Origin of the sequence: Pseudomonas sp. Ag1, from assembly GCF_000278565.1 — a bacterium.
Lineage (GTDB): Bacteria > Pseudomonadota > Gammaproteobacteria > Pseudomonadales > Pseudomonadaceae > Aquipseudomonas.
The window spans coordinates 1-57,671 of the sequence record NZ_AKVH01000088.1 but is presented as its reverse complement, the minus strand read 5'-3'; the positions used below and the strand labels follow the sequence as shown (position 1 = coordinate 57,671).

Genomic DNA, 57,671 nt, shown 5'->3' with positions numbered 1-57,671 from the left:
TGGAGCTGCTGCACCACGAAGATGGTCGCCAGTTACCACGGCTGAACCCGCTCGGGCTACCCAACGATCACCCAAGACCGCGATTTGCCATATGACCTATGAAACCGAAAACCCCGACATCCAAGCCCTGCGCCCCCGGCTGCAAGCGCCGGATGCCGGCATGCGCCGGATCGCCCTGATTGACCTGGCTGACCTGGAAGACCCCGACGGCCTGGTGTGGCTGGTGGACAGCCTGCGCCACGACCCGGCCACCGACGTGCGCGCCCAGGCTGCCAGCCTGCTGGAGGCGTGGGAAGAAGACGCAGTGGTCGAGGCGCTGTGCCAGGCGCTGACCGACACTGAAGCGTCGGTACGTGATGCCGCCGCCCAGAGCTTGAGCGTACTCAAGTCGACGCACGCGGGCCGGCTGTTATTGCCATGGGCCACCCACGCCGACGTCAGCGTGCGCACGGCAATCTTCCGTGCCCTGCGCGAGTTGCGCCTTGAAGCGGCGGCGCCGTCGGCAATGCTGGCGCTGAACGATACCGATGCGGGGGTGCGCCGCGAAGCGGTCGGTGTGCTCGGCTGGCTCAAGCACCTGCCGGCATTGGACGCCCTGGCGAGGTTGGCCAGCAGCGATCCGGACACCGAAGTCCGGCGTGCCGCCACCGGCGCCCTCGGTTTGGCCAGTGATGAGCGGGTACTGCCGGCGCTGTATGAAGCGTTGCAGGACGCCACCTGGCAAGTACGGGAAGAGGCCGCGACCACCTTGGGCAAAGTCGGTAGCACCCGCGCGGGCGACGCCTTGATCACGGCGCTGGCCGATGACTACTGGCAAGTCCGCCTGCGCGCCACCCGCAGCCTTGGGCGCCTGCGGTATGCACCGGCGTTGCCGGCGCTGCTCCTGACGTTGGGCCACAGCATCAGCAACCTGCGCAAGGAAGCCGCCCTGGCGCTGGGCGAGTTGGGCGACCGACAGGCCCTTGGCCCGCTGCGTGACGCGGCCGACGATGGCGACCCGGAAGTACGCAAGGCGGTGCGCATTGCCCTGGCACAACTGCAATGAACAGTGCACCGAACGGCATTGGCCGCGATGATGATGGGCGCTTGAGGCTGGAATGGCGCGACGGCGTGCAATGGATCGACCACGCTCGCCTGCGCCGTGAATGCCCGTGCTCGCAGTGCCGGGCCTTTCGGTTGAGAGGCATGCCGCCGCTGGTGTCGGACCGTGTCCGGGTGCTGGAGGTCCATCCCCAGGGGTATGGCGTGCAGTTGATTTTCAGCGATGGGCACCAGCGGGGGATTTACCCGTGGGCTTATTTGGCAGCAATGGGGCTCCAGACCGGGGCGCCAATCTCCGCTGGTCAGGTGCGCGACTGAGGTTGCAGGTGTGCCGGCAGGCGGCGCAGCGTCCACCACACCGTCAGCATCGCTGCCACGGCGCTGAGGGCGATGCCGATCAACATCGGCGCCGGTGTGTGGTCTGCGAACAGGCCGGCCAGGGACATGGCTACGGCGGCGGTGATCATCTGGATCGCGCCCAACAGCGCCGAGGCCGAACCGGCCACGGCACCGTGATCTTCCAGGGACAACACGCCGGCCGCCGGCAACAGCAAGCCGAGAAAACCAAAGCCAATAAACAGCAGTGCCATCATTAACGGCAGGCTGTTGCCCCACAGTGTGGTAAGTGCCAGCAAGGTCATGACGGTCGCCACGCCCGCCACCGACCAGCGAATCAACGGCGCGAGGCCGAAGCGTGCACTCAAGCGCGCGGTCAACTGGCTCAGGGCAAAAAACGACGCCGCGTTGAGGGCAAAGCACAGGCTGAATTGCGTTGGCGTGAGCCCGTAGTACTCGATGTAAACGAATGGCGCGCTGCCGATGAACACGAAGAACGTCGCAAGGCCAAAACCGCCCACTACCGACAACCCGGTAAACACCGGATCACGCAGCAACGCGCCGTAGCTGCCGAACGCATTGCCCAGGGTCTTGCCCAGGCGGCGTTCGGCGGGGTGGGTTTCCGGCAATTGCACGGCGGTCATGATCAGGCACAGCACTGCGGCCACACCCAGTACCCAAAACACTTCGCGCCAGCTCCACACGGCAATGATCACGCTGCCAGCCAGCGGTGCGAGAATCGGTGAAATGCTCACCACCAGCATCAGCAACGCCATCAGGCGCGCGGCTTCATGGCCGGTGTACAAGTCACGCACAATCGCCCGCGGAATCACCATCCCGGCGCAGGCGCCAAAGGCCTGCAACGCCCGGAAGCCGATCAGCACCTCGATGGAGGGGGCGAGGGCGCAACCAATGCTGGCCACGATGAAAATCGCCAGGCCGGCATAAATTGGCGGCTTGCGCCCGAACACATCGCTGATCGGGCCGTAGAACAGCTGGCACACACCGATGATCATGAAGAACACCGTCAGGCTCATCTGCACCGCGGCAGGCGAGGCATGCAGGCTGGCGCCGAGTGTCGGCAACGCCGGCAGGTAGCTGTCGATGGCAAACGGGCCGACGGCGGTGATCAACCCCAGCAGCAGGGCGAGGTGGGCGATACTTCGAGACATGGTGGTTCCGGGCGGCGGTAAAAAAGAGGGGCCAGCTTAGTGATCGCCCTCGGCGCATACAAGCCGGTGTTTACAGACTCGCTACAGAGTCACCAGCGGCAGGGTGTCGTGAATAGGCAATGGATACGGGAGATAGACGTAAAGTATTGATTTAACTCAACTAAATATCCATTATTGGTATCACCTAAAACCATACTAAGAATACTAGATCAAGGGGGAAACACAGCTCTACCCTCCCCTGAGAATCAAGGTGTTGACATCACTAGGTGTACTATCTGTACCATTCGCCCCTTTTTGGGTGGGTGCTCTGGATGGCGGTGGTACAGGTAGTAGCTAAGGTGGTAGTAGATGACTCGGGATTCCAAAGCGAGATCCCAGTTCTAATCACTGACCATGGCGTGGTGTCCTCTCTCGTTGACTATCTCCTGTCCAACCATCACCTTAGTCCTAGCTGGCAGCGTGTTGTAACTCAGGCCACAAAGCTGCTGCTGGAGTACATGGAGGCCAACCAGCATAACTTCTCTGATCCCCGCGCCCTGTTCCAGGCGTTTGCCTCCCGCTTGTACACGGGAACCATTGGTGATGATGGGCTAGATCCATCAGGCCTAGGGTGGGTTCCTGCTAGCCGGAACACGTCTAACCGACACGTCTCCGTGCTCAAGGGATTTACCGACTATCTGGCTGATCTGTACGACGCGCCTGCCATGAACCCCTTGATAACTGCTAGTACGTTTGACCAGCGGCTCAATTACGCCGCCTGGCATCGGCGTAACAGCAATGATTTCCTTGGTCATATCAAAAGCAAGGCGCTCGCTGACAACGTCGCCAAGGCACGCAACATTCGTGGGCGGCGCACTCTCAGCAAGGTCGATGATGATGCCGTGGCGTTCCCAGAGAAGCTGTTCCAGGCCATGTACATGGATGGTTTCGGCGGGGCTAAAGACCCCCGGTGTGCGGTGCGGGATCAGTTGATACTGATCATGATGCATGGTGCGGGGCTACGGGAAAGCGACGCGCAACACCTCTGGGTGATGGATGTGGTAGACCACCCGCTGATCGAAGGCGGTGCCATGGTGCGCGTCTTTCATCCAGAAGATGGCAGGGCACCGGACGATTGGAGGGGACGCAAAGGTGCCACGACACGAGCGGCATATTTGAGAGAGCAGTATGCACTGACAGCCCGGAATCTCCTGCAAGGCACCAAACGAATTGGGTGGAAAACAAGGATGGTTGACCATGCCGACAATTACATCCAGCTGCACTGGTTCCCTCCACGCTTCAGCGTGCTCTTCATGCAGCTTTGGAAGGTGCATGTTCGATATTTGACAACCGTCGAGCGGCACCACCCATACGCCTTCGTATCCTACGACGAGTCGGCGGCAGGCCAGCCGTATACCCTTCAGGCCTTTAACGGCAACTATAAGCGAGCCCTAGCACGTATTGGGCAGACCGTTTCCAAGCCTGAGGGTCGCTCTACCCATGGGCATAGGCATGCTTTCGGCAGGCGGCTGACGAAGGCTGGAGTTACACCGCAAATCATCCGCAAGGCGCTGCATCACACCTCCCTGGAGTCGCAAAAACGATACACCGCACCTGGTGTCGCGGATGTGTCTTCTGCACTTACAGCCGCTGAAGAAAAGCTCAGGGAGCTGGCAGACAGCGGCCACATCATTTCGTCATTCAACAATTGGGACGAGGCGCTGCCAGAAACCTGGGCAGATCTCGAATCGTCACGTGCCCCATACAGAGTTAAGAAATTTTGACCAAGACAACCAAGCGCGGCCCACGAGACGGGCGCTCTTCAGATACAAGTTTCAGTTGGCTTCCGGTGGAGCGAGGCGAAGCCTGGGAGCGCTGGCGTCAGTTCTTGTCGGGCTGGATGGCCACTCAGACGGGTTCTATCGGGGTAAAGATCAACGCAATGAACTGGTTCGCGGTCAACTACCTGCCGTTGGTGCCTGGCGGGGCCAGTCCAGAAGTGTTTTTCCAGTTCGCTCAGCAAGATTTGTTGCCGGACTTGAGGTCGCTTTTGGAGGCCTCTATGAACTCGAACACTGCCGTGAAAAACCAAAACTGGATCGTGAGTCTGTTCGACTGGATCATCATTCATAGCTTCAGCGAGCCAACTGATCATGGCGTGCCAGTAGCCATGGCCAAGAACCCGTTCGTCAAAGGTAAAGAAAAGACGGTAATCACAGAGACCGTGCATAGCCCTTTGCCTTATGCATACATTCGTGAGCTACGCGAAATTCTGTGCCCGCAGGCCAGGGGCACATTCCATGACTGGAAATGGGCTCAAATGCAGTCCGGCCAACTGAGGTCGGACTTCGGAGACTGGTTCCAAGTAGCGCAGTCCATCATCAACGAGAACGATCCGGACTGCGTCTGGCGCTTCAAAAATGGCCGGTACGAAATCTGGTCACCCGTCAGGTCGGTGGCTCTGTATACCAAGCTGCACTTGCCCCTTCGCACCTACCAGGTACGCCTCCTAGACTCGGGAGAGGCAGATACGTGGCGCTATGTGGCAGGCGACTGGGTGCTCAACGAGAGCCACGAATTTTCGCTAGGCCGCGAATCAAACCCTTGGAAGCGAGGGGTTTTCTGCCGTATCCATAGTCAGGATATCGGCGAAGTCATGACCGGCCTCTACATCAGCACAAACAAAACGGCAGACCAGAATAAGGAGACACGCGAGCGTGGGTATACGATTCCGTGGCAAAACGAGGATGTGTTGTACTGGCTGGAGCGTTTGCGAAACTGGCAAGAAAAGTACAATCCAATCGCTGGCCCAACACCATGCACCGAATTAGGTGAGAAGCACTGTGGCGTCAAAACTCAGGAGCAAAAGAGCGATATGGGCTCAATTTGCTTCCTCTTCCGCGATCCGACTGCCGATGAAGGGGAGCGTGACAAGCCTATTACGATCAGTTCGCTACCCAACCTTTGGTATCGATTGCTTTCAACGTTGGAAGATCGCGTCGCAGACAGGGGGCAAACCTTGTCGGATGGCTCCAGGCTGCGCTTTGTAGAGCCACCTGCGCCTGGCCTGAAGACGCCGCCAGTCAAAACGGACTTCCCGCTTCATAGTCTTCGTGTTTCGCTCCTGACGTGCTATGCCATGGAAGGCCATGTCCCAATGCCCGTGCTTTCAAAACTGATTGCAGGGCACTCCAGGATCATTATGACCCTGCATTACACCAAGCCAACCCCGGCGATGGTGTCGCAAGTAATGGACAGTGCGAGCGGACGCATCAGCGCAGTCCAGGACGAAAGCCTAAAAGTCTTTCTTAAGGATGCTGACATGCGTCAGATCCACTCAAAAACGGCATACATTGATGCCAGCGCGATTGAGCTTGTTTTGTTAAATCGTAACGCCATTGGTTGGGAGCAGCGGCATATAGGCTTGTGCCTCGTCGGCGGAAATAGCGTTCGATCCGACGAAATGAGCAACATTGGCGGGTGCTGGAACGGCGGGGAGCTTCTGGGGCGTGGTGGTCGAGGCAACGTCTACGGCCCAGTGCCGCACGGCCTGGAAAACTGCGTCCGATGCCGCTGGTTCCTCACGGATGCAAGCTATCTGCCGGCGCTGGTAGCGCACCTCAATATGCTGAGTTATCGAGCCTCCTTGGTCTCATCTGTTGCCGTCGAGATCGAGCAGGAGCGCGATGCATTGCTCAATGAGATGTATTTTGCGAAGGAGGAAAAGCGTCCGTTTTTGCTGCAAGCGGAGCTACAACAGGCCGAAAGTCGATACCAGAAGCAGGTCAAGGAGGCTGATGAGTACGCTAAAGACTTGGTCTCCTGTTTCCAGATCATCAGTAGGATTATCGCTATCGAGGAAGAGAGGAATGCAGATGACTCCTCCGCGAAACTGGTCGCGTTGGGCTCCCTGGAGGATATCCACCAGCCTATTTCATTTATCGAGACCAACAGCGAAATGTGGCAGCTTTCTCAGCTTTGTGAGAACGCCGAAATCTACGCCGCTTTGACGGACGATCTGCGGGCGACACCAGCCATTGAGAAGCGCTCCCGCGCCCTGAACAACCTGCTCATGCAAGGTGGCTATGCACCCATTTTGATGGGAATGGATGATCGCCTCCAGCTCATTGCTGGCAACGCGATGATGAGGTCTATGGCATTACGAGTGTCCCCGCGAAACCAAATGGAAGGCTTTCGTGAGGTTTCCAGCCTGCTGGAGGCTGGCGAAGGCTTGCGACTACTACCAGCGGCTCTAGAGCCGCTAGAGCGTGTCACGAAGCAACCCGTCGCAAAGCTCTCCGACCTGATCACATCCACCTCCAAGCAAGTGCGAGACGCCATCCGTGACCGATCTGAAGCTCATCTTTGAAGAGTTGGTAGCCCAGGCTACCAAACAACAAGCGAAATCCTTGGCGCTGCTGAATGGCGTCTTGGAGGCTCATCAGAAATCGGGTGAACGCAATTTCTCAATCGCTACGATAGCCCGGCTGTCCGTTGAAGCCGGTGGCCCATCGGCCTCGACAATCCGCAACAGTGGCGGCTTCCGCTTCAGGCAATTGATTGATGCCTGGGCCGCGAGCGTAGGTACGGATAGGAAACTGCCAGCTAAGGGCAAGGGGCAGGGAGTGCCAAGCGACAATGACTTGCTTCGAAGCATTGCTGATCCAGCTCTTCGTGCCGCATTTACTCAAATCCTGGCTGAGCGGAGTCGCTACTTAGCTGAACTCAACCTGCTCAAATCGCACAAGAGCATCGTTGTCGACCGACGTCCAAATCAGGTGCAACTATCTCCTGCAAACGAGTCAATCCAGCTGCTGCCTTCGCTCAAAGGAGTGCTCAACGACATGGATATCACAGCTCTGAAAGCTGCGGTCTCGGACGAGTTCTTCGAGAAGCAAGGCTGGATGGTGACTAAAGCTGGCCAGGTGAAAGGGGATGCTGGCGAGATCTACAAGCATGGTTATGTGCTTGCGATTAAGAAGATTCTGAAGGAGGTGGACTGAGCTGACTAGCTGGCTGAGGGATGGCTTGTTAGTACACCGGCCTAGTACATATACTAGCAATCCCTCGCAGCTGTAACCCCCATGGTTACTGGCCAACGGTAATCTTAGTACAATAGGTGATCTTATCTGTGTTCCTTTAGTCGAGTTGGATATTTCGCGAATTTAAGGCTGGGCGAGGGCGGTCGCTCGGCGCTCACTGATGCGTTCAACCGCCAGCATATGGTCGGTGCCCCATTGGCAAAGCGGCCCCAATGCCTGGGCCAGCGAGCGTCCGAAGGGAGTCAGGGAGTATTCGACCTTTGGCGGTATCTCCTTGTAGTCGATGCGCGCGATGATCTCATCGCGTTCCAGCTCCTTCAATTGCTGGATCAGCACCTTGTCCGTCACGCCGCCAACGGCGCGCCGCAGTTCGCCATAACGGTGAACTTCATGGGCCAGGTGATACAGGACCAACGGTTTCCATTTCCCGCCAATCACCGCCAGGGCGGCGTCGAGCCCGCAGTTAAAGGTGCTGTTTGACATGTTTTTGCCCTCAGGCTGGGTACTTACCAAAAGGTGCATACTATTCAAAACAATAGCGCAGATCTACGCTTGGGCCTCAACATTTGAGGGAAACACTCATGAGCAGGCTCAACGGGAAAATCGCCATCGTCACCGGTGGCAACAGCGGGATCGGCTTGGCCAGCGCCATACGCTTTGCGGCCGAAGGTGCACAGGTCGTTATCGTGGGACGCCGCCAGGATGAACTGGACAAAGCCTTGGTCCTGATCGGGCATGACGCGATCGCGATCCAGGGCGACATTTCAAACCTGCGTGATCTTGAGCGGGTATTCGCACAGATCAAGGCTGACAAAGGTCGTGTTGATGTGTTGTTCGCCAATGCGGGCCTTGGGGATCTGGAGCCCATTGGTGCGATCACGGAGGAATCGTTTGATCGCACCTTTGACGTGAACGTGAAAGGCACGTTGTTCACCGTACAGAACGCGTTGCCATTGATGAGCGCCGGTGGCTCGATTGTGCTGACAGGTTCGACGACGGCCTCGATGGGCACCGCAGCGTTCAGCGTCTACAGCGCGTCGAAAGGCGCACTGCGAAACTTCGCGAGAAGCTGGGCGCTGGATCTGCAAGGCACAGGTATTCGCGTGAACGTGCTTTCACCTGGGCCGACAACGACACCAGGTTTGGACAGAGCGCTATCAGGTACCGGCCAGAAGGATGCGATTGTCGATTCGATGGTTACGCGTGTACCGCTGGGTCGTATGGGGCAGCCAGATGAAGTGGCGAATGCGGCATTGTTCCTGGCATCGGATGAGAGCAGCTTCATGACGGGCAGCGAGATGTTCGTGGATGGCGGTTTCGCTCAGGTGTGATCCAGGCTCATCGACCAAATCGAGACAGGCTGGGTTTGGTCGATGAGGAGCGTGGTGCACTGGTTGAAATCTGGCTGGCACTGACCCTGATAACGGATCATATGATTACGCATAATGTATATTATGTTAAATGACGTATAGCGCCCGGGAGTTGCTTGAGCAGGAAATGCGCTCGAGTGGCTAACGCACCTTGCCCTTTCAGATCAAACCGACCGGCCATGTACTTGGGGACAGTCAGTGCCAGCGCGACGACAGCCAACACCAGCGGTAAAAGCGAAACCCACAGCACTGTATTCCAGCCATAAGCCGACAGCAGCCCACCCGACGAAAAAGACCCGACCGCCATTACGCCGAACACTCGGAGCTGGCCTACTACGTCATTTATCGGCCTGAGTGCGCCAGCCTGCCCAAACTGACGACGTTCCGGGACTGGTTGTTGGTAGAAGCACAGCAGACGGTAAAGCGTGAGATCAGCGCCCACTAGGCTGTACTACTCGCGATTCCTCAACGACGACGCTACCAGCAAATCCCGCGTATAGGCATGCTCTGGTGCGTCGAACAATTGCTCGGTACTCCCGGCCTCCACCACCACGCCATCCTTCACCACGATCAAGTCGTGAGCCAACGCCCTTACCACCGCCAGGTCGTGGCTGATAAACAAGTACGTCAGCCCATGTTCCTCCTGCAACCTGCGCAGCAAGCTAACCACCTGCTTTTGCACAGTGCGGTCGAGGGCTGAGGTGGGTTCGTCGAGCAATATCAAATCCGGCTTGATCACCAGTGCGCGGGCGATCGCGATGCGTTGGCGCTGGCCGCCGGAGAATTCGTGGGGGAAGCGATGGCGCGTATCGGGGTCGAGTCCGACGTCGCGCAACACGGCAATCACTTGAGCTTCGCGCGCGCAAGCATTGAGGTCCGTGTGTACGCGCAGGCCTTCTTCGATGATTTGCTGCACGCTCATGCGCGGACTGAGGCTGCCGAACGGGTCTTGAAACACCACCTGTAGTTTGCGCCGCCAGGGACGCAGGGCCTTGCCTTTGAGTGCGTCGAGGGCCTGGCCCTGGAAGCGAATGCTGCCTTGGGCGTCGATCAACCGCAGGATCGCCTGGCCAAGGGTGGATTTGCCCGAGCCGGATTCGCCAACAATGCCCAAGGTTTTGCCACGTTGCAGGCGCAGGTCGATGCCGTCCACCGCCTTGATCGGCGGTTTGCGCCGCAGCAGGCCGCCTTGCGGGAACCAGACCTTGAGGTTGTCCACTTCCAGCAGGTTGTCCGCCGTTTCACGCACCACCGCCCTGCCCTCTGGCTCGGCTTCGAGCAACTGCCGGCTGTAGGCGTGCTGCGGCGCGGCAAACAGTGCCTGGCAGTCGGCCTGTTCGACGATCTGGCCGGCGCGCATCACCGCCACGCGCTGGGCGATGCTGCGCACCACGTTGAGGTCGTGGCTGATCAACAGCAGCGCCATGCCCAGGCGTTGCTGCAGGTCTTTTAGCAGCGCAAGAATGCGTCGCTGCACGGTCACGTCCAGGGCCGTGGTGGGCTCGTCGGCGATCAACAGCAGCGGTTCGCAAGCCAGGGCCATGGCGATCATCACCCGCTGGCGCTGCCCCCCGGAGAGCTGATGCGGGTACGCCGCAAGGCGCTGGCGCGGCTGCTGGATGCCCACCAGTTCGAGCAACTCCAACACGCGCTCACGCGCCGCCGCACCGCCCAGGCCTTTGTGCAGCAGCAGGGTTTCGGACAGCTGCCGTTCGACGCTGTACAGCGGGTTGAGCGAGGTCATCGGCTCCTGAAAGATCATCGCGATGCGATCGCCGCGAATCTGCCTTAAACGCTCCGGCCGCGCGCCGAGCAGCTCTTCGCCCTGGTAGCGAATACTGCCCTGGGTACGCGTGGTGTGGGGCGGCAGCAATTGCAGGATCGAGTGGGCGGTCACCGATTTGCCGGAGCCCGACTCGCCCACCAGCGCCAGGCACTCGCCCGGGTGAATATCCAGGTCGATGCCACGCACCGCTTTGTGCCCGTCGAACGCCACTTTCAGGTTACGAATTTCAATCAACGCGTCAGTCACGGCACAGCTCGCTTATCAGGATCGGGGGTCGAAGGCGTCGCGGCAGGCTTCGCCGATAAACACCAACAGGGACAGGATCAACGCCAACGCAAAAAACGCGGTCAGCGCCAGCCACGGGGCTTGCAGGTTGTTTTTCCCCTGGCCGATCAATTCACCCAGGGACGCACTGCCCGTGGGCATGCCGAAGCCAAGAAAATCCAGGGCGGTGAGGGTCGAAATGGCCCCGGTCAAAATGAACGGCAAGTAGGTCAAGGTGGCAGTCAGCGCGTTGGGCAGAATGTGCCGCAACATCACCTGAACATCGCACACACCCAGGGCTCGCGCGGCCTTCACGTACTCCAGGTTGCGCCCGCGCAGGAACTCGGCGCGCACCACATCCACCAGGGTCAGCCAGGAAAACAGCGCCATGATCCCCAGCAGCCACCAGAAACCCGGTTCGACAAACCCGGACAAGATGATCAGCAAGTACAGGACCGGTAGCCCCGACCAGATCTCGATCAGGCGCTGCCCCAACAGGTCGACCCAACCGGCGTAATAGCCTTGCAGCGCGCCGGCGGCGACCCCGATCAAAGTGCTCACCACGGTCAGCGCCAAGGCAAATAACAGCGATACCCGGGTGCCGAAAATCACCCGCGCCAATACATCCCGGGCTTGATCATCGGTGCCCAGCCAGTTGCTCGCGCTGGGCGGCGCCGGCGAAGGGGTCGTGAGGTCGTAGTTGACCGTGTCGTAGCTGAACGGAATAGGCGCAAACAGCATCCAGCCGCCCTGCCCTTCAATCAGTTCATGCACGTAAGGGTCACGGTAATCCGGCTGAAACGGCAACGTGCCGCCGAAATCCTGCTCGGTGTAGCGCTCGAAGGCCGGGAAATACAGTGAGCCCTGGTACGCCATCACCAGTGGCTTGTCGTTGGCCAGCAGTTCGGCACCCAGACATACGGCGAACAGCGCCAGGAACATCCACAGCGACCACCAGCCGCGGCGATTGCGCTTGAAGTGCAGCCAGCGGCGACGAGTAATCGGAGTAAAAACCGGCATCAATGCGACCTCGCGGAAAAATCCAGCCGGGGGTCCAGCAGGCGGTAGCACAGGTCACCCAGCAACTTGATGACCAACCCGACCAGGGTAAAGATAAACAGCGTGCCAAAGACCACGGGATAGTCCCGTGCCACTGCCGCTTCGTAGCTCAGGCGACCGAGGCCGTCGAGGGAGAAAATCACTTCAATCAGCAACGAGCCGCCGAACAACATCGCGGTGAGCGCCTGGGGCAGGCCAACCACGATCAGCAGCATGGCGTTGCGAAACACGTGTTTGTACAGCACCTGTTTTTCGCTGAAACCCTTGGCCCGCGCGGTCACTACGTACTGGCGGCTGATCTCGTCGAGGAAGCTGTTTTTGGTGAGGATGGTCAGTGTGGCAAAGCCGCCAATCACCAGCGCCGATACCGGCAAGACAAGGTGCCAGAAGTAGTCCACGACCTTGCCCGCCCATGACAGGCTGGCAAAGTTCTCCGAGACCAGGCCGCGCACCGGAAACCAGTTCAACAGGCTACCGCCGCCGAATACCACGATCAGCAGCAAGGCGAACAGGAACGCCGGCATGGCGTGGCCGATAATGACCGCCGCACTGCTCCACACATCGAAGCGGCTGCCATGGCGCACGGCCTTGCGGATGCCCAGCGGGATCGACACCAGGTAACTGATCAGCGTGGCCCAGAAGCCCAGGGACAAAGTCACCGGCAGTTTTTGCAGGATCAGGTCGGTGACCTTGGCGCCGCGAAAGAAGCTATCGCCAAAATCCAGCCGCGCGTAGCTGCTGAGCATCAACCACAGCCGCGCGCCAAGGGGCTTGTCGAAGCCGTATTGGCGCTCGATATCGGCCACCAGCGCGGGGTCCAGGCCACGAGTTGTGCGCGATTCATTGCTGCCGGTTTCCACCCGTGTGCCGGCCACCGACGCTTGGCTGCCGATGCCTTGCAAGCGCGCGATGGCTTGCTCAACCGGGCCACCCGGGGCGGCTTGCACGATAAAAAAGTTGACCAGCAGGATGCACACCAGCGTTGGTACGATCAGCAATAAACGGCGCGCGCTATAGGCCAACATGTTGGGAAGCCTCAGTCAGTTGACGCATCTGTGCGGTGGTCAGCGGTATGGGGCTCACTTCCCACCAGGTGTCGATGCCCACGTCATTGAGCGGCGCTGTGCGGGGCCGACCAAAACGGTTCCACCACAGCGAGGACGAGCCCGGCGGGTAATAGTTGGGAATCCAGTAGAAGCCCCACTGCAACACGCGGTCGAGGGCATGGGCGTAGCGCACCATGGTCGGGCGGTCGTTGGCGCGGACAAGGCCATCGATCAAGGCGTCCACCGCCGGGTTGCGCAGTGCCATGTAATTGTTGGAACCAGGGTCATCGGCACTCTCGGAACCGAAGTAGTTGGTCAGCTCGCGGCCCGGCGATGGGCTGACCGGGTAGCCGTTGACGATCATGTCGTAGTCCCGTGCGCGCACGCGGTTGGCGTATTGGGCCGAGTCGATCATGCGGATCGTGAAGCCGATGCCGATCTGCGCCAGGTTGCGTTTGTAGGGCAGCAGCAAACGCTCGAAGCCTTTCTGGGCATTCAGGAAGGTGAACTGCAATGGCGTGCCCTCGGCGTTAACCAACTGGTCGCCGCGCGGGGTCCAGCCCGCCTCGGCCAGTAACTTCAGCGCTTGCGCCTGCTGCGGCCGAATGCGCCCGCTGCCATCGGTGCGCGGCGGCTGGTAGACCTGGGTGAACACCTCCTCCGGCACTTGCCCGCGCCAGGGTTCCAGAATGGCCAGTTCCTGGGCATCCGGCAGATGGGTGGCCGCCAATGCGCTGCGGGAAAAGAAGCTGCGCTGGCGCAGGTACAGACTGTGCATCATCTGCCGGTTGCTCCAGTCGAAATCCCACAACAGGCTCAGCGCCTCGCGCACGCGGCGGTCCTGGAACTGCGGTTTTTGCAGGTTGAACACAAAACCCTGGGTGCCCTGCACGGCATTCGGTGCCAGTTGTTCACGTTGCAGACGACCGTCGCGCAAAGCCTCGCCGTCGTAGCCCACCGAATAACTGGTGGCGGAAAATTCGCGATTGAAGTCGTAACCCTGGGCTTGCAGGATCTGGCGCGACACGTCGCCGTCGGCAAAAAACTCAAGCCGCAGGGTGTCGAAGTTGTACTGCCCCTGCGTCACCGGCAGGTCTCGCCCCCACCAGTCCTTGACCCGTTCGAAGGTGACACTGCGGCCGTTGTCCACGCTGCTGATACGGTACGGGCCGCTGCCCACCGGCGGTTCAAAGCCGCCGCCGTTGGCGAAATTGCGCCCCTGCCACCAATGTTCCGGCAGCACCGGCAGTGAAGCGAGGTCCAGAGGCAAGGTGCGATTGTCGGCGCTTTTGAAGGTGAACCGCACTTGGGTCGGCGATTCCACCAGCACCTGGTCCACATCGGCAAAGCTTTGGCGATACGCCAGGCTGCCTTCGGTGGTGAACAGCTTGAAGGTGTAGGCCACGTCCTGCGCGGTGATGGGCGTGCCATCGGCAAACCGCGCCTTGGGATTGAGGTAGAAACGCAGCCATGAATGGTCATCTGCCAGCTCCATGCCTTGCGCGACCAACCCGTACACGGTGTACGGCTCATCCTGCGAACGGTACGCCAACGGGCTGTAGAGCCAACCCTGGATCTGGGTGATGCCGGTGCCTTTGTCGACATACGGGATCAGGTGATCAAACGCCCCGCCTTCCATAGACGAGCGACGAAAACTGCCGCCCTTGGGCGCGTTCGGGTTGACGTAATCCAGGTGTTTGAAGTTGGCCGGGTACTTGGGCGCTTCGCCGTATACCGTCAAAGCGTGCGTCGGTTGAGCGAGCAGTGACGGCGCCCAAAGGCCCGTCAGCAGTGCCCACACCATGAAGCGAAACAGGCTCACAAACTCAACTCCTTTTCCAAAAACACTGAAGGCTCACTTATGCAGGGTTGTGCGTCGACGCCAGGGTTTTTATAGAGCACCGGTTAGACCGTTAGCGCATGTGCTTATGCGCTACTTGCCGAAGTGGTAACTCACGTCCAGCCAGACCTGGCGGCCATAGGGGTCGTAGTTGCCGCTGGGGTAATACGGCCAGCCGGCGGAGTCATCGTGCTTGACCTGATTGAGCAGGTTGTTGACGGTCAGGCCGACACTCGCCTGCTCGTTCACCTGGTAACGGGCGCTGGCGTTGAAGGTGGTCCAGGGCGACAGGCGCCCATCGCCGGCGCCATTGGTCACGCTGCCGTAGCGAATGCCGGTCAGCGTGGTGGTGAGGTGCTGGTAGTCCCAGGTCAGGCTCGCGTTGACCTTGCTGCGCCAGTCGTGGTTGTCGGTGCTGGAGCGCAGGTTCTGGGTTTGCGCATCGTCCGATTCCTTGAGGTAGTGGGACAGCACCAGGCTGTAGCCAATCGCCGAACTGAACGCGCCGTACTGGCCTGCGCCCCAGCGAATATTACTCTTGAGGTCCAGGCCGCTGACCCGCTCGCTGGCGGCGTTGATCGCATTGACCTGCACCCGTTGCAGCACGTTCGGGTCCACTGCCGCCGTGCTGGCATTGCGCTGGATGCGTGCCAGGACGTCGGCGCAAGTGGTCGCATCAAGCTGGCCGTTGCGGCACTGGTTTTCCTGTTGCAGCAAGCGGTTGATGTCGACGGTGGTCAACAGGTCCTTGATTTCGACGCGCCAGAAGTCGGCGGAGAAATCAAACTGATGCGAGGGCGACCAGACAAAGCCGTACGTCCAGGACTTGCCACGCTCGGAGGCGAGGTCCGAATTACCGGTCTGGGTGTAATCCACGCGGCCTCGGTCACACGCCCCTTCTACGCCCTTGCTGCAACCGTAATAGTCGATCTGGTCAGGCGTGTAGCCATTGGTCGCGGCCTGGTAGAGGTAGTTGAGGTCGGGTGCGCGAAAGCTGGTGCCGTAGCTGCCACGAAACAGCAGGCTGGTCACCGGGCGCCATTCCAGGCCCAGGTTGTAGGTTTTTTGTTGCTCGGTGCGGCCACTGAATTTGTATTGGTCCCAGCGCCCGGCCGCCGAGGCGAGCAAGGTGTCGGTGACGGGAATGCTCAGCTCGCCACCCGCGGCGTAGCGGTCACGCGAACCGCCTGAATTGGAGGCCGGCGTGGTGTTGTAAAACGTGCCGTCATTGAGTTGGTCGTCGACATCGACGCTGTAGGATTGCCGCCCCACTTCGGTCACACCGGCAAAGCCCACCGGCCCGGCGGGCAGCTCGAACAGGTCGCCGTTGATGTTGGCGCTGAAGGTTTGGGAAACCGATTTACTCTTCTGCACCAGGTTGCCGCGAAACTGATCCCACTGCTCCGGAGTCAGCGGCTGGTCCAGCCGCGAAGGGTCTGGCGCGAAGACCGGGTGCCCGTCCTGCGTGCCCAGTTGCGGCCCGAGGTAGTAATCGCGGATGCCGCTCAAAGGCGTGTAGCGGGTGGTGCGGTCGCTGGTGTACTCGGAGCGGTTCGCCGCAATCTGATAACCCCAGTCACTGTTGGTGAACTTGTCTTCCAGGCCCAGGGTACCGGTCCAGGACACTTCGCGCCATTTGCTGTTGTTGCTGGTCTTGCCACCGATTTCCTCGCTGGAAAAGTTGCGTGACCAGCGCTCCAGGTTGCCGGTGTTGCGGTTGATAAAGTCCGGCGAGGTGAAGCTTGGGCCGCGGGTGTTGTTCTGCGTGTGATCAAAGCCAAACATTAAGTCGGCAAACACTTTGCCGGTGTCGCTGAAATGCCAGGTGCCGCGCGTGTAGCCGTCATAGTTTTCCTTTTGCGCCTGCAAGGTCCAGTAGTCGTTGTAGTACTGGTTGGTGGTGCAGCGGGTGCTGCTGCCACCGAGCTTGCCGTTGTAGATACCGCCGTAGGCACCGCAACCGGGGCCGAGGTAGGCGCCGCTGTCGAGGTTACGGCGGTAGCCCACATCCTTGGCCGGGCCGTCGCTCATAAAGCCGCGCTGGTTGGCCCAGATCGGTTGGCGCTGGGTCAGCTCCAGGCCGAATACCCCGTCAAAATCGCCCCAGGTCTCGCCGCCGCTGATCTGCAGGCGCTGGTTGTCGCCGCCGCCACGCTCGGCGGCGCCACCACGCAGATTGACGTCCACGCCGCTGATTTTGTCTTTGAGGATGATGTTCACCACCCCGGCAATCGCGTCGGAGCCATACACCGCCGAGGCGCCGCTGCTGAGGATCTCGATACGCTCGATCATCACCGCCGGGATGTTCGCAAGGTTGGTGAAGTTGACCGCGCCGTCGTACGCCGTGGGGTAGTCGGCCACGCGCCTGCCGTTGATCAGCACCAGTGTGTGGTTCGGCCCCAGCCCTCGCAGGTTGAGGGCACTGGCGGCCGGCTGGAAGGTGTTGCCGTAGTCTTCGCCCTGGGTCATGCCGGTGTTCTGGGTTTGCGAAGCGATGGCGTCGTAGACGTTTTTGTAGCCCCTGCGGGTGACTTCGTCAGCGGTGATGACCGTGACCGGCGACGGCCCTTCAACCTGGGCACGGGCAATGCGTGACCCCGTGACCACGACCTTTTCCAACGCTACATCGCCCGGGACTTTCGCCGCCGTGGGCGCCGCCTTGACCGCCGCTGCAGGTGGCTTGGCCGCCCGGCGCAGGGTCCAACCGCCGTCGCCACTGGGCACGGCGTCGAGGGCTGCACCGTGTAGTGCCTGTCGCAGCGCTTGCTCGGTGGTGAAGGTGCCCCGCACCGGCGCGCTGGTCAGGCCTTGCACAAGGTCTTGCTGGAAGGAAATGATCTGCCCGCTGCTGCGCGACAGGGTCAACAGCGCTTGGTCGAGGGGGCCGCTGGCAATATCAAAATCAAAAGTCTGGGCGGTCGATATCGCAGACAGCGGCTGTGCCAGCACCGCCGTGCCATGTCCCGCCAAAGTCAGGCCAATCGTCAGAGACAGTGCCGCCAGAGATGCGCGACTGAGAGGTTTGAGTTGCATGGTTGAGGTTCCCATCATTGATATGCCGTTGATGGGTTGAACAACAGATCGGGGTTTTTTATAGGCGGCCGTTAGGCTAAAAAAGCATGGGTTTATAACGGCCCGAAACAACACTCCCAGGCAGATACACCCTGGCCTGTATTGGGTTGTGCAACAGTGGCGGGGGTTTTATAGGGCTGGGAAAATTATTTTTATCGGCGCTCGATACTGACCCAATAAGGGCTGTGATAATCGATCTGCACCGGCAAGGATTTGGCCAGCAATTGCAGGGCGCCCTGGCTGTCGTCCAGCGGGAAAATCCCGCTCAGCCTCAGGCTCGCCGCCTCGGGGCTGACGCGGATGATGCCGCGCCGGTAGTCACGCAGGGCTTGCACCACTTCACCCAATGAGCGGTCACGCACTTCCAGCAAGCCTTGGGTCCACGAGGCCTCGCCGCCGCTGGCGGTTTCCAGGTCGAGGATGCCATGGGCATTGAACGTGGCTTTCTGGCCGGCACTGATCACCTGCACAGCGCCGTCGCGCGTGGTGATTTCCACTTGGGAATGCAGCATCGTGATTTGGGTTCGATCCTCGCCCTGCTGTACCAGAAACCGCGTACCCAACGCGCGCATGCGGCCGTGTTCGGTCTCGACGATAAACGGTCTGAGACTGTCCTTGAAAACGTCGACCAGCAGCTTGCCGTCGAGCAACTGCAACAGCCGTTGCCGAGCATCGAAATGCGTCAGCACCTTGCTGCGCGCATCCAGGGTCAATGCACTGCCATCCTCCAGCGTGAGGTTCAGGCGCTCGCCCGTACCGGTGCGCAAAGCGCCCAACGGCAACCAGCTGTCGGACAGCCGCGTGATCAGACTTCCAAACGACACAACGCCAACCAGCGCCAGGGTATTGCGCAAGAAGCGCCGGCGGCCCGACGGTGCGTTGAGGGTGTGCAACAGGCTGTCGCGGGGCATGCGGCGCAGTTCGTCATTGTTCAGCACGGCCGGGACGCCGCCCATCATGTTGAAGATTTCGGCACGCCGTGGGTCGCCCTCACTCCAGCGACGGAACGCCTGGTGCTCCTGAGCACTGGCGTGCCCGGATTGCAGCAACGCCATCCACTGCGCCGCCTCGTCGATGATCGCCTCATCCGGCGCGCTGTGGCTCATGGCTGTGTCATCGCCAGGTAGCAGCGCTTGAACGCATCGGCCATGTATTGCTGAACCCGGCTGACCGAGACCTGCAGGCGCTCGGCAATCTGCGCATAGGTCAAACCGTCCAGCTGGTGATACAAAAACGCCGCCTTGGCCTTGGCCGACAAACCGTCGAGCAAGCGGTCGACTTCCAGCAGCGTCTCGATCAACAGCAAACGCTCCTCGGGCGACGGGTGCACCATCATCGGCGCCTGGGCCAATGCTTCCAGGTAGGCACGTTCCAGGTCCTGGCGACGCCAGCCCTCATACATCAGGCGCCGCGAGATGGTGGTCAGCAACGCCCGCGGCTCGCGGATTTGCGAAGGGTCGGGCAATGCCAGTACCCGCAGGAAGGTCTCCGATGCAATGTCCTGAGCCCCATGGGCGCAACCCATCGCCCGGCTTACCCGCGTGCAAAGCCAACTGTAGTCACTTTTGAACATCTGCCCAATCAGACCGAAATGTGGGTTCTGATTCACACCCATTGCATGCTCCATGCGAATAAAGGCCATTCAGCCTGGCGGTTGATGAGCAATGGAAAGCCATCGCTGGAGGCGGACTTTGCATGAGGGGAGCATAGGTTAGGAAAGAATAAAAAATAACAATAGCCTGTCAAATTGGCATATGCAGAAAAATCAGATACGGGGCAGCGCCCTGGCTTTCAGGTCAGTGCGAAGACACATAGACAGAAGGCTGCGCCGGCGCTGGCAGCGAATAGGTTGCTTTCATCCATTCGACTTCAGCATGGGGTGTGCGGCCGAAGTAGCGCTTGAACTCTCGGCTGAACTGCGATGCGCTTTCATAGCCCACGTTAAAAGCCGCAGATGAGGCCGACATGTCGTTGCGGAGCATCAACAACCTTGCCTGGTGCAGACGAGTCGATTTCAGGTACTGCATGGGTGAGGAGTCGGTGACTGTTCGAAAGTGCAGATGAAAGCTGGGTACGCTCATACTCGCCTCCTGGGCCAGGCACTCGACGTCCAGCCGCTCCTGGTAACAGCTGTGTATCTTGCGAATGGCGCGGGTCACCTTTGCGAAATGGCCTTGCTTGCCAAGGGCCGCCCGCATGGACCCTCCTTGTTCACCTGCGATGATCCGGTAGTAAATCTCGCGCACCAGCGACGGGCCGAGGATCGGCCCGTCGACCGGATGGCTCATCGCTTCGAGAAAGCGCAGTGTGGACTCGCGCAACATCTCGTCCATCGGCGAGGAATACATGCCTTTGGGACGTTCGTGGGTCGGACCGGATTTTTCGTCAATTTCCAGGATCAGTTCGCCAGCGAGTTTGAAATCCAGGCGCATGTATACCGCCAGCATCGGTTCCTCTTCGCTGGCGTCGGTTTCCATGGTGAAAGGCACTGGCACAGACACCACCAGGTAGTGCTGGGCGTCGTAAAGGTAGACCTCATCGCCCAGATAGCCGAGCTTGCGCCCCTGGCACAGGATGACGATGCCAGGCTCGTAGAGCACTGGCGTGCGGGTCAGCGGGCGATTGGAGCGCAGGAAGCGTATGTCTTCCAGTGCGCTCAGGTTGTAGCCCTCCACGGGGGCCAACTGCTCCATCAGTTGGACCATGCGCCGGGTTCGCGCGGCAAAATGATTCATAGGCCCCTCTTGCGGTTTCACGAAGCGTGACCATCCGTAGAGCGTGTCAGTGCTTCCCATTGGTCGATGTCACGCAGGGATTGCGTCAGCTTTTCGCGCACAAAGCCTATGGCATCGCTGCCGAGCAGCAGGTGGGCCGGTGGGTTGTCGCTGGCGATCAACTGCAGCATGGCTTGCGCAGCTTTTTGCGGGTCCCCCAACTGGTGGCCGCTTTTCGCTTCGCGCGCCTGGCGTACCGGATCAAAGCTGGCATCGTAGTCGGCGATGCTGCGGGGCGTACGCTGCATCGAGCGGCCGGCCCAATCGGTGCGAAATGAGCCTGGCGCCACGGCGGTGACAAAAATGTTGAATGGCTTGAGTTCTTTGCTCAGGGTGTCGGAGATGCCTTCCAGCGCGAACTTGCTGGCGCAGTAGTAGGCGATACCCGGCATCGTGATGGTGCCGCCCATGGACGTGATGTTGATGATGTGCCCGCTGCGGCGCTGGCGGAAGTACGGCACAAACGCCTTGGTCACGGCAACGGCGCCGAACACGTTGACGTCGAACTGACGACGCATTTCTTGCAGCGGCGACTCTTCGAAAATGCCCTCATGGCCGTAACCTGCGTTGTTCACCAGGACATCCACCGGGCCGTAGCGGGTCTCGATCTCGGCAACGACGCTGTCGATCCGCTCAAAGTCGGTGACATCCAGGATCACGCCATGAGCACGCTCCGCTGATAATGCCTCGAACGTTTGCAGCGCGGCTTCGTTGCGAACGGTACCAATGACACGGTGGCCTGCAGCCAGTGCCTCGGTCGCGAGGGCCTTGCCAAAGCCGCTGCTGATGCCGGTGATGAACAGGGTTTTGCGAGTGCTCATGGAAATTCCTCTCGGTTACTGAGTGCTAATGGTAGCCAAGCCACCGCTGGCGACCTATGCCGGATCATCTATGAGGCTTGCCTATTCCTATTCGCTTCTGCTCATACGCTCAATTGTTCCGATGTGGCTCGATTGACGCAGGCTGATGCGTGGTCCGGCCCGCCCCAGTGGGTGTCACTGAGGCGGTCGGCACCACTCCACGTTACGTCAGCCAGACATCGACCTGCCGCTCCGCGCCCTCTATAAACACCAAGGCCTCGACCTGCCCCGCCTCTATCAGGTCTTGGCTGACGCCTTTTATCAGTTCAAGCTGCGCGGCGCTGTCGACCAACTCAACACGTGCTACCGGAGCCTTCATGGACTGGCTGGCATCAGACTTTGCTTTGCGAATCGCAGACAGCACGCTGCTCAGGCTCATCAATAACTGTTCAACAGCCGCGTCAGGGCAAGCGCCCCCTTGCGGCCAGGGCGCCTTGTGCACTGAGCCGCAATTCCAGGATTGCCAGACCTCCTCACACACAAAGGGCAGAAATGGCGCAAACAGTCGCTGCTGCACGCTCAGCGCATGTGCCAATGCATTACGCGCCGAGTAGCCGTCGGGTCGATAGGCACGACGCTTGACCAATTCGACGTAGTCATCGCAAAACCACCAGAAGAATCCTTCGATACGCGACAACGCCCCACTGTAGTCATAGGCCTCCAGCGCGACGGTAGCGTCCTGGACTACGCCACCCAAGCGTTCAAGCATGGCTTGATCCAGCGGTTGGTCGATATCCCCGGTGTCATCCTTCGCAAAGCCTTGAACCAACCTCGAAAGATTGAACAGCTTGACGGCCAGGCGGCGGCCGATTTTCATCTGCTGCTCTTCAAAGGCTGTGTCACTGCCGAGCCGCGCCGAGGCAGCCCAATAGCGCACGCCGTCACTTCCATACTGGTCGAGCAAGGCTTGAGGGGTGACCACATTCCCCTTGGACTTGGACATTTTCTTGCGATCAGGATCAAGGATCCACCCGGAAAGCGCTACGTTGCGCCATGGCGCGCAACCGTGTTCAAAATGGCTGCGTACCAGTGTCGAGAACAGCCAGGTTCGGATTATGTCGTGACCTTGGGGCCTGAGGTCCATCGGGTATATTTTGGCAAACAACCCATCGTCTTCTCCCCAGCCGCCGGCAATCTGAGGCGTCAGGGAACTGGTGGCCCAGGTGTCCATGATGTCTTGTTCACCGATAAACCCGTTGGGTTGACCACGCTGCTCGGGTCGATACCCAGGCGGTGTATCCAGGCCCGGATCAACAGGCAGGCTTGCCTCACTGGCGATAATCGGAGCGCCATGCTCGGCTTCGCCTTGCGCGTCCAGGCGATACCAGAACGGAATCGGCACGCCGAACGTACGTTGGCGACTGATTAGCCAGTCTCCATTCAACCCCCCTACCCAATGCTCGTAACGCCTGAGCATGTGCGGCGGATGCCAGTCCAACGCCTGGCCAGCGTCGAGCAACACGTCCCTCAGGTTCGCGTCGCGTCCGCCATTGCGCAAGTACCATTGCCGCGTCGCGAGAATTTCCAAAGGCCGGTCGCCTTTCTCGAAGAACTTTACCGCGTGGTTAATCGGTCGTGGTTCATCTCGCATGGCGCCGCAGTCACGCAACATCGAAACGAGCTGCGTACGAACCTGGGACAGGGTACGGCCGGCCAGGCCTGCGTAGGCCTGTTGGCTGCGCGGAGTCGTCAACCAGGAGGGCGTCTCAAGTAACAGGCGCCCGTCCTTTCCCAGGACTGACCGTGTGGGCAGCTGCAACTCCCGCCACCAAATCACATCGGTTAGATCGCCAAAGGTGCAGACCATCGCCAACCCGGTGCCCTTGCCGGGGTCACCCAAAGGGTGGGCCAGCAGCGGAACGTCCAGGTCAAAAATCGGCGCACGCACGGTCTGCCCGAACCTCGCCTGATAACGAGCGTCGTCCGGGTGAGCCACCAGCGCCACGCATGCCATCAGCAACTCAGGTCGAGTCGTAGCAATCTTCAGTTCGGCACCATCAGCCGCGTCGAAGCCGAGTTCGTGATACGCACCCGCAACCTCGCGCTCCTCAAGCTCTGCCTGGGCTACGGCCGTCTGGAACGTCACATCCCAGAGGCACGGAGCCTCCTGGCTATACAGTTCGCCACGCTGGTAGTTACGCAGTAACGCGCGCTGACTGGCTCGTTGGGAGCGTTCATCAATGGTGGCGTATGAAAGACTCCAATCAACGGACAAGCCCAGTTGCACGAACAGTGCACGGAACGCTTGCTCATCGATGGCCGTCAGCTCATGGCACAACTCGATAAAGTTGCGCCGACTGATGACTGCAAAGTCAGCCCGTTTTAATGGAATTGACTCGGAGGGTTTGAAGCCAGGCTGGTAAGCGGCCAACGAGTCGCAACGTACGCCGTAGAAATTCTCGACCCTGCGTTCGGTCGGCAAGCCATTGTCGTCCCAACCCATGGGGTAGAACACAGCCTTGCCGCGCATCCGCTGGAACCGGGCGATGATATCGGTGTGGGTGTAGCTGAAGACATGGCCAACGTGCAACGAACCTGAGGCTGTCGGTGGCGGCGTGTCGATGGAGAATACAGCGTCGCGTTGGGCGCTGTGGTCAAAGGCATACGTGCCTTCGAGCTGCCAATGCTGAGACCAGCGTGTTTCGAGGTTTTCAAGCGAGGGGGTGACGGTTTGATCGTTTAGAACTTCATCACGTTTAACGGTGACATAGCTTCCTCCTGTCAACATCATGGGGCGCGACAACTGTTGTGCGCCGAAGCAAACTTTATATTCAATCGCCTGCGGAAAGTAAACCCCTTGAACCAGGCCATTTTTTCCACAAAATAGCGTAAAAACAGTCCGGAAGATTTCTCACATTCAACAGGTACCCTATGCACACCCCCGTCACAATCATCGGTGCTGGCCTGGGCGGTCTCATCCTGGCCCGCGTGCTGTACGTCCACGGTATTGCCGCCACCGTCTATGAAGCAGAGCCGTCGGCAACCGCACGCGCCCAAGGCGGGATGCTTGATATCCACGACTACAACGGCCAACTGGCCTTGCAGGCAGCGGGCCTGACGGACGAGTTCCGCGCGCTTATCCTGAAAGGTCGCGAGGCGACTCGGGTGCTTGATTGGCAGGGTGCCACTCTGTTGGATCAACCCGACGACGGCACAGGCGGCCGTCCCGAGGTCATGCGTGGCGAACTGCGCAAGATGCTCCTCGATTCACTGCCCGCCGGTACTGTGCGTTGGGGCCACAAGGTCAAGAGCGTGCGCGCCCTCGGCGAGGGTCGCCACGAAGTGACCTTCGCCGACGGCACTTGCGTTGCCACCCACCTGCTGGTTGGCGCGGACGGAGCCTGGTCAAAGGTCCGGCCGCTGCTCAGCGACGCTGCCCCCGAGTACATGGGCCGCTCGTTGATCGAAACCTACCTGTATGACAGCGACGCCCGGCACCCGGCCACCTCCAGGGCGGTAGGTGGCGGTGCGATGTTCGCACTTCAACCGGGAAAAGGGATCCAGGCGCACCGTGAGACGGGCGCCACGCTGCACACCTACGTAGTGCTCACCGAATCCCAAGGCTGGTTTGCCGCCATCGATTTCACCGACACGGCAACGGCGGCGGTACGGATCGCGCAGGAATTCGCTGGCTGGTCCCCTGCCCTCACGGCATTGATCACCGACAGCGACACCGAACTGGTATGGCGCCCGCTCTTTATGCTGCCGGTTGAGCACCGCTGGGAGCGAGTGCCGGGCGTAACGCTGATCGGTGATGCCGCACACCTTGCGGCCCCGAATGGCGAAGGCGCGAACCTGGCCATGTACGATGGTGCCGAACTCGGCAAAGCCATCGCCTCATACCCTGATGACGTCGAAACCGCCCTGGGCGAATACGAACAGGCCATGTTCCCGCGCAGCGCGCAAATGGCTGCCGAGGGGAATGAACTGCATGAGTTGCTGTTTGGTGACGATGCACCCTATAGCCTGGTCAGCATGTTCAACGGGGCAAGTGCCTGAACAGGGCTCGGGTCAATCACACTGGAAGGACTCAAGGACGTTATAAATTTCAGCAACCACCTGCCGTGTCGCGCCCTCGATGGTTCCTTCATTCCGGCATAACACCCAGCCGTGATCCGCAACCGCTCGCTCGAACGCCCGGGTACAGGCGACATGTTCTGCCAGCGTGTGGATCACGGTACTGCTCAGCCCACGCCGGCGTGCCGCGGCCCGTGCCCATGAAATATCAGGGGCAGTGACGACCCCGATATGCAGGTCCGGCACTTGCACGTTTCGATCAATGTTCAACTGCAGGATTTCTGCCAGCGGGACTTCCCGGCGAAACGCGGCATCAGACGGGTACCAGCGGTCGATCAGGACGATGCTGCCTGGTGGCTGTCTAGCCAGCACGTGCCGGGAAATCCACGCACGGCTATCAGCGAAGCGTTCACAAACCTCCCACTCCAGATCCAGGCCGGGATGCCTGGCGAGTCTGTTAACGAGGGTCATTGTTTCACTTCTGAAGGGATCGCTTTTTCTCTCGCAAAGCCGGATCACCATTCTGTTGTCAGCCCTCAGTGCTTTTGTTACGGCCTCCAGCAATGTGGTTTTGCCAGTACCCTTGGGGCCATCCATGGAAACAAACAACGGACGGCCAGCCGCCTGGCTCAACACGGCTTGTCGATCCGGCTGCGCATGGTTTCGGCGATCACCCTGGCCAGTGCAGATTGATCGAATGGCTTGGGTAAGCGCGTCAATGTGGTCTTGAGGTCCAGGGAGATTTCCGCAAAGCCTGAGGAAAGAATGATGGGAAGGTTGGGATACAACGACTCGATGTTGCCGGCAAGCTCGATCCCGGTCATGTCCGGCATTGCCATGTCTGTCACGACCAGGTCAAAGCACGCGCCTTGCGCCAGGAACGCCAACGCAGCATGCCCGTCTCCTGCCGACACAACATGATGGCCCAGGTCTTCAAGCATCGCCCCGGTGCTGATCAGCACCAGCGGGTCGTCATCTACCAGCAGAATCTCGAGGCATTGCTGATGGGCTGCATCGGGTGTATCTGCAGTTGATGCCAGCGCCGCAGACTGTGTGGTGTCGGTCACCGCCACCGGTAACCAGAGCTCTGCGGTTGTGCCCTCTCCTACCCGGCTCTTCAGCACAAAGTGGCCCTGTGACTGTGCCGCCAGGCCATGCACCATCGAAAGCCCAAGCCCGGTGCCTTTTCCCGCTCCCTTGGTGGTGAAGAACGGCTCCATGGCCCGTTGCAAGGTCGCGTCATTCATCCCGGGGCCGGTGTCGATGACAGAGATGCAAATCAGCCTTTGCGAGTCATTCGTCCCGCCGGGAAACGCATCCTCCCGCGCTGAAATCAGGATCCTGCCCCGACCTTCCATTGCGTCCCGGGCGTTGATCACCAGGTTCATGACGGCCATTTCCAGTTGGCTCATGTCGACCAATACCGGCCGCAGGATCAAGGGGAACTGTGTGTCGACGTTGATGCCTGCGCCCAACATGCGGGACAGCAGGTCTGACATGTTGCGGATCAGATCGCCCACATCCACAGGCTGAGGGTCAAGCTCCTGGCGACGGGCAAAGGCCAGCATGCGCTGAGTCAGCGTTGCGCCCCGCTGGGCGCCCGCGATGGCATTATTCAGTAAGGCGCAGGTTCTCGAGTCCTGCGGGACACGCTTCTTGGCGAGTTCAAGACTCCCCAGAATCACCATCAGGAGGTTGTTGAAGTCATGGGCGATGCCGCCGGTGAGCTGGCCCAGGGACTCCATTTTCTGGGATTGGAATAACGCCTCTCGGGTTTCCTTGATCTCCTGTTGAGCCTGGACGCTTTCGGTAACGTCCCGGGTGATCTTCGCAAACCCCACCAGCTCACCCAGTTCATTCTTGATCGGGTCGATAACCACATGGGCGAGGAATCCCGTGCCGTCCTTGCGCAGGCGCCAGCCCTGCCCTTCGTAACGACCTTCCCTGACCACCGTTTCAAGGGCGCGCTGCGGGACGTTGTGGTCTACGTCCTCACGCTGGAAGAACATGGAGTAATGCCTGCCGATGACTTCTGCCGGCTGATAACCCTTGATGCGCTGGGCGCCGGCGTTCCAGGTGGTGATCACGCCGTTGGGGTCCAGCATATACAGCGCGTAGTCGGTGACGCCTTGCACCAGCAGGCTGAATTGCTGCTCGCTCTGGCGCAGCGCCTGCTCCGCGGCCTTACGCTCGGTCAGGTCCCGTGTGACCTTGGCGAAGCCAATCAACGTGCCGTCGTCGGCGCGTATCGGGTCGATGATCACCAGTGCCCAGAGACGAGTCCCATCCTTGCGGATGCGCCAACCTTCGCCCTCGAAGCGCCCTGACTGCTCGGCGCTCTTGAGTGCCCGGCCCGGCAAGTCCGAGGCCAGGTCTTCCGGGGTGTAGAACAGCGAAAAATGCCTGCCCAGCACTTCACTCTGTTCGTACTGCTTGATCTTTCTCGCCCCGGAGTTCCAACTGCGAATCAAGCCGTTCGTATCAAGCATATAGATGGCATAGTCGACCACTGCGTCGACGAGCAGTCGATACCGGTCGTCCTGATTGAAAGGCCCTTGTGCAGGATGGGATGGCATCAGGAAAGTCTCGGGACAAATGAGTGGCTTGAGCCCTCAGTATGTCTAAAAAAATCCCCGGCCCACCAATTTATTCATCTGGACAGTTGTTTTGAGTCAACCGCCGCCGTTGCGCGCAAACCGTGGAATCTTCAATCCCAGGCTTTCCCGCAAGGTCGTACCTTCATAAGCCGTGCGATACACGCCGCGCTCCTGCAACAACGGGATGACCTCGTGCGTGAAGCGCTTGAACTGCTCCGGATGGCCGATGTAGATATTGAAACCATCCACCGCGCGGGCTTCAAGCCAGTCAGCCATTTTCCGAGCGACGGTATCCGCCGATCCGACAAACGCTCCCGGGCGCAGTTGCCGCCCAAACTCCACCGCCTGGCGCAATGTAAAACCTTTCTCCCGTGCCTGATCGGCAATGCGTTTGGCCGCGGTAAAAAAGCTGCTGCGTGCCGCCTCCAGGCTCTCCTGCGGGAACGGCGCATCAAGGTCGTACTGGCTGAAATCATGCCAGCCGAAATTGCGTCCGAACTCCTTCAGCGCCAGCTCGAAACTGTGGTCGGCCTGATGGTAGTGCCGCTCGATTTCACGCGCCTGTTCATCGGTATCGCCTACATAAATCTCGGCGCCGGGCATCACCAGCAATTGCTTCGGGTCACGGCCATGTTGCAGCGCCCTGCCCTTGATATCCCGATAAAAAGCCTGGCCCTGCTCGATGCTGGCCGCATGGGTAAAGATCACATCGGCCGTGGCCGCACCGAGGTCGCGGCCTTGTTCCGAATCGCCAGCCTGGAAGATCACCGGTTGGCCCTGGGGTGAGCGCTGGATATTCAGCGGCCCGACCACGGAAAAGTGCTCGCCCTTGTGATTCAGGCTGTGGAGTTTGGCGGGGTCGAGAAACCGGCCGGTGGCGCGGTCACGCACGAAGGCATCTTCCTCATAGGAGTTCCACAGGCCCTGCACGACCTGGACGTGTTCGGCCGCCCGGCCATAGCGGGTGTCGTAGTCATAATGTTCGTCGCGGCTGTAGTTGCCGGCGGTACCGGCGTCGCCGCTGGTGACCACGTTCCAGCCGGCGCGGCCTTTGCTGATCAGGTCGAGTGAGGCCAGGCGCCGCGCGACGTTATAGGGCGAGTTGTAAGAGGTCGTCAGCGTACCGACCAGGCCCAGGTGCCGGGTGCTTACGGCAAGTGCCGATAACAGCGTCAGCGGCTCCAGCCGGTTCAGGTAGTGGGATGGCGAACCCGGTGTGATGAATTGGCTGTCGACGATGAACATCAAGTCGAACAATGCCGCCTCGGCCTGGCGTGCAATGTCGATGTACCAGTCGACGTTGACGCTGGCATCGGCCGGCAATTGCGGGTCGAGCCATAGATTGTGGCGGCCGGGCCCGCCGCAGCCCATGGTCAGGGCACCGAGTTTGAGCTGTCTTTTAGTCATGTCCAAGGTATTCCTGGAAACGTTCAGGGCTGGGTTCTGGCGACGGCTGGTTGCAAGGACGCCGCGAAGGAGTCGTCGAACAGCTTGGCTGCCGGGTAAGACTTGACCAGTCCCTGGCTTGCGAAAAAGTCCACGGTCTTTTGTGCTTCTACAGGCGACTGGGCTGTCACCGGTTCGACCGTCGTGCGTGCCCGGGCAAACCAGGCGCGGGCAATGTCGGCATCTGCGCGGGTGCGTTTGGCCCAGGCATCTGCATACGCGTCGGCGTTGGCTGGGCTTTGGCGTGTCCAGTCACGGGCTTTCTTCAGGCGTTGGAGAAAATCGCTGATTTGCGCACGCTTGTTATCGACGGCCCTGGTGCTGGCGGCGACGAAACTCTGGGCCGGGATCAGCCCGTCTGCGGTCGCCAATACCCGTGCGCCCTGGCGTTCCTGTTGGGTGACGTAGGGTTCCCAGGTGGCGATGACGTCGACCGAACCGCCTTCCAGTGCGTGGGAAGCATCCAGTGCACTGAGGTAGCGCAACTCCAGGGCGTCTTTCGGCACGCCGGCCTTATCCAGTGCGGTCAGCAGCAGTTGCTGGCTCCAGGAGCCTTTCCAGATGGCGGCGCGCTTGCCTTTGAGGTCCGCAAGGCTGTGGATCGAGGAATCCTTTTTCACCAGGATGGCCACGCCCTCGAGGTTTTGCCGGCTGATGGCAATCACCTTGATCGGTGCGCCGAGTGCACCGAGGAACAGCACGGGCGCATCGCCGAGCAGGCCGATGTCGAGGCTGTTGGTATTGAGGGCTTCCGCCACGGGAGACCCGGCGGTGAATTGCTTCCATTCAAGGGTATAGGGCAGATCATCCAGCACCCCCGCCGCTTCCATCACGGCCTGGGCGTTGTAGCTTTGGTCTCCGACCACCAGCGTTTGCGCGTTCGCGGTCAGGCACAGCAGCGTGGCGGCCAACCCGGCCGCCAGTTTTGTCAGGTAACGCACGTTCGTCTCCAGATGCCTTCTCAAGCATTGAAAGTCGATCCGCGCGTGCGGTCTCGGCAGTGTTCGTAGGGAGGGCTACGATGAGGGGCTGACGGCCGCATGTAAAATACTTATAACGCATAACCTAATTCGATATTAATGCGTTAAATGCATTTTTGTGGGTGATCGGCGCGCACGGACATTGCGTACCCGCCTGCACCACCTACACTGATTTGAATTCGGCGACTCTCGCGCCATTTTTTCAGCCGTATGGCCCGATGCCCGCGCACTCATTGCTCAACAAATAAAGCAGTTAACCAACTGATTAATCAGAGTAAATATGAAAGAGCAGCCTCGGCAGCTTGCATCGGCACGGCAACCAGTGGCGCACAGCCGCGCCATTTTTCGACCACCCCACCTTCTGGCTCCGTTGAGCCTGCTGTGCATCGCCCTCACCGGCTGCACCGTCGGGCCCGATTTCGCGCGCCCTGAGGTGCCGGCTAACGCCGATTATTCACGAGAAAAACTCACCTCCACCGCCAAGGCCGATATCGACACCGGCGGTGCGGCGCAGCGGCTGATCGCCGGGATGGATATTCCCGGGCAATGGTGGACGCTGTTCCGCTCACCGGAACTGAACGCGCTGGTGGAGGAAGCCTTGCGCGCCAACCCGGATGTCACCGCCGCGCAGGCGGCATTGCGCCAGGCCAACGAGCTGGTCTATGCCGACCAGGCGTCGCTGTTTCCCTCGGTGAGCGGCAACGTGCAGAAGGCCCGCGAGAAAGTATCGGGCGTCACCTCGGGCCTGCCGGAGTCGCCGATTCTCACGGTGAGCTCGGCGTCGCTGAGCGTGTCCTATGCCCCGGATGTATTCGGCGGCACGCGCCGGCAAATTGAATCCACCTCGGCCCAGGCCGAGTACGAGCGCTTCCAGTTGGAGGCGACCTACCTCACCTTGACCTCCAATGTGGTGAACACCGCAGTCAGCCTGGCCTCTATACGCGACCAGATCGCCGCCACCGAAACCATCATTCGGCTACAGAGTGATCAGCTCGACGTCCTGCAGGCGCAGCGCCGGCTGGGTGCTATCGGCGACTCCGACGTGCTCACACAGCAGACCGCGCTGGCGCAAACCCGTGCCACCTTGCCGCCCCTGCAAAAGCAGTTCGCCCAGACCCGCAACCAGTTGATGGCCTACCTCGGCCGGTTTCCCAACCAGGACCGGGACGAGCGCTTCAACCTCGCCTCCCTGCACCTGCCCGAAGAACTGCCGCTCAGCCTGCCTTCGGCCATCGTTGGCCAGCGGCCCGATGTGCGTTCCGCGCAGGCGCAACTGCATCAGGCCAGTGCCAATATCGGCGTGGCCGTCGCCAATCAGTTGCCCCAGTTCAGCATTACCGGGTCGGTGGGCTCCACGGTGGCCAGCGGGACCAAATTGTTTTCGGCGGGCAGTGGGGTCTGGAGCCTTGCCGGGTCGATCACCCAACCGATCTTCGATGCCGGCGCACTCGAACATCGCAAACGCGCTGCCGTGGCCGCCTATGACGAGTCGGCAGCCCGCTACCGTGGCACGGTGATCGGCGCGTTCCAGGACGTGGCCAACGCACTGCGGGCGCTGGAGGCGGATGCCGATGCGCTCAACCAGCAGGTGGTGGCCGAGCGCTCTGCCCAAGCCAACCTGGACCTGGTGCAGGCGCAGTTCAAACTCGGTGCCGTGGCGTACATCAACCTGCTCACGGCCCAGCAAACCTACCAGAACACCGTGCTGGCCCGGGTCAGGGCGCAGGCCTCCCGCTACAGCGACACCACCGCGCTCTTCCAGGCATTGGGTGGCGGATGGTGGAACCGTGCCGATGTGGACCCTGCCACCAAGGGCCGGCCTGATCGGTTCGGCCTGCCGTCGTGGAACGAGATCATGCCGGCCAGGAACGAGGCAGCGCCTGCCGATTCGGCACGGTTCAACTGAACTGAACTCTTGAAACAGCGAGAACATCCATGGCTGACGTCATAACCGCCTCTCCCCTGCCCACCGAGCCCGGCGCACCGCGCAAGCGCCGACTGTGGCGGCCGATGATCATCATGATCGTGGTGGTGCTGGTGATTGTGGCGATCATTGCCGGGGTGAAGTTCGTGCAGATTTCGGCGCTGATCGCCCAGTCGAAAATGCCCCTGCCCGCCTCCGTGGTCACGGCCATGAAGGTGCCGTTCAGCGACTGGCAACCGAATGTCAGCGCCGTGGGCTCAATGAAAGCGGTCAGGGGGGTGGATGTGACCACTGAAGTGGGCGGCATCGTGCGCACCATCGGCTTCACGCCCGGGCAAGAAGTGGCGGCCCAGGCGCTGCTCGTCCAGCTGAATGCCGACTCGGACATCGCGCAACTGCATTCCCTTGAGGCCACGGCTGACCTGGCGGTGATCGTCCTCAAGCGTGACAAGGCGCAACTGGCGGTTAACGCCATCTCCCAGGCACAAGTGGACACTGACACCGCCGACCTCAAAGCCAAGCTCGCCGCCGCCGAACAACAGCGCGCGCTGGTGGCGAAAAAAACCATCCGCGCACCCTTTGCCGGGCGCATCGGCATCACCAGCGTCAACCCTGGCCAATACCTCAACCCCGGCGACAAGATCGCCACGCTGCAAACCTTCGATCCGATCTACATCGACTTCACGGTGCCCCAGACTCAAATGGAGGCCATCGCCATCGGCCAAGGGGTTTCGGTAACGGCCGACGGCCTGTCGAATCAAACCTTCACCGGCAAGATCAGCACCATCGACACCCAGTTCGACGCCACCACGCGCAATGTCACCGTGGAAGCCACCGTCGACAACCCCAAACAGAACCTGGTGCCCGGGATGTTTGCCCGCGCCGTGGTCAACTCCGGTGCGACGCAGCGCTACCTCACCGTTCCGCAGACATCGGTGACCTACAACCCTTACGGCACCACGGTATTCATTGCCACATCGAGCAAGAACGACAAGGGTGAGGAAGTCCTCACCGCGCAACAGACCTTTATCAAGACCGGACCGACCCGGGGCGATCAGGTGGCGATCCTGTCGGGCGTGAAGGAAGGCGACCTGCTGATCACCAGCGGCCAGATGAAGCTCAAGAATGGCTCGCCGGTGAAGGTCGATAACAGCGCCGCGCCGCTGAACGATCCTGCGCCGACTCCCCAAGAACACTAAAGGTGTCCCATGAAGCTTACCGATACCTTTATCCAGCGGCCGGTCTGGGCGATTGTCGTCTCGCTGTTCATCCTGATCCTGGGGCTGCGCTCGATCTTCGAATTGCCGGTGAACCAATGGCCACGCACCGAAAATACCGTGGTCACCATCACCACCGCCTACTACGGCGCGGACGCCTCCACCGTTGCCGGCTTTATCACCCAGCCGCTTGAGTCGGCCATCGCCCAGGCCCAGGGCATCGACTACCTGTCATCAACGAGCATCACCGGTGTCTCGACGATTACCGCCACGCTGCGGCTGAATTACGACGCGAGCAAGGCCCTCACCGAGATCAACACCCAGGTCAACTCGGTCAAGAACCAACTGCCGGCGCAGTCCCAGGAACCGGTGCTGACGGTGGCGGTCGGGCAGACCACAGACGCCATGTACCTGGGTTTCTACAGCGACACCCTGCCCACCAACAACATCACCGATTACCTGGTGCGGGTGGTCAAGCCCAAGCTGGACTCGATCCAGGGGGTGCAAACCGCAGAAATCCTCGGCGGGCGCCAGTTCGCCCTGCGCGCCTGGATGGACCCGAACAAACTGGCGGCGCATAACGTGACCGCCCAGGACGTGTCCACTGCCCTGGCCAACAACAACTACCTGTCTGCGGTCGGTTCCACCCGCGGGCAAACGGTGACAGTCGACCTGACGGCCGGGACCGACTTGCACACGGTGGATGAATTCAAGCGGCTGGTGGTCAAGCAGAAAGGCGATGCCCTGGTGTACCTGGAGGACGTGGCCACCGTTACCCTCGGCGCCGAAAGCTACGACAGCAGCGTGGCGTTTTCCGGCAAGCGCTCGGTGTTCATCGGCATCAAGACGGCGCCGACTGCCAATATCCTGACGGTGGCCGACAGCGTGCGCGAGGCCTTCCCCGAGCTGCAATCCCAGTTGCCCACCGGGGTACGCGGCGAGATCGTGTATGACTCCACGGAGTTCATCAACACCTCGATCTATGAGGTGGTGAAGACCCTGGTCGAGGCAATGATCATTGTATCGGTGGTGATCTACCTGTTCCTCGGCTCGTTCCGCGCGGTGATCGTGCCGCTGGTGGCGATCCCGCTGTCGCTGGTCGGGACCTTCTTCATCATGTACCTGCTGGGGTACTCGATTAACCTGCTGACCCTGCTCGCCCTGGTATTGGCGATCGGCCTGGTGGTGGATGACGCGATTATCGTGGTGGAAAACGTCGACCGGCATATCAAGGAGGAAGGCAAAGGCGTGCTGGAAGCTGCGCTGGTTGCCGCCCGGGAACTGGGTGGGCCGATCATCGCGATGACCGTGGTGCTGATCGCCGCCTACGTGCCCATCGGGCTGCGCAGCGGCCTTACCGGTGCGCTGTTCAAGGAGTTCTGCTTCTCACTGGCGGGTGCCGTGACTGTGTCGGCCGTGGTGGCGTTGACGCTTTCGCCGATGATGACGTCCCGGCTGTTCAAGTCCGGGCAGGAAGAAGGCCGGTTTGCCCGCAAGCTCGATCAGTACTTCGACTGGTTGCGGGGCCGTTACCACCGCGTACTCTCGGGCGGCCTGAACGTATGGCCAGTGCTGGTGACGTTTGGTTTTGTGCTGTTCCTGTTGGTGGCCGCCAGCGGCATGACCGCCAAAAGCGAACTGTCGCCCACCGAGGACCAGGGGCTGGTGTTCATGCAGATCAAGGGCCCGCCCACCGCCTCGCCGCAGCAGATGGAGCGCATCGCCGACCAGGCCTTCCAGATCGCCAACAAAGAGCCGGAATACGCGCAGATGTTCCAGCTGACCGGGTTGCCTATCCTCAACCAGGGCCTGGGCGGTGTGCTGCTGAAAAACTGGGGCGACCGCTCGCGCTCCCAGGCCCAACTGATATTGGAACTCCAGCAGAAATGGAACCAGGTGCCGGGCGCCACCATTGCGGCCTTCCCGCTGCCATCGCTGCCGGGCGCCCAGGGCTTGCCGGTGCAGTTCGTGATCACCACCACCGACTCGGTGGAAAACCTCAACGAAGTCGCTCAGGCCGTGGTGGCCGAGGCGCAGAAACAACAGCTGTTCTATTTCTCCGACATGGACCTGAAACTCGACAAGCCACAAGCCAAGCTGGTGGTGGACCGGGAAAAAATCGCCGCACTGGGCATGACCCAGGCCGACGTCGGTGCGGCGCTGTCCGCGGCACTGGGCGGCAACTACGTGAACTACTTCTCCACTGCCGGGCGCTCGTACAAAGTCATTCCCCAGGTGTTGCAGGTTGATCGCCTCAACCCGGACCAGATTCTCGATTACTACATTCGCACGCCGTCCGGCAGCATGATCCAGGCGCGGACCGTGGCGCATATCGAAACCTCGACCCAGCCGGAATCCATCAACCACTTCCAGCAACTCAACTCGGCGACCCTGTCGGGCGTCAGCGGCGTGGCCCAGGGCGAACTGCTGGCGAAATTGAACACCATTCTGACCAATATTGCGCCGTCGGGTTACACCTCGGACTTCTCCGGCGAATCACGCCAGTTCATGCAGGAATCCGGCGGGTTCTTCGGCCTGCTGATGTTTTCGATCCTGATCGTGTACCTGGCCCTGGCGTTTCAGTTCGAGAGTTTCCGCGACCCGGTGGTGATCCTGTTCTCGGTGCCCCCTGCACTCTTCGGCGCGCTGGCGTTTATCACCATGGGGTTTGCCTCGATCAACGTGTACACCCAGGTGGGCCTGGTGACGTTGCTGGGGTTGATCACCAAGCACGGGATCCTGATCGTGCAGTTTGCCAACGAGTTGCAGCGCGCCGGTCACAGCAAGCGTGAGGCCATAGAAGAAGCGGCCGGCGTGCGTTTGCGGCCGATCCTGATGACCACCGCCGCCATGGTGCTGGGCGTGGTGCCGCTGGTGTGGGCCTCCGGTGCCGGGGCTGCGGGACGGCATGACATGGGCCTGGTGATCTTCGCCGGGTTGTCGATCGGTACCGTGCTGACGCTGTTCATGGTGCCGGCGATGTATATGTTCATTGGCTCCACGCACCATCAGGAGGCGGAACAGCCGGTCCCCGTGTAGGAGCGAGCTGGCTCGCTCCTGCAGTGGATCAGTGGGTCAGATCACTACCCGCAGCGCCAAGCCTTCATACGCATCCAAGGTGATGGTGAAATCACCCTCGGGTGTCAGGTCGCCCTCCACCCGCTCATTGATGATGTCCACCACCGGCCCGGGCGCAATATCGGGCAGGTGCAGGGTTTCAGTAATCGGCGTCGAGCCGAAGTTCAGCGCCGTGATCTGGGTACCTTTGCCCGCCGGCAGCTCGTGCACCATGATCAACAGCCCCGGGTGCTGCACATCCGGCACCAGGATCTGGCGGCTGGCGGCGATGTCGTAGGCTCGGCGCACCGCGAGGATTCTTTGCAGTTGCGAGGCAAATGAATCCGGGTCGGCCAACTGGCTGATCAGGCTGCCATACAAGGTTTTCGGGCGCGGCATCTGCCCGGCGGATTGCTCCGCATCCGGATTCAGGTCCACCAGGTCATAGGCGCCGCGATGGATCCAGCGTGTGTCGCCATCCAGCATCAAGTGGGCCACCTCCTGCGCCGGCAACGGCAATGCGCCCACCAGGTCCCAGCCGGACAGTGCAAACACCCCCGGTTGCATCGCGTTGTACATCACCAGCAGCAGGTGAATCTGGCGGATCTGCTGGATATCCGCCGGGGTAATCGCCTCAAGGTCGCGAATGCCCAGCGCCGCCGTAATGATGCTGGCGGTGGTGCAGGACACGCCGTTGGTCACGAACTTCAGGTTATACGGCGCGTGTTCGCCAGCCAGGCGTTCGTACATCTGCTCACGGATATGCTCGCGCAGGATGCCGCCGGGAAAGGTCTGCCCCTGATAGAGGTAGGTGTCATGGGCGTGCAACGTCCAGAAGTGCACCAGTTCCAGGGTCAGCTCGTCATGGTTCTGCAAGGCGTGGATCAGCGAGCCGGGGTCGATGCCCAGGGTGTGCATCTCCCGCAGCATCAGGCGCAGGAATTCGGTGTCGCCCATCAATAACGCGTGCTGGTAAGCCGGGCGCGTGATGAAGTCGTAGGACAGGTCTGCGCCGCCGTGGGACATGGCGGCGATGTCGTCCACCGTCAGGTTCAGTTCCTGGAAGCTGAAACCGCCCGCCTTGCGAATTGCGCCGCCCAGGATCTGGTTGCCGGTGATGGACAGCGGATGGCTTTCAGACCAGGCGTTACCTTCCAGTTTTCGTTCCACGCCAAGGAAACCGTTGGCGTCAAGGCGCAGGATCTTCGCCCCCATCACGTCGATGGCGTGCAGGGCGTCGCCGATGATCATCTGCTGCGCGGCGAAGGTCGGGTCCAGCCAGTTCAGCGACGGCTGCCCTTCCTTGAAGTAATGCAGGTACACCCAGCGGCGGGGCTTGCCGTCCACGCCGATGACCACATCGGTCGCGCTCCAGTCGGTTTCCTTGACCCCGGGTTCGAAGAAGATCACCCGTTGCAACTGGCCGACGATGTAGTGCTTGTCCCTGAGCACGTCGACCTGCTGCGGGCTGAGGTTCTGCGCATCGCGGCCCTCGCTGATGTCGGGCAGCAGCGGCCAGTCTTCTTCGCGGATCTCCACCATGTGGTAGAGCCCGGGATAGTCTTCGTAGGCCATCTCGGCCAGGCGGAAGTCCGCGCCCTTGCCGGTGTGGGACGGGATCACATCGTCGATGATCACTGCGTTGTGCGCGGCGGCCATGCGAGCCAGCGCCTGAAGCTGGGCTTCGGTGCCCAGTTGCGGGTCGATGTCGAAGCTGATGCGGTCAAAATTGCCGTCAATGGTGGGGGTGTGCTCGGTGCCGGAAAGACCGCCCGAGCGTTTCAATGGACCGTTGTGAATGCCCTGGATGCCGATTTTTGACAGCGCGTGCCACAAGGTTTCATCGCCCAGGGCCTCCAGTACGCTGCCGTTCTCGCGGGTGACGATGGACGCCGGATAGGCCGTGAACCACACCGATGCCAGGGCTGAAGCATCACGGGGCCGTGTATGGGCATATGGCTGTTGCCACAACCGGCCTTGCCCCGAATAAAGCCTGGCGCGCTGCTTGGCGGCATGCAGCATCGATTGTTCCACCAGCCAGGCCACATGTTTCTTATCGGCGTCCGTCATAAATCAATCACCTGCACCCATGAAGTAGTCGGTTGCGGTGGCTGCATATGAACCACCGTTCGTTACTGTATGAGGCCCCGGGCGGCGATTCGTTGCATCCGGGATGGCGACCCTTCCCCGGCCTAGACCCAGCCGCCGTCCACAATGAAGTTCTGTGCGGTACACATCGCCGATACATCAGAGGCCAGGAACAGCGCCATATTGGCGATATGTTCCGGCTCCACACTGCCCGGCAGGCACTGGCTGCGGGCGATCAATTCCCGGGCCGCGTCATCCACCCACATCGCCAGTTGTTTCTCGGTCATCACCCAGCCCGGCACCAGCGTATTGACCCTGATACGGCTGGGCCCAAGCTCCCGCGCCAGGGCCCGGGTCATGCCGTGGGCGGCGGCTTTGCTGGCGGCGTATACCGGGTAGCCGCTGGAAGCCATCATCCAGCCGATGGAACCCAGGTTGATGATCGACCCGCCGCCTGCGGCCTTCATCATCGGCACCACGGCCCGGGCCGCGAAAAACCCGTGCTTCAGGTTGACCGAAATCAGTTGGTCGAACCGCTCCGAGTCGATTTCATCCAGGGTGTGCCGAACGTCGTTGGCGGCATTGTTCACCAGCACGTCGATCGGTCCAAGGCTCTGCGCCAGGCACGCTATCGCGGCCTTGTACGCGATCTCGTCGGTGATATCGCAATGGGCGAATTCGACGGCATGGCCCTCGGCCGACAATATCGCCGCCAATCGGTCGCCCTGCCCTTGCGCCCGGTCCACGAAGGCTACCTTGGCCCCCTGGCGTGCGAAGGCACGCACCATGGCCTCGCCTATCCCGGAAGCACCGCCGGAGATCAGCACGGTTTTATCCCGCAGGTCCGGGTACATCGCCTGCGCGCCGGGCTGTTTTTCAGTGTTCATGGGGCAGTCACTCCGCTGTATTTAGTCTTATTTTATATTGCATGTTTTGCGATATTGGCTATAAATCAGCCCTGCAGCCGAATAAATAGTAGAACTATTTAATTAACAACAATAAAGGTAGCTCAGTCATGCGGCAATCCCGATTCCTGCTTACCGGCCTTGGCCTCTCCCTGGCGGTGGCCAGCCTGGGCGCTCAGGCGGCTGGCTTGTCCAGCGAACACAAACCCTTCGGCAAAACCAATGACGGCACCGCCGTCGAGCAGTATGTATTGCGTAACAGTCATGGCGTACAAGCCACGGTCATCACCTATGGCGCGGTCTTGCAGTCGCTGAAAGTACCCGACAAACACGGCCAGTTCGCCGACGTGGTGCTGGGCTTCGATGACGTCCAGGGCTACCAGGCCGGTACTGCGTTCTTCGGCGCGACCATCGGCCGTTTTGGCAACCGCCTGGACAAGGGCAGCTTTGAACTGGACGGCAAACGCTATCAAGTGCCCCTCAACGACGGGCCGAACTCGCTGCACGGCGGCCCGCAAGGTTTCGACAAGCATGTGTGGAAAGCCCAGCCGGTCAAGCAGGACGATTCGGTGGGCGTGACCCTGAGCTACCTGTCCAAGGACGGCGAGATGGGTTTCCCCGGCAACCTGAAAGTCGATGTCACCTATAGCCTCAACGACAAGAACGAACTGCACATCGACTACAAGGCCACCACCGACAAACCCACGGTGCTCAACCTCACCAACCACAGTTACTTCAACCTCGCCGGCGCCGGCAGCGGTGATGTGCTCAAGCAAGTCGCCACCCTGCATGCCAGCCATTACACCCCGGTCAACAGCACCCTGATTCCCATCGGCGAACTGGCCCCGGTCGCCGGTACGCCGATGGACTTTCTCAAGCCCACTGCCATCGGCCAGCACATCAAGGACGATCATCCCCAGCTGAAATTCGCCGAACCTAAACAAGGTGGCTTTGACTTCAACTGGGTGCTGGATGCCAAGGGTGATATCGGCAAACTGGCCGCCGACGTTCGTGACCCGCAGTCCGGTCGCCGCTTGCAGCTGTATACCAGCGAGCCTGGCGTGCAGTTCTATACCGGCAACTTCCTCGACGGGACGATCAAGGGCAAGGGTGGCAAGCCTTACGCCCACTGGAGTGCGTTCACCCTGGAAACCCAGCATTTTCCCGACGGCCCCAACCAGCCGAGCTTCCCCTCTACCCGTCTCGATCCTGGCCAGACCTACACGCAGAATACCGTGCTGAAATTCTCTGCTGACTAAACCTGTGGGAGCTGTCGAGCTTTGGCGAGGCTGCGATGACGTCGGCACTATCAATATCCAAGGTGCCTGACCCACCGCTATCGCAGCCTCGCTGAAGCTCGACAGCTCCCACAGTACCGGCGTTAGCAGGGCTGCCGGGAAACGTCAGCGGCCATCAGTTCCACAAACCGATCTTTTCCAGCTCCTGCTTGAAGTTCTCGCGGGTGATCAGCGTCACCTCATCCATGGCCGTGTACTTCGGCGGCTCCTTACCCGTAGTGACCCACTCGAACATCATGCTCGCGGTGTTGTAGCCCTCGATGTGCGGGCTGGGCAGCATCGAGCCGAAGAAGCCGCTGTTGGCTTTCTTCAATTCGCCAATGGCATCGGTGCCGTTGATGCCGATGCCGATGACATTCGCCGCCGCAAACCCGGCGCTTTCGGTGGCGCGCACGCCGCCAAGCACGGTGTTGTCATTCATGCCGCCGATGATCAGGTTTTTCGCGCCGCCGGGCAGCTTGACCAGCGCCGAGTTGGTGGCGTCCATGCTGCCGGGGACGTCGAGGGTCTTGAGGGCTGCGTACAGGATGTGATCATCCGGAATGCCCGCGGCCTTCAGGGATTTGACCGAGCCATCAGTGCGCTTTTTACCGGTATCGAGTTCGTTGTAGGTGTTGATCACCGCATAGGTGTCCTTCCAATCCCAGCCACGTTTTTTCGCTTCAGTGGCCATGGCACTGCCCTGCTTCTCGCCCACTTCAAACGCGGCCATGCCCAGGTAAGGCACGTCTTCCATGAAGTTGCCCTTGGCGTCCACAAAACGGTCATCCACGGCGATCACTTTCAAGCCGTTGGCTTTGGCCTTGGCCATGATCGCCGGGCCGAGGGACACGTCCGGCGGGCAAATCACAAAACCCTTGGCACCGTTGGCCGCCAGGCTGTCGATGGCCGAGAGGGTTTTCTCGCCGTCGGGCACGGCGATCTTGATCACCTCGAAGCCCTTGTCCTTGCCGGCCTTTTCGGCGAAGGCCCATTCGGTCTGGAACCAGGGCTCTTCCGCCTGCTTGACCAGAAAGCCGATCTTCACCGGCTCGGCCGCCAGCAACAGGCTGCTCAGGCCGACGGCGGACACCGCCACAGCGGCGCAGCACAGGGAACGGATACCACGACGACGATTCATAGGGTGACTCCTTGTTGTTGTTTTTGAGTGCGTTAAACAGCCTGTTGGTTATCCTGCAAAGCGGTGGCAGATTTTCCCCGGCACATCGACCTCAATGGCCAGCACCGCACCGTCCAGCGGGTGATCCAGCGGGCTGGCGGCACTGGTGATGTACAAGGTCTTGAGGTCGGGGCCTGCGAACACGCAACTGGTGGGACGGCTGACCGGCAATTCGATGACCCGGTCAACTTCACCGTCCGGCGTCAGCCGCAGCAGGCAGCTGCCGTCCCAGCGGGCGTTCCAGATATAGCCTTCGGCGTCCATGGCGGAGCCGTCCGGGCCACCCCGGGAGTGAGGCCCGAACCAGACTTGCGCAGGTGCGAGCTGGCCCTGTTCAGTCATCGGGTATCGATAGAGCGTGCCGTCCAGGCTGTCGCCGAAATGCACGTGGGTGGCGGTGTCGTTCCACAGCAAGGTGTTGGGAATCCCCAGGCCTTGCAGCAACGGCGTGACCTGCCCGTCGGTATCGACCCGGAACAGGCCGCCGGAACGTCGCAGCACCGGCAAGTCTTCACCGTGCTCGCCGATGTTGTTCTGCATGGTGCCCAGCCACAGCCGGCCCTGGGCGTCGCAGCGGGCTTCGTTGGCACGGTTGCCCGGTTGCGGATCGGCGACGCAAAGCAAGGTCAGGCGTGGATCGCTCGGCGTCGAATCGAGGTCGAGGCGATACACGCCGCTGCTCAGGGTCACCAGTGCATCGCCGCTGGCGCACGGAATAAACGCCGAGACCGGCTCAGGCAATTGCCAGGTGTGCAATTGCCCGCCCTGCAGGCGCAAGGCCTGCTGGCCGATGATGTCCACCCAATACAAGGCCTGGCCCGGTACATCCCAGAACGGCCCTTCGCCCAGCCGAGCCCGGTGCGGTGTGACTGCGGTCCACGACATGAAACCTCCTGCTTTCTTGTTGTTTTCAGGTGGTACCGGTTACAGCGCGTCGCGCGACGGCTGCCCATCTACCAGACGCTGAATGCGCAACGGGTTGGCATTCTTCAGCGCGTCGGGGAGCAGGCTATCAGGGTAATTCTGAAAGCACACAGGTCGCAGGAAACGCTCGATCGCCAGGGTGCCCACGGAAGTGCCACGGGCATCCGAAGTCGCCGGATACGGCCCGCCATGGACCATCGCGTCACACACCTCGACGCCCGTGGGGTAGCCGTTGAGCAGGATGCGGCCAACCTTTTGCTCCAGCAGCGGCGTCAACTCGCCGAACTGGGTGAAATCCGCCGGCTCGCCGATGATCGTCGCGGTCAATTGGCCGTGCAGGCCGTGCAACGCCGCAGCGAGTTGGGCCTGGTCGGCGACTTCCACGAACACCGTGGTGGGGCCGAACACTTCCTCCTGCAGCACTTCATCGCCGTTGATCAGCAGGCTGGCGTCCGCTTTGAACAGCTGTGGCTGCGCCTGATTGCCGGTTTGCGTCTGGCCCGCCAGGTGCTCGATGCGAGGATGGGCCAGCAGCGTGTGCAGGCCTTTGCCGTAGCTGTTCAAGGTGCCGGCATTGAGCATGGTTTGCGCGGGCTGGCCGCCGATCAGTTGGGCGACCTGTTGGGTGAAGCCTGTGAACGCTGGCGAGGCAATCCCGATCACCAGCCCCGGGTTCGTGCAGAACTGGCCGCACCCCTGCACCACCGAGGCGACCAGGTCGCGGGCGATGGTGTCTGCCCGGGTTTGCAGGGCCTGGGGCAAGACGATCACCGGGTTGATGCTGGACATCTCGGCGAACACCGGGATCGGTTGCGGGCGTGCCGCCGCCATATCGCACAACGCCCGGCCGCCTTTGAGCGAGCCGGTGAAACCCACGGCCTGGATCGCCGGGTGCTTGACCAGCGCTTCCCCCACACCGCCGCCGAAGATCATGTTGAACACGCCGCCGGGCATACCTGTGCGCTCGGCCGCCCGCATGATCGCATCGGCGACCCGCTCGGCGGTGGCCATGTGGCCGCTGTGGGCCTTGAACACCACCGGGCAACCGGCCGCCAGCGCGGCGGCGGTGTCGCCACCGGCAGTGGAAAAGGCCAGGGGGAAATTGCTCGCCCCAAACACCGCGACCGGTCCCAGGCCGATGCGGTATTGGCGCAGATCCGGGCGCGGCAAGGGCTGACGATCCGGCAGCGCCTGGTCGATCCGCGCGCCGTAGAAATCACCGCGCCGCAGTACCTTGGCGAACAACCGCATCTGGCCGCTGGTACGACCGCGCTCACCCTGGATACGCCCGGCGGGCAATGCCGTTTCGCGGCAGACCAGGGCGACAAAGTCATCGCCCAGGGCGTCCAGTTCATCGGCTATCGCCTCCAGGAACGACGCACGATGCTGCGCGCTCAGGCTGCGATAAGCCGGGTAAGCCTGAGCGGCGGCGTTGGCCGCGGCGTCGACCTCCTGCGCGGTGGCCTGGTAGAAATCAAAGGGCAATGCCTCGCCACTGGTGGCGTCGATGCTCTGCAGGGTGATGCTGCCGGCAGCGCTGCGCTGGCCGCCGATGTAGTTGTGGCCACAAATCCGGGTCATGCCTGTCTCCTTCAAAGGGTGCCTATGCCGCCAGGTGCCACGCCGCTGTTGGCCACGGCAATGCCGTTGATCAATGGCGCGCCGAATTCGGCCTGGCTGATTTCGAACACATCGCCTAGCTGGGTACGAATGCCGTCGGCAAACGACAAGGTGGCGGTGCCGAAGAAATGGATATGCACGTCACCTGGGCGCAGGAACTGGGTGTATTTGAAATGGTGGTATTCAAGGTTTTCGAGGCTGTGGCACATGTTGGCTTCGCCACTGAGGAATTCGTGCTGCCACAACACCTCGCCATTGCGCACGATACGGCTGGTGCCCGCCAGGTGCCGGGGCAGTTCACCCAGGCGCAACTCGGGACCGTAGCTGCAACTGCGCAGCTTGGAGTGGGCCAGGTACAGGTAATTCTTGCGCTCCATCACGTGGTCGGAAAACTCGTTGCCCACCGCGTAGCCCAGGCGATACGGCTTGCCGTCGTGACCAATCACATACAGCCCGGCGATTTCCGGCTCTTCGCCGGCGTCTTCGGCAAACGCCGGCCACGGGAATGGCTGGCCCGGACGCACCACGATGCTGCCGTCGCCCTTGTAGAACCATTCCGGCTGCACACCGGCCTGGCCAGCAGCCGGTTTGCCGCCCTCCACGCCCCATTTGAAGATGCGCATGCTGTCGGTCATCGCGCTTTCGTCACTGGCGTTCTGGTGCATCTTGTCCCGCGCCGACGCACTGCCCAGGTGGGTCAGGCCGGTACCGCTGACCAGCGTGTGGGCCGGGTCCGGGTGATCCAGCGGTGGCAAGATCTTCTGCGCGGCCAGCAGTCTGGCGTAGTCGTGGCTCTCGGCCAGGCCGAGGTGGTCTATGTGCTGTTGCAGGGTGACGCCAGCCTCGATGGCGGCGAGTGCCAGGTCGCGTACCGTGCGGGCGGCCCGCACCTCGCGTACCTGATCGCCGTCGACCACGCCCACTCGGCGTTCGCCGTTGTTCAATTCAAACTGCACTAACCCCATGAGTGTTCTCCTGATTGCCAATTAAGTACGCGTGGCGCCACGGGCGCTGGCGGCGAACTGGTCGGGCGGCAGCACGTGCCTGCGCTCCAGCAACCGATAGACCACCCCGGTCAACACCACCCCGAACAGCATCACGCACGCCAGGAAGTACAAGCCCGACGCAAGGTTGCCGGTGTACTCCTTGAGGGCGCCGATCACGAACGGCCCGATGTAGCCGCCGAGGTTGCCCACCGAGTTGATCAAGGCGATGCCCGCCGCTGCACTCGCGCCGGCAAAGAAACGTCCCGGCAAGGTCCAGAACACCGCCGTGCAAGAGAACAGCGCAAACGCCACCAGGCACAGCGCTGCCAGTTGCCACAGCGGCACTGTCAGCCAGGCGCTGAGGAACAGGCCGATGGCGCCCAACACGTAGAGCACGGCGAGATGACCGTAGCGATCATTCAGGCGATCGGAACTGCGCGGGACGATCAGCAAACCGATGATCCCGAAGATGTAGGGCACTGCCGACACAAACCCGGTGGTCAGGTCGCTGCCGCCAAACTGCTTGATCAAGGTCGGCAGCCACAGGCCCAGCCCATAAATGCTCAAGGTCACCGGCAGGTAGAACAGCGCCAGCAGCAACACGCGTTTGTCCTTCAGCGCATGCAGCGGGTTGCCGTGCCGGGTCTGGCCGTAGGCTTGCAGGTCTTTGGCCAGCTCGCCGGTGAGCCAGGCCTTCTCCGCCTGGTCCATCCATTTCACCTGTTGCGGCCCATCCGGCAGGTAGCGCAGCACCGGCCAGGTCAGCAGGATCGCTGGGGTGCCGATGACGATGAACAACCACTGCCAGCCGTGCAGGCCGAGTATCCCGTCCATGCCGAGCAAGCCGCCCGCCACGGGGCCGGTGATCATCATGGCGATGGGTTGGGACAGGATGAACAGCCCGAGGATCTTACCGCTGTGCCTCACCGGGAACCATTGGGTGATGTAGTAGAGGACACCCGGGAAGAACCCGGCTTCGGCGGCGCCCAGCAGAAAGCGCATCACATAGAAACTGTGGGGGCCCTGGACGAATGCCATGCCGATGGTGATGGCGCCCCAGGTCACCATGATTCGTGCGAACCAGCGCCGCGCGCCGAAACGGTCGAGCATCAGGTTGCTGGGGATTTCCAGCAGGAAGTAGCCAATAAAGAACAGCCCTGCTCCCAATCCATACGCCGCATCGCCGATGCCGACATCCGCGCCCATGTGCAATTTGGCGAAGCCCACGGCCGAGCGATCCACATAGGCAATCAGGTACAGCAAGATCAGGAAGGGAATCAGTTTCAGCGTGATGCGACGTATCAGCCGCTGTTCCTGGCTCATGTGAGCGGTCTCCGATTGTTATTTTTATAGAGCGTTTCGGGTCGCCTCTCGCGGAAAACCGCCAGGGCCAGGCCTCGTTGAATCGGACTATATAGTAATACTATTTAATCAACAACACTTCCAAACACCCGAATTTACGCCTATGTTAAGCCGAGAATGGATCAATATAGTCTTACAATAAGAGAGTCAGCCATGTCCGAGAAAAAGCCCGTCCTGCGCTCCGCCAGCTGGTTTGGTACCGCCGATAAAAACGGCTTCATGTACCGCAGCTGGATGAAAAACCAGGGGATTGCCGATCATCAGTTCCACGGCAAACCGATCATCGGGATCTGCAATACCTGGTCGGAGCTGACGCCCTGCAACGCGCACTTCCGCCAGATTGCCGAGCATGTGAAACGCGGCGTGATCGAAGCCGGTGGCTTTCCGGTGGAATTTCCGGTGTTCTCCAACGGCGAATCGAACCTGCGCCCCACCGCGATGCTCACCCGTAACCTGGCCAGCATGGACGTGGAGGAAGCCATTCGCGGCAACCCCATCGACGGCGTGGTGCTGCTGACCGGCTGTGACAAGACCACCCCGGCGCTGCTGATGGGCGCCGCCAGTTGCGACGTGCCGGCGATCGTCGTCACCGGCGGGCCGATGCTCAACGGCAAGCACAAGGGCCAGGACATCGGCTCGGGCACCGTGGTGTGGCAGCTCAGCGAACAGGTCAAGGCGGGCACCATTACCCTCGACGATTTCCTCGCGGCCGAAGGCGGCATGTCCCGCTCGGCGGGCACCTGCAACACCATGGGCACCGCCTCGACCATGGCCTGCATGGCCGAAGCACTCGGCACTTCCCTGCCCCACAACGCGGCGATTCCCGCGGTGGATGCGCGGCGTTATGTACTGGCGCACATGTCCGGCATGCGTGCGGTGGAGATGGTGCGCGAAGACCTGAAGCTGTCGAAGATCCTGACCAAGGAGGCTTTCGAAAACGCGATTCGCGTCAACGCAGCCATCGGCGGCTCGACCAACGCGGTGATTCACCTGAAAGCCATCGCCGGGCGCATCGGCGTCGAGCTCGACCTGGACGACTGGACCCGCATGGGCCGTGGCATGCCGACCATCGTCGACCTGCAGCCGTCCGGGCGCTTCCTGATGGAGGAGTTCTACTACGCTGGCGGCCTGCCGGCGGTGCTGCGCCGCCTCGGTGAGGCCAACCTGATCCCGCACCCGAATGCCTTGACCGTCAACGGCAAGTCCCTCGGCGAAAACACCCGGGAAGCGCCGATCTACGGCCAGGACGAAGTGATCCGCACCCTCGACAACCCGATCCGCGCCGACGGCGGCATTTGTGTGTTGCGGGGCAACCTCGCGCCACTGGGTGCAGTCCTCAAGCCTTCGGCTGCCAGTGCCGAACTGATGCAGCATCGCGGGCGTGCCGTGGTGTTCGAGAACTTCGACATGTACAAGGCACGGATCAACGACCCGGAACTGGACGTGGATGCCAACTCGATCCTGGTGATGAAAAACTGCGGGCCCAAGGGTTATCCGGGCATGGCGGAAGTCGGCAACATGGGCTTGCCGGCCAAACTGCTGGCCCAGGGCGTGACCGACATGGTGCGGATTTCCGATGCGCGCATGAGCGGCACGGCCTACGGCACCGTGGTGTTGCACGTGGCGCCGGAAGCGGCGGCCGGCGGCCCGTTGGCCACGGTCAAGGAAGGCGACTGGATCGAACTCGATTGCGCCAATGGCCGCCTGCACCTGGACATTCCGGACGCCGAACTGGCGGCCCGCATGGCCGACCTTGCACCGCCCGAGCAACTGATTGTCGGAGGCTACCGGCAGCTGTACATCGACCACGTATTACAGGCAGACCAGGGCTGCGACTTCGACTTCCTGGTGGGCTGCCGTGGCGCCGAAGTGCCGCGTCATTCCCACTAATTGGGACGGGAGCAATGTTATGATGCCGCGTATTTCGCCAGAGTAGCCTCCCTGTTATGGATCAGCAGCCGACCAAGCCGCGCAAGAGCATGCACGCCCAAATCGTCCAGGACTTGGGCATGCACATCGTTTCCGGGCGCTTCAAGCCGGAAGAACGGTTGCCCATGGAGGCCACCTTGTGCGAGGAGTACAAGGTCAGCCGCTCGGTATTGCGTGAGGCGACTCGGGTGCTGAGCGCCAAGGGCCTGGTGATTTCCAAGCCCAAGGTCGGCGCTGTGGTGCGCCCTCGGGTGCAGTGGCACTTGCTGGACCCGGACGTGCTGACCTGGCTGATGCAGTCGACACCCCACAGCGAGTTTTTCAACACCCTGGCCGGTGTACGCCGGATCCTCGAGCCGGAAATCGCCGCGATGGCCGCGACCACCGCCACCGACGCCGACATCGCCACCATCGAAAAAGCCTACCTCGGCATGGAAACCGCCAATACCCACGACGCGCTGTTACAGGCCGACCTGGACTTCCACCGCGCAATTGCCGATGCGACCCGCAACGACTTGCTGGCCTACATGTGCAACATGCTGTCGCTGCCACTTCGCGAGTCCATCAACATCACCAACCGTCGCCCCGACATCCAGGGCCTCAGCCTGCCCCGGCACAAAGCGATCCTCACCGCGATCAAGAACCGTGATGCCCTCGGCGCGCGGCATGCCTCCCTGGTGCAACTGGACGATACCCGGGTGGCGCTGGACACCGTGATGAACGTGCTGACGCCGCTGTAGCGCCAGGCAACCCACCGTCAAGTCGAGGCCGCCCTTGGATTACTTCGCTGCGTTAACCGCCTTTGTCGAAGCCGCCGAGGGCAATAACTTCTCCCGTGCCGCCGACCGGCTTGGCATCAAGGCTTCCACGGTTTCACGCTACGTGAAGGACCTTGAACAGGACCTCGGCATCGCCTTGTTCAACCGCTCTACCCGTACGCTGCACCTGACCGAGGGTGGCCAGACATTCCTGACGCACGCACGCCGGGTGCTGGACGAGCTGGAACAAGCCAAGGCGGCCACCTCCGCGCTGAACGAACAACCACGGGGCGTCCTCAAGCTCAACCTGCCGCCCGCCTTTGCCCGTCACCATATCCTTCCCACCTTGAATGCCTTCCTGGCCCGCTACCCGCAGATCAAGCTGGAACTGGTGCTGGACGACAGCCACGTCAACCTGATTCATGCCGGCGCGGACCTGGCGATCCGCATTGGCACCCTGGCGGATTCCACGTTGAAGGCACGCAAGATCTGCGATGAGCGCTACCGGCTGGTGGCCAGCCCGGCGTTTTGCCGGGAGTATCCGGCGCCGGTCAACCCTGCCGACCTGGCTGCCATGCCGGCGATCCTGGGAGCGGCTGACAGCGCATTTGCCAACGGGCGTGAGGTGTCACCGCTGGTGCATAAAGACAGCATCCGGATCAACGACCTGGACGCACAATTGATCGCCGCACAACAGGGCCTGGGATTTGCCTTGCTGCCCGACTGGCTGGTAGCCAAACCCATTGAAACCGGCGAGTTGCTGGTGTGGTTGCCTGAGTGGGAAATCCGCATCGCAGGCCGTGAATCGGCGGTGTGGTTCGTGTATCCACCCAAGCGCATCGTGTCTTCCAAAGTGCGGTGCTTCATCGACTTTATCGTCGAGCAGATGGGCGAATCACCGCACTGGAAACGTTTCAACTGAAGCGGATATCCAGCGACCGCAGATAGGTTTGCAGCCCCGCATCCTGGATCGGAATCAGGAAGGCTTCCGTGTCGGACTCATTGAAGTGGGCATGCCAGTAACCTGGCGGCGTCACGAACGCCAGGCCCGGCGACCAGTCGACCCGCACCGGGTTGCGGATCTGCCCATCGGCGTCCAGTTCGGTGCCCACCAGCGAATAGCAGCCTTTGGGGCAATCAATGATGAAATCCAGCGCAATCGACTGGTGTCGGTGGGGCTTCTGAATCGACCCCGGCGGCAGGATGCCGTACATCGCCCACAGCACATGGGTCACGGTGCGAGTCTGCGGGAAGTTGCGATTGCCCAGCAGGATGCTGATACGGCTACGGTCCTGGGCGCGGGGATCATCGGCCGCTTCCCGCAGTTTTGCGTTGGCCAGCTCCGCGGGATACAGCGTCGGCACGAAGCGATCGGCACTGCGGATCACGCCCAGGTAACGCAACAGCGGCTCATCGTGGACGTAATACAGGCGCGCATCCTCTGATGCGCTGAACCGCGCTTGCTGCAGACCTGGCAGCGCAATGAAGCAGCCTTTGGTCCAGTCGATGCGGTGCGCGCCCTGAACCACACTGCCCTGCCCGGCGATGACATAAAACACCTGTGAGGTGGCGTTGGGGTGCAGTTCCAGCGTATCGCCGGCGTTCAGGCGAATGAAGTTCGCACACAGCCCCGGACCGGTGGCCGGACCTTCGCAACCCAAGGCATCGCTGAGGTCCAGCGGCACTACCCGAGAGGGCCCACTGTCGTACAGCGAGGCCGGGAAGCTGTGATAGGGAATGCGCGTGATCAGGTTCGCACTGATGGGATTGGCGGCCTTGCTGTACTCAAAGTATTCGGCATCGAGCAGGTGCTGCGGTTGGGTATCGGCCACGTCAGGCTTGAATTCGCTATTCATTATGATCACCTCAATCTACGACTGGATTTCGCATGCCCCGTGGGGCGCTGCGGCGGTGAAAGAACTATAGGCATTCAGCGGCGGTGGATTAATCCCTCATCTTGCACAGCAGTTGTGCGAAATGGGGCAGGCACAAGCCTCTCTTGGTGTACTGATAGTTTGATTCAACCAACTATCAAAGTGCCACTTTATAAATAAGTTAAATATATATACATCAGCGCCCATAAAAAATCCGCCGCAGAGACTGCGGCGGCAAACCAAAGGATGTTGTCGAAGCAGAGCGGCTAAGACAGGGTTAAAACTACAGCAGCGTGCGCATATGCACAGTGAATTTTAATTAATCGAGTTTAATCGGCAGTGCACCTGCACACGCAACTATTGGCAATTAAACTATCCACGAAACAACAGACTAGTTAAACAAGCACGGTTGATCGTGGACTTTCGTTTTACCTTGCTGCTTCGCCGAAAAGGCCCGGGTTTGCCCCGGGCCTTTTTTTCGGGGACCATATCGGCCTTCTTTCTGATGTCACCCAAGGGAATCCCATGGCCAACCACGACCTCGCCTTCACCCCCGACCTCGACCCTGACTCCATCTCCTCCGACGTCATCGGTTTCAACGGCATCCTCGTCTCCACGCAAATCCCTACCCGCGCCGACGGCAGCCTGGAGCTTGGCGATATCACCCTGCAAAGCGAATGCACTCTGCAAGCCCTGAAGGTTGCGCTGGAACGCGCCGGCAGTTCGATTGACCGGGTCATGCACCTGACCATCTACCTGACCGACATGGCCGACCGCGCCGCTTTCAATGAAGTCTACAAGCGCTACTTCGCCAAGCCTTGGCCGGTGCGTGCGGCGGTTGGTGTTGCCGCCCTGGCCGTCGAAGGCATGCGGGTTGAAGTCACTGCGATGGCCGCCAAGGGCTGAGCCAAACGCTCTATATCAACCAACGATGATCAAATGTGGGAGCTGTCGAGCTCCAGCGAGGCTGCGATGGGATCGCCTCGGTGTCACTGATACACCGCGGTGTCTGCATCGCGGGCAAGCCCGGCTCCCACCGTTGAGTGCATTCCAATTTGGGAGCACACCTGGGGCTTGATAGATGTCGATAGCGCATTTCACAGCTACAATGCCCGCCTCCGTGACAAGCCTGACTAAAAAAACTATGTCCTTGCCCAAGCATCACCTGGAATTGCTCAGCCCTGCGCGCGATGTTGCCATCGCCCGCGAGGCCATCCTGCATGGCGCCGACGCCGTGTACATCGGCGGCCCGAGTTTCGGCGCGCGCCATAACGCCTGCAACGACGTGAGCGATATCGCGCAGTTGGTGGAGTTCGCTCGGCGCTACCATGCGCGGGTGTTCACCACCATCAACACGATCCTGCACGACAACGAGCTTGAGCCGGCGCGCAAGCTGATCCACCAGCTCTACGATGCCGGCGTCGACGCGCTGATCGTCCAGGACCTGGGGGTGATGGAGCTGGATATCCCGCCCATCGAACTGCATGCCAGCACCCAGACCGACATCCGCACCCTGGGCCGGGCCAAGTTCCTCGACCAGGCCGGTTTTTCGCAGCTGGTGTTGGCCCGTGAGCTGAACCTGCAGGAAATCCGTGCGATTGCCGATGAAACCGATGCCGCCATCGAGTTCTTCATCCACGGTGCCTTGTGCGTGGCCTTCTCCGGCCAGTGCAACATCTCCCACGCCCAGAATGGCCGCAGCGCCAACCGTGGCGATTGCTCCCAGGCCTGCCGCCTGCCCTACACCCTCAAGGATGACCAGGGCCGTGTGGTTGCCTTTGAAAAGCACCTGTTGTCGATGAAAGACAACAACCAGAGCGCCAACCTGCGCGCCCTGGTGGATGCCGGCGTGCGTTCGTTCAAGATCGAAGGCCGCTACAAGGACATGGGCTATGTGAAGAACATCACCGCCTATTACCGCCAGCGCCTGGACGAGATTCTTGAAGACCGCCCGGACCTGGCCCGCGCTTCCAGCGGCCGCACCGCGCATTTCTTCCTGCCGGACCCGGAAAAGACCTTCCATCGTGGCAGCACCGACTACTTCGTCACCGACCGCAAGGTCGACATCGGCGCCTTCGACACCCCAACCTTTACCGGCCTGCCGGTGGGTGTGGTGGAAAAAGCCGGCAAGCGTGACTTGCAAGTGATCACCCATGAGCCGCTGTCCAACGGCGACGGCCTCAATGTGCTGATCAAGCGTGAAGTGGTGGGTTTCCGCGCTAACATCGCCGAGCCAAAAGGTGAGTTCGAAGAAGACGGCGAGAAGCGCTACCGCTACCGCGTCGAGCCCAACGAGATGCCGGCCGGCCTGCATCAGTTGCGCCCGAATCATCCGCTGAACCGCAACCTGGACCATAACTGGCAACAGGCGCTGCTCAAGACTTCCGCCGAGCGCCGTATCGGTGTGTCGTGGAACGTTCGCCTGCAGGAAGACCGCCTGGAACTGACCGTCACCAGCGAAGAAGGCATCAGCGCCAGCGTTGCGCTGCCCGGCCCGTTTGGCGTGGCCAACAAGCCGGAACAGGCCCTGGAAACCCTGCGCGACCTGCTGGGCCAACTGGGCACCACCCAGTACCACGCCACCGCGATCGAACTGGATGCGCCGCAGGCGTTCTTCATCCCGAACTCGCAGCTCAAGGCCCTGCGCCGTGAAGTGATCGAGGCGCTGACCGAGGCGCGTATCCAGGCTCATCCACGGGGCGGCCGCAAGGCGGAAACCACGCCGCCGCCGGTGTACCCGGAATCGCACCTGTCGTTCCTGGCCAACGTCTACAACCAGAAGGCCCGCGACTTCTATCACCGTCACGGTGTGCAACTGATCGATGCGGCGTATGAAGCCCACGAAGAAACCGGCGAAGTGCCGGTGATGATCACCAAGCACTGCCTGCGGTTCTCGTTCAACCTGTGCCCCAAACAGGCCAAGGGTGTGACGGGGGTGAAGACCAAGGTCGCGCCGATGCAGTTGATCCACGGCGACGAAGTGCTGACGCTGAAGTTCGACTGCAAGCCTTGCGAGATGCACGTGATCGGCAAGATCAAGGGCCACATCCTCGGCCTGCCGCAACCCGGCAGTGTGGTGGGTTATATCAGCCCGGATGACCTGCTCAAGACCATCCCGCGCGGCGCACATTGAGTCGCCGGTGAGCGTCATGCTACGGCGTGACGCTCATCACTGTTTTCGAACGCCACCACCAACCCCGCTGCAACCCCGCCGCCGCCAGCAGAATGGCCGCCACGCCCAGCCATTGCAACCAGCCCAGGCGATGCCCAAAGGCAATCCAGTCGACAAAGATTGCCGCAATCGGGTAGATAAACGACAGCGCCCCGGTGATTGCCGTCGGCAACTTCTGGATCGCGCCATACAGCAGCACGTACATCAAGCCGGTATGCACCACGCCTAAGGTCAGCAATGCCGCCCAAGCATCCATCGATGCAGACAGGCTGTGCCACTGCATCAGCGGTGCCAGCAGCAAGGCGCCTGTGGTCACCTGGATCAACGCCATCAAATGCGGCGGCACCTCCTTCAAGCGCTTGATGATCAGGGCGGCAATCGCGTACAAAAGCGCCGCGCCCAGCGCCAATGCCACGCCCACCAGATAGTCGTCCCCGGTATTTGACTGATCGCCATGGGCAGTGACAATCGCCAGCATTCCCACGAACGCCACGCTCAGCCAGGCGAGCTTTTGCACGGTGATTTTCTCGCCCAGGAACACTGCCGCCAGCATCACCAACATGAACGGCTGCACGTTATACACCGCTGTACTGATGGAAATGGATGCCCTGGCGTAGGACTCGAACAGCAGCAACCAATTACCCACGATCGCCACGCCGCTGAGCATCGCCAGCCCGAGCTTGGTGTAGTCCAGCAAGTCCAGGCGCAGATAGCCGAGCAGCCAGCACACCACCAGCAACGTCAGCGCGCCGATCACGCAGCGCCAGAACACCACTTCCACCACCGGCACTCCCGACACCAGCACGAACCAGCCGATGGTGCCGGATATGAGCATGGCGGCAACCATTTCCCATGAACCGCGACGTATGGATTTGTCCATGATTGAGCTCCTCAAGTGAGGCTCAATTATGGCAATCTGGCCTGTAGCGACTCCAGATTCTAAATAAGGCGAACCTTGCATTTCGCCTATTCTTATTAGGCAAACCTGAGCAATCGCTTTCGGAGCGACCATGATTGACAGCATTGACCAGCAACTGATCGCCGCGCTGATGGACGATTCGCGCCTGTCCCTCAAGGCCTTGGCGGGTATCACCGGCCTGTCCTCCCCCAGCGTCGGCGAGCGGCTGCGGCGCCTGGAAGAGCGCGGCGTGTTGAAGAACTACACCGTGGACATTGACCCCAAGCATTTTGGCTATCTGCTGCAAGCCATCGTGCGCATCCGCCCTTTGCCCGGAAAATTGCAAGAGGTGGAGCGGCAAATCCAGGCGATCCCCGAGTTCACCGAGTGCGACAAGGTGACCGGCGATGACTGCTTCATCGCACGCCTGCATGTGCGCACCATGGACCAACTGGACACCCTGCTGGACCGGCTCAACGCGTACGCCGAAACCAACACGGCCATCGTCAAGAAAACCCCGGTAAAGCGCCGGCTGCCACCGCTGGGTGATTCGTGATTTTGAGTCACTGATGCAGTGACGGAATCGCTATTCTGTCAATCCAGGGCGGTGTTTATGCTTGATCCACACATTGGAACAACAGGCGTAAACACCATGTATGTCATCACCGGAATCACAGGCAAAGTCGGCGGCGCCCTCGCGCGCTTTCTCCTCAACGATCGTCAACCCGTGCGCGCAGTCATTCGCGATGCCAGCAAAGGCGCCGTATGGGCCGCCCTTGGTTGCGAGGTCGCCATCGCCAATATGGACGACGCTGCGGCCCTCACTGAAGCATTCAAGGGTGCCACCGGCGTGTTCATCCTGCCGCCTTCGGATTTCGACCCGGAGCCGGGTTTTCCCGAGGCGCGCAAAGTGATTGCCGCCGTCGCTCAGGCCATTGAAGCGGCAGCCCCGCAGAAAGTTGTTTGCCTGTCGACCATTGGCGCCCAGGCCGAACACCTGAACCTGCTGACCCAACGCACCTTGATGGAACAGGCGCTGAGCGCGTTGAACGTGCCGGTGACCTTTTTGCGTCCGGGCTGGTTCATGGAAAACGCCGCCTACGACGTAGCCACTGCCCGCGAACACGGAGTGATCCACAGCTTCCTGCAACCGCTGGATAAGACCGTACCGATGATCGCCACCGCCGACGTCGGCCGCCTCGCTGCGCAATTGTTGCAGCAACACTGGAGCGGGCGTCGGGTAGTTGAGCTGGAAGGCCAATGGGTCAGCCCGAACGACATCGCTCGCACGTTGACCGAAGTGCTTGGTCGTGGTGTGACAGCACAGGTGGTGCCTCGCGATGCGTGGGAGCCGATGTTTCGTGAGCAAGGCGCGCAGAATCCAATGCCGCGCATGCGCATGATTGATGGGTTTAACGAAGGTTGGATCTGCTTTGAGCAGGCGGACGTGGTTAAGGGTGAGACCACATTGCTCAAGGTGCTGCGGGAGTTGGCTGCAAAAACCTGATGCCATGCCTGCAAGCCAGCTCAGTGATTGGGTACATATCCGTTATTTGGGTAACGGCGGCGTATGGTTTCGCTCTTACAGCGAGTCACTTTGCAAAAGCGGCAAAGTCCACCAAACGGCATTGCTCCGCGGGCCGCCGCTCCGCAATACCTGCGTTCGGCCTCGGACTTATTGGGGCAGTCAGATCAAAATCAAAAGCAARAGCACAGCGGCCTCCCGGCSGGCTTGAGTGTTAAAAGCAAAAGCAAAGACCAGAGCGAAAACARATCTGCTTTTCTGTGGGAGCGGGCTTGCTCGCGAAAAACCTGAGAG

The 57,671-nt window shown here is 60.9% G+C and carries 44 protein-coding genes (1 of these 44 running past the window's edge); 19 read left to right on the top strand and 25 right to left on the bottom strand.

All coding sequences use genetic code 11. The features are described from left to right. The 3 genes in view from A462_RS22265 to A462_RS22275 are tightly spaced (each overlapping or abutting the next) and all read left to right on the top strand, a layout consistent with a single transcriptional unit that may run on beyond the window. A protein-coding gene (locus A462_RS22265; protein ID WP_008433408.1) for an ABC transporter ATP-binding protein crosses the window boundary here: on the top strand, positions 1-95 show its 3' portion. The gene continues 745 nt to the left of window position 1, outside the view; 95 of the gene's 840 nt are visible here — the last part of the coding sequence; its start codon lies beyond the left edge, outside the window; it ends in the stop codon at positions 93-95. Then, entirely contained in the window at positions 92-1,045 is a 954-nt protein-coding gene (locus tag A462_RS22270; protein WP_008433406.1) for a HEAT repeat domain-containing protein, read from the top strand. Before A462_RS22265 ends, A462_RS22270 begins: the two co-directional genes overlap by 4 nt. Beyond that, on the top strand, positions 1,042-1,359 hold the full coding sequence (locus tag A462_RS22275) for a DUF971 domain-containing protein (RefSeq protein WP_008433404.1): 318 nt from the start codon (positions 1,042-1,044) through the stop codon (positions 1,357-1,359). The genes A462_RS22270 and A462_RS22275 overlap by 4 nt, the downstream gene beginning before the upstream one ends. Here A462_RS22275 and A462_RS22280 read toward each other — a convergent pair. Then, positions 1,344-2,549 carry a multidrug effflux MFS transporter gene (locus A462_RS22280; RefSeq protein ID WP_008433402.1) on the bottom strand — a complete coding sequence of 402 codons (1,206 nt, stop codon included), beginning with the start codon at positions 2,547-2,549 and terminating at the stop codon, positions 1,344-1,346. The genes A462_RS22275 and A462_RS22280 overlap by 16 nt on opposite strands. A gap of 311 nt (positions 2,550-2,860) precedes the next feature. Between A462_RS22280 and gmtY the strand changes: the two genes are divergently transcribed. From gmtY to gmtX, 3 genes are read left to right on the top strand one after another with little or no spacing between them, the layout of a single operon-like run. Further along, the gene (gmtY, locus tag A462_RS22285; protein ID WP_007967169.1) at positions 2,861-4,312 is read left to right on the top strand and encodes a gamma-mobile-trio recombinase GmtY; all 1,452 of its coding nucleotides are present in this window, start codon (positions 2,861-2,863) and stop codon (positions 4,310-4,312) included. Beyond that, entirely contained in the window at positions 4,309-6,897 is a 2,589-nt protein-coding gene (gmtZ, locus tag A462_RS22290) for a gamma-mobile-trio integrase GmtZ (RefSeq protein WP_083853194.1), read from the top strand. The genes gmtY and gmtZ overlap by 4 nt, the downstream gene beginning before the upstream one ends. Beyond that, the gene (gene gmtX, locus A462_RS22295) at positions 6,872-7,531 is read left to right on the top strand and encodes a gamma-mobile-trio protein GmtX (RefSeq protein ID WP_007967164.1); all 660 of its coding nucleotides are present in this window, start codon (positions 6,872-6,874) and stop codon (positions 7,529-7,531) included. Before gmtZ ends, gmtX begins: the two co-directional genes overlap by 26 nt. 162 nt (positions 7,532-7,693) lie before the next feature. On the opposite strand, the gene A462_RS22300 is transcribed toward gmtX, so the two are convergent. Beyond that, a complete protein-coding gene (locus A462_RS22300; RefSeq protein WP_008433396.1) occupies positions 7,694-8,053 on the bottom strand; it encodes a winged helix-turn-helix transcriptional regulator in 360 nt (119 codons plus the stop codon). Positions 8,054-8,151: 98 nt separating this feature from the next. Between A462_RS22300 and A462_RS22305 the strand changes: the two genes are divergently transcribed. Then, positions 8,152-8,901: an SDR family NAD(P)-dependent oxidoreductase gene (locus A462_RS22305; protein ID WP_008433394.1), complete on the top strand. Its 750-nt coding sequence runs from the start codon at positions 8,152-8,154 to the stop codon at positions 8,899-8,901. A 490-nt stretch (positions 8,902-9,391) separates the two neighbouring features. Here A462_RS22305 and A462_RS22315 read toward each other — a convergent pair whose 3' ends face one another. The 10 genes from A462_RS22315 to valS all read right to left on the bottom strand — a co-directional run bounded on the left by A462_RS22315 (position 9,392) and on the right by valS (position 24,372). Beyond that, positions 9,392-10,972 carry an ABC transporter ATP-binding protein gene (locus tag A462_RS22315; RefSeq protein WP_008433389.1) on the bottom strand — a complete coding sequence of 527 codons (1,581 nt, stop codon included), beginning with the start codon at positions 10,970-10,972 and terminating at the stop codon, positions 9,392-9,394. 15 nt (positions 10,973-10,987) lie between these two features. Next, positions 10,988-12,010, bottom strand: a complete 1,023-nt coding sequence (locus A462_RS22320) for an ABC transporter permease (RefSeq protein ID WP_008433388.1) — start codon at positions 12,008-12,010, stop codon at positions 10,988-10,990. Further along, a complete protein-coding gene (locus A462_RS22325; protein WP_008433386.1) occupies positions 12,010-13,074 on the bottom strand; it encodes a microcin C ABC transporter permease YejB in 1,065 nt (354 codons plus the stop codon). Before A462_RS22325 ends, A462_RS22320 begins: the two co-directional genes overlap by 1 nt. Further along, the gene (locus A462_RS22330) at positions 13,061-14,899 is read right to left on the bottom strand and encodes an extracellular solute-binding protein (protein ID WP_032899141.1); all 1,839 of its coding nucleotides are present in this window, start codon (positions 14,897-14,899) and stop codon (positions 13,061-13,063) included. The genes A462_RS22325 and A462_RS22330 overlap by 14 nt, the downstream gene beginning before the upstream one ends. 129 nt (positions 14,900-15,028) lie before the next feature. Next, positions 15,029-17,968, bottom strand: a complete 2,940-nt coding sequence (locus tag A462_RS22335; RefSeq protein ID WP_008433381.1) for a TonB-dependent receptor — start codon at positions 17,966-17,968, stop codon at positions 15,029-15,031. 191 nt (positions 17,969-18,159) lie between these two features. Then, on the bottom strand, positions 18,160-19,113 hold the full coding sequence (locus A462_RS22340) for a FecR domain-containing protein (protein WP_003217682.1): 954 nt from the start codon (positions 19,111-19,113) through the stop codon (positions 18,160-18,162). Next, a complete protein-coding gene (locus tag A462_RS22345; protein WP_008433377.1) occupies positions 19,110-19,622 on the bottom strand; it encodes a sigma-70 family RNA polymerase sigma factor in 513 nt (170 codons plus the stop codon). The genes A462_RS22340 and A462_RS22345 overlap by 4 nt, the downstream gene beginning before the upstream one ends. A gap of 181 nt (positions 19,623-19,803) precedes the next feature. Continuing rightward, positions 19,804-20,742 carry an AraC family transcriptional regulator gene (locus tag A462_RS22350; protein WP_008433375.1) on the bottom strand — a complete coding sequence of 313 codons (939 nt, stop codon included), beginning with the start codon at positions 20,740-20,742 and terminating at the stop codon, positions 19,804-19,806. 17 nt (positions 20,743-20,759) lie between these two features. After that, positions 20,760-21,602: an oxidoreductase gene (locus A462_RS22355; protein ID WP_008433373.1), complete on the bottom strand. Its 843-nt coding sequence runs from the start codon at positions 21,600-21,602 to the stop codon at positions 20,760-20,762. Positions 21,603-21,804: 202 nt separating this feature from the next. Further along, positions 21,805-24,372 carry a valine--tRNA ligase gene (gene valS / locus A462_RS22360; protein WP_008433371.1) on the bottom strand — a complete coding sequence of 856 codons (2,568 nt, stop codon included), beginning with the start codon at positions 24,370-24,372 and terminating at the stop codon, positions 21,805-21,807. A gap of 140 nt (positions 24,373-24,512) precedes the next feature. Here valS and A462_RS22365 point away from each other — a divergent pair, with 140 nt between their 5' ends. After that, positions 24,513-25,640, top strand: a complete 1,128-nt coding sequence (locus A462_RS22365; RefSeq protein WP_008433369.1) for an FAD-dependent oxidoreductase — start codon at positions 24,513-24,515, stop codon at positions 25,638-25,640. A 12-nt stretch (positions 25,641-25,652) separates the two neighbouring features. Here A462_RS22365 and A462_RS22370 read toward each other — a convergent pair whose 3' ends face one another. The 4 genes from A462_RS22370 to A462_RS22385 all read right to left on the bottom strand — a co-directional run bounded on the left by A462_RS22370 (position 25,653) and on the right by A462_RS22385 (position 30,642). Further along, complete coding sequence (locus tag A462_RS22370) at positions 25,653-26,255, bottom strand: dTMP kinase (protein WP_032899136.1); 603 nt, start codon at positions 26,253-26,255, stop codon at positions 25,653-25,655. Positions 26,256-26,287: 32 nt separating this feature from the next. Beyond that, a complete protein-coding gene (locus tag A462_RS22375) occupies positions 26,288-28,234 on the bottom strand; it encodes a hybrid sensor histidine kinase/response regulator (protein ID WP_008433365.1) in 1,947 nt (648 codons plus the stop codon). Positions 28,235-28,330: 96 nt separating this feature from the next. After that, entirely contained in the window at positions 28,331-29,662 is a 1,332-nt protein-coding gene (locus tag A462_RS22380; RefSeq protein ID WP_008433363.1) for an LLM class flavin-dependent oxidoreductase, read from the bottom strand. Positions 29,663-29,685: 23 nt separating this feature from the next. After that, entirely contained in the window at positions 29,686-30,642 is a 957-nt protein-coding gene (locus A462_RS22385) for an ABC transporter substrate-binding protein (protein ID WP_008433361.1), read from the bottom strand. A 319-nt stretch (positions 30,643-30,961) separates the two neighbouring features. Here A462_RS22385 and A462_RS22390 point away from each other — a divergent pair, with 319 nt between their 5' ends. From A462_RS22390 to A462_RS22400, 3 genes are all read left to right on the top strand, one after another. Continuing rightward, a complete protein-coding gene (locus A462_RS22390) occupies positions 30,962-32,587 on the top strand; it encodes an efflux transporter outer membrane subunit (RefSeq protein WP_008433357.1) in 1,626 nt (541 codons plus the stop codon). Between the two features lie 104 nt (positions 32,588-32,691). Continuing rightward, positions 32,692-33,804, top strand: a complete 1,113-nt coding sequence (locus A462_RS22395; protein ID WP_008433355.1) for an efflux RND transporter periplasmic adaptor subunit — start codon at positions 32,692-32,694, stop codon at positions 33,802-33,804. A gap of 9 nt (positions 33,805-33,813) precedes the next feature. After that, positions 33,814-36,861: an efflux RND transporter permease subunit gene (locus A462_RS22400; RefSeq protein ID WP_008433352.1), complete on the top strand. Its 3,048-nt coding sequence runs from the start codon at positions 33,814-33,816 to the stop codon at positions 36,859-36,861. Positions 36,862-36,897: 36 nt separating this feature from the next. Here A462_RS22400 and treS read toward each other — a convergent pair whose 3' ends face one another. Next, positions 36,898-38,949 (bottom strand): maltose alpha-D-glucosyltransferase, encoded by a 2,052-nt coding sequence (gene treS, locus A462_RS22405; RefSeq protein WP_008433350.1) that lies wholly within the window; start codon positions 38,947-38,949, stop codon positions 36,898-36,900. 122 nt (positions 38,950-39,071) lie between these two features. After that, a complete protein-coding gene (locus A462_RS22410; RefSeq protein ID WP_003217767.1) occupies positions 39,072-39,854 on the bottom strand; it encodes an SDR family NAD(P)-dependent oxidoreductase in 783 nt (260 codons plus the stop codon). 128 nt (positions 39,855-39,982) lie between these two features. On the opposite strand from A462_RS22410, the gene A462_RS22415 reads away from it, so the two are divergent. Beyond that, positions 39,983-41,131, top strand: a complete 1,149-nt coding sequence (locus A462_RS22415; RefSeq protein ID WP_008433348.1) for an aldose epimerase family protein — start codon at positions 39,983-39,985, stop codon at positions 41,129-41,131. Positions 41,132-41,285: 154 nt separating this feature from the next. On the opposite strand, the gene A462_RS22420 is transcribed toward A462_RS22415, so the two are convergent. Genes A462_RS22420 through A462_RS22440 form a run of 5 tightly spaced genes read right to left on the bottom strand, consistent with a single transcriptional unit; the run spans position 41,286 to position 47,182 of the window. Beyond that, positions 41,286-42,290 carry a substrate-binding domain-containing protein gene (locus A462_RS22420; protein WP_003217769.1) on the bottom strand — a complete coding sequence of 335 codons (1,005 nt, stop codon included), beginning with the start codon at positions 42,288-42,290 and terminating at the stop codon, positions 41,286-41,288. Positions 42,291-42,338: 48 nt separating this feature from the next. Further along, the gene (locus A462_RS22425; RefSeq protein ID WP_008433346.1) at positions 42,339-43,214 is read right to left on the bottom strand and encodes an SMP-30/gluconolactonase/LRE family protein; all 876 of its coding nucleotides are present in this window, start codon (positions 43,212-43,214) and stop codon (positions 42,339-42,341) included. A gap of 39 nt (positions 43,215-43,253) precedes the next feature. After that, complete coding sequence (locus A462_RS22430) at positions 43,254-44,834, bottom strand: aldehyde dehydrogenase (NADP(+)) (RefSeq protein ID WP_008433344.1); 1,581 nt, start codon at positions 44,832-44,834, stop codon at positions 43,254-43,256. Positions 44,835-44,845: 11 nt separating this feature from the next. Then, a complete protein-coding gene (gene araD1, locus A462_RS22435; protein ID WP_008433342.1) occupies positions 44,846-45,838 on the bottom strand; it encodes an AraD1 family protein in 993 nt (330 codons plus the stop codon). A 21-nt stretch (positions 45,839-45,859) separates the two neighbouring features. Further along, entirely contained in the window at positions 45,860-47,182 is a 1,323-nt protein-coding gene (locus tag A462_RS22440; protein WP_008433340.1) for an MFS transporter, read from the bottom strand. A gap of 192 nt (positions 47,183-47,374) precedes the next feature. Here A462_RS22440 and A462_RS22445 point away from each other — a divergent pair, with 192 nt between their 5' ends. From A462_RS22445 to A462_RS22455, 3 genes are read left to right on the top strand one after another with little or no spacing between them, the layout of a single operon-like run. Further along, positions 47,375-49,111 carry an IlvD/Edd family dehydratase gene (locus A462_RS22445; protein WP_008433338.1) on the top strand — a complete coding sequence of 579 codons (1,737 nt, stop codon included), beginning with the start codon at positions 47,375-47,377 and terminating at the stop codon, positions 49,109-49,111. 56 nt (positions 49,112-49,167) lie between these two features. Further along, the gene (locus A462_RS22450) at positions 49,168-49,890 is read left to right on the top strand and encodes a FadR/GntR family transcriptional regulator (protein ID WP_008433336.1); all 723 of its coding nucleotides are present in this window, start codon (positions 49,168-49,170) and stop codon (positions 49,888-49,890) included. Between the two features lie 34 nt (positions 49,891-49,924). Further along, positions 49,925-50,830, top strand: a complete 906-nt coding sequence (locus tag A462_RS22455; protein WP_008433334.1) for a LysR family transcriptional regulator — start codon at positions 49,925-49,927, stop codon at positions 50,828-50,830. On the opposite strand, the gene A462_RS22460 is transcribed toward A462_RS22455, so the two are convergent. Further along, positions 50,823-51,764, bottom strand: a complete 942-nt coding sequence (locus tag A462_RS22460; RefSeq protein WP_008433330.1) for a cupin — start codon at positions 51,762-51,764, stop codon at positions 50,823-50,825. The genes A462_RS22455 and A462_RS22460 overlap by 8 nt on opposite strands. Before the next feature lie 543 nt (positions 51,765-52,307). Between A462_RS22460 and A462_RS22465 the strand changes: the two genes are divergently transcribed. After that, positions 52,308-52,688: a RidA family protein gene (locus A462_RS22465; RefSeq protein WP_003217799.1), complete on the top strand. Its 381-nt coding sequence runs from the start codon at positions 52,308-52,310 to the stop codon at positions 52,686-52,688. Between the two features lie 238 nt (positions 52,689-52,926). After that, positions 52,927-54,915: a peptidase U32 family protein gene (locus tag A462_RS22470; protein ID WP_008433328.1), complete on the top strand. Its 1,989-nt coding sequence runs from the start codon at positions 52,927-52,929 to the stop codon at positions 54,913-54,915. A 19-nt stretch (positions 54,916-54,934) separates the two neighbouring features. Here A462_RS22470 and A462_RS22475 read toward each other — a convergent pair whose 3' ends face one another. Continuing rightward, entirely contained in the window at positions 54,935-55,834 is a 900-nt protein-coding gene (locus tag A462_RS22475) for a DMT family transporter (protein WP_008433324.1), read from the bottom strand. Between the two features lie 130 nt (positions 55,835-55,964). On the opposite strand from A462_RS22475, the gene A462_RS22480 reads away from it, so the two are divergent. After that, entirely contained in the window at positions 55,965-56,408 is a 444-nt protein-coding gene (locus A462_RS22480) for an Lrp/AsnC family transcriptional regulator (protein WP_008433323.1), read from the top strand. 96 nt (positions 56,409-56,504) lie between these two features. Next, positions 56,505-57,359: an NmrA family NAD(P)-binding protein gene (locus A462_RS22485; RefSeq protein WP_008433321.1), complete on the top strand. Its 855-nt coding sequence runs from the start codon at positions 56,505-56,507 to the stop codon at positions 57,357-57,359. The last annotated feature ends 312 nt before the right edge of the window (positions 57,360-57,671 follow it).

Excerpts from the sequence above, each read along its gene's own strand:
- A462_RS22270 (WP_008433406.1), top strand. The coding sequence starts at position 92 with ATGACCTATGAAACCGAAAACCCCGACATCCAAGCCCTGCGCCCCCGG.
- A462_RS22275 (WP_008433404.1), top strand. The coding sequence starts at position 1,042 with ATGAACAGTGCACCGAACGGCATTGGCCGCGATGATGATGGGCGCTTG.
- A462_RS22280 (WP_008433402.1), bottom strand. The coding sequence starts at position 2,549 with ATGTCTCGAAGTATCGCCCACCTCGCCCTGCTGCTGGGGTTGATCACC.
- gmtY (WP_007967169.1), top strand. The coding sequence starts at position 2,861 with ATGGCGGTGGTACAGGTAGTAGCTAAGGTGGTAGTAGATGACTCGGGA.
- A462_RS22300 (WP_008433396.1), bottom strand. The coding sequence starts at position 8,053 with ATGTCAAACAGCACCTTTAACTGCGGGCTCGACGCCGCCCTGGCGGTG.
- A462_RS22305 (WP_008433394.1), top strand. The coding sequence starts at position 8,152 with ATGAGCAGGCTCAACGGGAAAATCGCCATCGTCACCGGTGGCAACAGC.
- A462_RS22320 (WP_008433388.1), bottom strand. The coding sequence starts at position 12,010 with ATGCCGGTTTTTACTCCGATTACTCGTCGCCGCTGGCTGCACTTCAAG.
- A462_RS22325 (WP_008433386.1), bottom strand. The coding sequence starts at position 13,074 with ATGTTGGCCTATAGCGCGCGCCGTTTATTGCTGATCGTACCAACGCTG.
- A462_RS22330 (WP_032899141.1), bottom strand. The coding sequence starts at position 14,899 with ATGGTGTGGGCACTGCTGACGGGCCTTTGGGCGCCGTCACTGCTCGCT.
- A462_RS22335 (WP_008433381.1), bottom strand. The coding sequence starts at position 17,968 with ATGCAACTCAAACCTCTCAGTCGCGCATCTCTGGCGGCACTGTCTCTG.
- A462_RS22340 (WP_003217682.1), bottom strand. The coding sequence starts at position 19,113 with ATGAGCCACAGCGCGCCGGATGAGGCGATCATCGACGAGGCGGCGCAG.
- A462_RS22345 (WP_008433377.1), bottom strand. The coding sequence starts at position 19,622 with ATGGGTGTGAATCAGAACCCACATTTCGGTCTGATTGGGCAGATGTTC.
- A462_RS22350 (WP_008433375.1), bottom strand. The coding sequence starts at position 20,742 with ATGAATCATTTTGCCGCGCGAACCCGGCGCATGGTCCAACTGATGGAG.
- A462_RS22355 (WP_008433373.1), bottom strand. The coding sequence starts at position 21,602 with ATGAGCACTCGCAAAACCCTGTTCATCACCGGCATCAGCAGCGGCTTT.
- valS (WP_008433371.1), bottom strand. The coding sequence starts at position 24,372 with ATGATGTTGACAGGAGGAAGCTATGTCACCGTTAAACGTGATGAAGTT.
- A462_RS22365 (WP_008433369.1), top strand. The coding sequence starts at position 24,513 with ATGCACACCCCCGTCACAATCATCGGTGCTGGCCTGGGCGGTCTCATC.
- A462_RS22370 (WP_032899136.1), bottom strand. The coding sequence starts at position 26,255 with ATGGATGGCCCCAAGGGTACTGGCAAAACCACATTGCTGGAGGCCGTA.
- A462_RS22375 (WP_008433365.1), bottom strand. The coding sequence starts at position 28,234 with ATGCCATCCCATCCTGCACAAGGGCCTTTCAATCAGGACGACCGGTAT.
- A462_RS22380 (WP_008433363.1), bottom strand. The coding sequence starts at position 29,662 with ATGACTAAAAGACAGCTCAAACTCGGTGCCCTGACCATGGGCTGCGGC.
- A462_RS22390 (WP_008433357.1), top strand. The coding sequence starts at position 30,962 with ATGAAAGAGCAGCCTCGGCAGCTTGCATCGGCACGGCAACCAGTGGCG.
- A462_RS22395 (WP_008433355.1), top strand. The coding sequence starts at position 32,692 with ATGATCATCATGATCGTGGTGGTGCTGGTGATTGTGGCGATCATTGCC.
- A462_RS22400 (WP_008433352.1), top strand. The coding sequence starts at position 33,814 with ATGAAGCTTACCGATACCTTTATCCAGCGGCCGGTCTGGGCGATTGTC.
- treS (WP_008433350.1), bottom strand. The coding sequence starts at position 38,949 with ATGACGGACGCCGATAAGAAACATGTGGCCTGGCTGGTGGAACAATCG.
- A462_RS22410 (WP_003217767.1), bottom strand. The coding sequence starts at position 39,854 with ATGAACACTGAAAAACAGCCCGGCGCGCAGGCGATGTACCCGGACCTG.
- A462_RS22415 (WP_008433348.1), top strand. The coding sequence starts at position 39,983 with ATGCGGCAATCCCGATTCCTGCTTACCGGCCTTGGCCTCTCCCTGGCG.
- A462_RS22420 (WP_003217769.1), bottom strand. The coding sequence starts at position 42,290 with ATGAATCGTCGTCGTGGTATCCGTTCCCTGTGCTGCGCCGCTGTGGCG.
- A462_RS22425 (WP_008433346.1), bottom strand. The coding sequence starts at position 43,214 with ATGTCGTGGACCGCAGTCACACCGCACCGGGCTCGGCTGGGCGAAGGG.
- A462_RS22430 (WP_008433344.1), bottom strand. The coding sequence starts at position 44,834 with ATGACCCGGATTTGTGGCCACAACTACATCGGCGGCCAGCGCAGCGCT.
- araD1 (WP_008433342.1), bottom strand. The coding sequence starts at position 45,838 with ATGGGGTTAGTGCAGTTTGAATTGAACAACGGCGAACGCCGAGTGGGC.
- A462_RS22440 (WP_008433340.1), bottom strand. The coding sequence starts at position 47,182 with ATGAGCCAGGAACAGCGGCTGATACGTCGCATCACGCTGAAACTGATT.
- A462_RS22445 (WP_008433338.1), top strand. The coding sequence starts at position 47,375 with ATGTCCGAGAAAAAGCCCGTCCTGCGCTCCGCCAGCTGGTTTGGTACC.
- A462_RS22450 (WP_008433336.1), top strand. The coding sequence starts at position 49,168 with ATGGATCAGCAGCCGACCAAGCCGCGCAAGAGCATGCACGCCCAAATC.
- A462_RS22460 (WP_008433330.1), bottom strand. The coding sequence starts at position 51,764 with ATGAATAGCGAATTCAAGCCTGACGTGGCCGATACCCAACCGCAGCAC.
- A462_RS22465 (WP_003217799.1), top strand. The coding sequence starts at position 52,308 with ATGGCCAACCACGACCTCGCCTTCACCCCCGACCTCGACCCTGACTCC.
- A462_RS22470 (WP_008433328.1), top strand. The coding sequence starts at position 52,927 with ATGTCCTTGCCCAAGCATCACCTGGAATTGCTCAGCCCTGCGCGCGAT.
- A462_RS22475 (WP_008433324.1), bottom strand. The coding sequence starts at position 55,834 with ATGGACAAATCCATACGTCGCGGTTCATGGGAAATGGTTGCCGCCATG.
- A462_RS22480 (WP_008433323.1), top strand. The coding sequence starts at position 55,965 with ATGATTGACAGCATTGACCAGCAACTGATCGCCGCGCTGATGGACGAT.
- A462_RS22485 (WP_008433321.1), top strand. The coding sequence starts at position 56,505 with ATGTATGTCATCACCGGAATCACAGGCAAAGTCGGCGGCGCCCTCGCG.